The organism is Dickeya ananatis, assembly GCF_019464615.1.
In the GTDB taxonomy this organism is placed as follows: Bacteria; Pseudomonadota; Gammaproteobacteria; order Enterobacterales; family Enterobacteriaceae; genus Dickeya; species Dickeya oryzae.
Genome location: NZ_CP040816.1, coordinates 4,320,212 through 4,377,882, shown reverse-complemented (window position 1 = coordinate 4,377,882; position 57,671 = coordinate 4,320,212). Strand labels below are relative to the sequence as shown.

The 57,671-nt window shown below is 55.6% G+C and carries 48 protein-coding genes and 1 riboswitch (1 of these 49 cut by a window edge); of the genes, 26 read left to right on the top strand and 22 right to left on the bottom strand.

The window, feature by feature from the left end; translation table 11 throughout:
* Positions 1-130 precede the first annotated feature (130 nt).
* On the top strand, positions 131-631 hold the full coding sequence (locus tag FGI04_RS19515; RefSeq protein ID WP_342699095.1) for a MarR family winged helix-turn-helix transcriptional regulator: 501 nt from the start codon (positions 131-133) through the stop codon (positions 629-631).
* A 95-nt stretch (positions 632-726) separates the two neighbouring features.
* Here the strand turns inward: FGI04_RS19515 and argG are convergent, their stop codons facing one another.
* A complete protein-coding gene (gene argG, locus FGI04_RS19510; protein WP_016941565.1) occupies positions 727-2,076 on the bottom strand; it encodes an argininosuccinate synthase in 1,350 nt (449 codons plus the stop codon).
* 326 nt (positions 2,077-2,402) lie between these two features.
* Positions 2,403-3,302 carry a nickel/cobalt efflux protein RcnA gene (locus FGI04_RS19505; protein ID WP_407322081.1) on the bottom strand — a complete coding sequence of 300 codons (900 nt, stop codon included), beginning with the start codon at positions 3,300-3,302 and terminating at the stop codon, positions 2,403-2,405.
* Between the two features lie 100 nt (positions 3,303-3,402).
* On the opposite strand from FGI04_RS19505, the gene FGI04_RS19500 reads away from it, so the two are divergent.
* Together FGI04_RS19500 and FGI04_RS19495 are read left to right on the top strand one after the other, a co-directional pair.
* Positions 3,403-3,681 (top strand): metal/formaldehyde-sensitive transcriptional repressor, encoded by a 279-nt coding sequence (locus FGI04_RS19500; protein WP_012767849.1) that lies wholly within the window; start codon positions 3,403-3,405, stop codon positions 3,679-3,681.
* A gap of 267 nt (positions 3,682-3,948) precedes the next feature.
* On the top strand, positions 3,949-4,521 hold the full coding sequence (locus FGI04_RS19495; RefSeq protein ID WP_407322082.1) for a DJ-1/PfpI family protein: 573 nt from the start codon (positions 3,949-3,951) through the stop codon (positions 4,519-4,521).
* A 37-nt stretch (positions 4,522-4,558) separates the two neighbouring features.
* On the opposite strand, the gene xylR is transcribed toward FGI04_RS19495, so the two are convergent.
* The 4 genes from xylR to xylF all read right to left on the bottom strand — a co-directional run bounded on the left by xylR (position 4,559) and on the right by xylF (position 9,815).
* Positions 4,559-5,818 carry a D-xylose utilization transcriptional activator XylR gene (xylR, locus tag FGI04_RS19490; RefSeq protein ID WP_407322083.1) on the bottom strand — a complete coding sequence of 420 codons (1,260 nt, stop codon included), beginning with the start codon at positions 5,816-5,818 and terminating at the stop codon, positions 4,559-4,561.
* A gap of 219 nt (positions 5,819-6,037) precedes the next feature.
* Positions 6,038-7,222 (bottom strand): xylose ABC transporter permease XylH, encoded by a 1,185-nt coding sequence (gene xylH / locus FGI04_RS19485; RefSeq protein WP_407322084.1) that lies wholly within the window; start codon positions 7,220-7,222, stop codon positions 6,038-6,040.
* Positions 7,200-8,741, bottom strand: a complete 1,542-nt coding sequence (locus FGI04_RS19480) for a xylose ABC transporter ATP-binding protein (RefSeq protein ID WP_342699099.1) — start codon at positions 8,739-8,741, stop codon at positions 7,200-7,202. Before FGI04_RS19480 ends, xylH begins: the two co-directional genes overlap by 23 nt.
* Positions 8,742-8,819: 78 nt before the next feature.
* The gene (gene xylF, locus FGI04_RS19475; RefSeq protein ID WP_038902923.1) at positions 8,820-9,815 is read right to left on the bottom strand and encodes a D-xylose ABC transporter substrate-binding protein; all 996 of its coding nucleotides are present in this window, start codon (positions 9,813-9,815) and stop codon (positions 8,820-8,822) included.
* A 366-nt stretch (positions 9,816-10,181) separates the two neighbouring features.
* Here xylF and xylA point away from each other — a divergent pair, with 366 nt between their 5' ends.
* On the top strand, positions 10,182-11,501 hold the full coding sequence (gene xylA, locus FGI04_RS19470; RefSeq protein ID WP_342699100.1) for a xylose isomerase: 1,320 nt from the start codon (positions 10,182-10,184) through the stop codon (positions 11,499-11,501).
* 156 nt (positions 11,502-11,657) lie between these two features.
* The gene (gene xylB / locus FGI04_RS19465) at positions 11,658-13,118 is read left to right on the top strand and encodes a xylulokinase (protein WP_407274265.1); all 1,461 of its coding nucleotides are present in this window, start codon (positions 11,658-11,660) and stop codon (positions 13,116-13,118) included.
* Positions 13,119-13,236: 118 nt separating this feature from the next.
* On the opposite strand, the gene exaC is transcribed toward xylB, so the two are convergent.
* The gene (exaC, locus tag FGI04_RS19460) at positions 13,237-14,772 is read right to left on the bottom strand and encodes an acetaldehyde dehydrogenase ExaC (protein ID WP_342699102.1); all 1,536 of its coding nucleotides are present in this window, start codon (positions 14,770-14,772) and stop codon (positions 13,237-13,239) included.
* 362 nt (positions 14,773-15,134) lie between these two features.
* On the opposite strand from exaC, the gene fdhD reads away from it, so the two are divergent.
* The 3 genes from fdhD to FGI04_RS19445 all read left to right on the top strand — a co-directional run bounded on the left by fdhD (position 15,135) and on the right by FGI04_RS19445 (position 19,331).
* Positions 15,135-15,953, top strand: coding sequence for a formate dehydrogenase accessory sulfurtransferase FdhD (fdhD, locus tag FGI04_RS19455; protein ID WP_342699103.1), 819 nt, complete (start codon positions 15,135-15,137; stop codon positions 15,951-15,953).
* 272 nt (positions 15,954-16,225) lie between these two features.
* Positions 16,226-16,852, top strand: a complete 627-nt coding sequence (gene sodA, locus FGI04_RS19450; protein ID WP_342699104.1) for a superoxide dismutase [Mn] — start codon at positions 16,226-16,228, stop codon at positions 16,850-16,852.
* Between the two features lie 592 nt (positions 16,853-17,444).
* Complete coding sequence (locus FGI04_RS19445; RefSeq protein ID WP_342699105.1) at positions 17,445-19,331, top strand: methyl-accepting chemotaxis protein; 1,887 nt, start codon at positions 17,445-17,447, stop codon at positions 19,329-19,331.
* Between the two features lie 157 nt (positions 19,332-19,488).
* Here the strand turns inward: FGI04_RS19445 and FGI04_RS19440 are convergent, their stop codons facing one another.
* From FGI04_RS19440 to FGI04_RS19425, 4 genes are all read right to left on the bottom strand, one after another.
* A complete protein-coding gene (locus tag FGI04_RS19440) occupies positions 19,489-20,100 on the bottom strand; it encodes an MltR family transcriptional regulator (RefSeq protein ID WP_342699106.1) in 612 nt (203 codons plus the stop codon).
* A gap of 77 nt (positions 20,101-20,177) precedes the next feature.
* Positions 20,178-21,326, bottom strand: coding sequence for a mannitol-1-phosphate 5-dehydrogenase (locus FGI04_RS19435; RefSeq protein WP_342699186.1), 1,149 nt, complete (start codon positions 21,324-21,326; stop codon positions 20,178-20,180).
* 103 nt (positions 21,327-21,429) lie between these two features.
* Positions 21,430-23,337 (bottom strand): PTS mannitol transporter subunit IICBA, encoded by a 1,908-nt coding sequence (locus FGI04_RS19430; RefSeq protein WP_342699107.1) that lies wholly within the window; start codon positions 23,335-23,337, stop codon positions 21,430-21,432.
* A 523-nt stretch (positions 23,338-23,860) separates the two neighbouring features.
* The gene (locus tag FGI04_RS19425) at positions 23,861-24,571 is read right to left on the bottom strand and encodes a DUF3053 domain-containing protein (RefSeq protein ID WP_342699108.1); all 711 of its coding nucleotides are present in this window, start codon (positions 24,569-24,571) and stop codon (positions 23,861-23,863) included.
* Between the two features lie 534 nt (positions 24,572-25,105).
* Positions 25,106-25,200: riboswitch (guanidine-I (ykkC/yxkD leader) on the top strand.
* Positions 25,201-25,280: 80 nt separating this feature from the next.
* On the opposite strand from FGI04_RS19425, the gene FGI04_RS19420 reads away from it, so the two are divergent.
* The 7 genes from FGI04_RS19420 (at position 25,281) to FGI04_RS19390 (ending at position 34,354) form a co-directional block, all read left to right on the top strand.
* Positions 25,281-26,336: a putative urea ABC transporter substrate-binding protein gene (locus tag FGI04_RS19420; RefSeq protein WP_342699109.1), complete on the top strand. Its 1,056-nt coding sequence runs from the start codon at positions 25,281-25,283 to the stop codon at positions 26,334-26,336.
* Positions 26,337-26,352: 16 nt separating this feature from the next.
* A complete protein-coding gene (locus FGI04_RS19415) occupies positions 26,353-27,165 on the top strand; it encodes an ABC transporter permease (protein ID WP_407337128.1) in 813 nt (270 codons plus the stop codon).
* Between the two features lie 27 nt (positions 27,166-27,192).
* Positions 27,193-27,972, top strand: a complete 780-nt coding sequence (locus tag FGI04_RS19410; protein WP_407274269.1) for an ABC transporter ATP-binding protein — start codon at positions 27,193-27,195, stop codon at positions 27,970-27,972.
* A gap of 50 nt (positions 27,973-28,022) precedes the next feature.
* Positions 28,023-28,742, top strand: a complete 720-nt coding sequence (locus FGI04_RS19405) for an urea amidolyase associated protein UAAP1 (protein WP_407337367.1) — start codon at positions 28,023-28,025, stop codon at positions 28,740-28,742.
* A gap of 2 nt (positions 28,743-28,744) precedes the next feature.
* The gene (locus tag FGI04_RS19400; protein ID WP_407337126.1) at positions 28,745-29,380 is read left to right on the top strand and encodes an urea amidolyase associated protein UAAP2; all 636 of its coding nucleotides are present in this window, start codon (positions 28,745-28,747) and stop codon (positions 29,378-29,380) included.
* 100 nt (positions 29,381-29,480) lie between these two features.
* The gene (gene uca / locus FGI04_RS19395) at positions 29,481-33,074 is read left to right on the top strand and encodes an urea carboxylase (protein ID WP_407337366.1); all 3,594 of its coding nucleotides are present in this window, start codon (positions 29,481-29,483) and stop codon (positions 33,072-33,074) included.
* 278 nt (positions 33,075-33,352) lie between these two features.
* The gene (locus tag FGI04_RS19390) at positions 33,353-34,354 is read left to right on the top strand and encodes a WaaS/CpsH family glycosyltransferase (RefSeq protein WP_342699112.1); all 1,002 of its coding nucleotides are present in this window, start codon (positions 33,353-33,355) and stop codon (positions 34,352-34,354) included.
* A gap of 85 nt (positions 34,355-34,439) precedes the next feature.
* Here the strand turns inward: FGI04_RS19390 and glyS are convergent, their stop codons facing one another.
* The 3 genes from glyS to FGI04_RS19375 form a co-directional block, all read right to left on the bottom strand.
* Positions 34,440-36,509 (bottom strand): glycine--tRNA ligase subunit beta, encoded by a 2,070-nt coding sequence (glyS, locus tag FGI04_RS19385; RefSeq protein ID WP_407274272.1) that lies wholly within the window; start codon positions 36,507-36,509, stop codon positions 34,440-34,442.
* Between the two features lie 9 nt (positions 36,510-36,518).
* Positions 36,519-37,433 carry a glycine--tRNA ligase subunit alpha gene (glyQ, locus tag FGI04_RS19380; protein WP_407322092.1) on the bottom strand — a complete coding sequence of 305 codons (915 nt, stop codon included), beginning with the start codon at positions 37,431-37,433 and terminating at the stop codon, positions 36,519-36,521.
* Positions 37,434-37,576: 143 nt separating this feature from the next.
* Complete coding sequence (locus FGI04_RS19375) at positions 37,577-38,383, bottom strand: sulfite exporter TauE/SafE family protein (RefSeq protein WP_342699114.1); 807 nt, start codon at positions 38,381-38,383, stop codon at positions 37,577-37,579.
* A 257-nt stretch (positions 38,384-38,640) separates the two neighbouring features.
* Here FGI04_RS19375 and FGI04_RS19370 point away from each other — a divergent pair, with 257 nt between their 5' ends.
* The 3 genes from FGI04_RS19370 to ghrB all read left to right on the top strand — a co-directional run bounded on the left by FGI04_RS19370 (position 38,641) and on the right by ghrB (position 41,117).
* Entirely contained in the window at positions 38,641-39,201 is a 561-nt protein-coding gene (locus tag FGI04_RS19370) for a DNA-3-methyladenine glycosylase I (RefSeq protein ID WP_407322093.1), read from the top strand.
* Positions 39,198-39,653: an N-acetyltransferase gene (locus FGI04_RS19365; RefSeq protein WP_342699116.1), complete on the top strand. Its 456-nt coding sequence runs from the start codon at positions 39,198-39,200 to the stop codon at positions 39,651-39,653. Before FGI04_RS19370 ends, FGI04_RS19365 begins: the two co-directional genes overlap by 4 nt.
* A gap of 501 nt (positions 39,654-40,154) precedes the next feature.
* Positions 40,155-41,117, top strand: coding sequence for a glyoxylate/hydroxypyruvate reductase GhrB (gene ghrB, locus FGI04_RS19360; protein ID WP_407337125.1), 963 nt, complete (start codon positions 40,155-40,157; stop codon positions 41,115-41,117).
* Between the two features lie 67 nt (positions 41,118-41,184).
* Here ghrB and FGI04_RS19355 read toward each other — a convergent pair whose 3' ends face one another.
* On the bottom strand, positions 41,185-42,393 hold the full coding sequence (locus FGI04_RS19355) for an aldose 1-epimerase family protein (protein WP_342699117.1): 1,209 nt from the start codon (positions 42,391-42,393) through the stop codon (positions 41,185-41,187).
* A gap of 393 nt (positions 42,394-42,786) precedes the next feature.
* Here FGI04_RS19355 and FGI04_RS19350 point away from each other — a divergent pair, with 393 nt between their 5' ends.
* Positions 42,787-44,043: a valine--pyruvate transaminase gene (locus FGI04_RS19350; RefSeq protein WP_407274274.1), complete on the top strand. Its 1,257-nt coding sequence runs from the start codon at positions 42,787-42,789 to the stop codon at positions 44,041-44,043.
* A 212-nt stretch (positions 44,044-44,255) separates the two neighbouring features.
* Here the strand turns inward: FGI04_RS19350 and FGI04_RS19345 are convergent, their stop codons facing one another.
* Positions 44,256-44,507 carry a YdgH/BhsA/McbA family protein gene (locus FGI04_RS19345; RefSeq protein ID WP_023638574.1) on the bottom strand — a complete coding sequence of 84 codons (252 nt, stop codon included), beginning with the start codon at positions 44,505-44,507 and terminating at the stop codon, positions 44,256-44,258.
* Between the two features lie 330 nt (positions 44,508-44,837).
* Here FGI04_RS19345 and FGI04_RS19340 point away from each other — a divergent pair, with 330 nt between their 5' ends.
* From FGI04_RS19340 to FGI04_RS19310, 7 genes are all read left to right on the top strand, one after another.
* The gene (locus FGI04_RS19340) at positions 44,838-46,481 is read left to right on the top strand and encodes a TIGR04028 family ABC transporter substrate-binding protein (protein ID WP_407340037.1); all 1,644 of its coding nucleotides are present in this window, start codon (positions 44,838-44,840) and stop codon (positions 46,479-46,481) included.
* A 27-nt stretch (positions 46,482-46,508) separates the two neighbouring features.
* Complete coding sequence (locus tag FGI04_RS19335) at positions 46,509-47,450, top strand: ABC transporter permease (RefSeq protein ID WP_038902896.1); 942 nt, start codon at positions 46,509-46,511, stop codon at positions 47,448-47,450.
* Between the two features lies 1 nt (position 47,451).
* Positions 47,452-48,312, top strand: a complete 861-nt coding sequence (locus FGI04_RS19330; RefSeq protein ID WP_342699120.1) for an ABC transporter permease — start codon at positions 47,452-47,454, stop codon at positions 48,310-48,312.
* A complete protein-coding gene (locus tag FGI04_RS19325) occupies positions 48,309-49,952 on the top strand; it encodes a dipeptide ABC transporter ATP-binding protein (protein WP_407322210.1) in 1,644 nt (547 codons plus the stop codon). The genes FGI04_RS19330 and FGI04_RS19325 overlap by 4 nt, the downstream gene beginning before the upstream one ends.
* 27 nt (positions 49,953-49,979) lie before the next feature.
* Positions 49,980-51,020: a putative FMN-dependent luciferase-like monooxygenase gene (locus FGI04_RS19320; protein WP_407322097.1), complete on the top strand. Its 1,041-nt coding sequence runs from the start codon at positions 49,980-49,982 to the stop codon at positions 51,018-51,020.
* Positions 51,017-52,141, top strand: a complete 1,125-nt coding sequence (locus FGI04_RS19315; RefSeq protein ID WP_407337124.1) for an alkylhydroperoxidase domain protein — start codon at positions 51,017-51,019, stop codon at positions 52,139-52,141. The genes FGI04_RS19320 and FGI04_RS19315 overlap by 4 nt, the downstream gene beginning before the upstream one ends.
* Before the next feature lie 225 nt (positions 52,142-52,366).
* Positions 52,367-52,687: an NIPSNAP family protein gene (locus FGI04_RS19310; RefSeq protein WP_016941601.1), complete on the top strand. Its 321-nt coding sequence runs from the start codon at positions 52,367-52,369 to the stop codon at positions 52,685-52,687.
* 97 nt (positions 52,688-52,784) lie between these two features.
* Here the strand turns inward: FGI04_RS19310 and glk are convergent, their stop codons facing one another.
* From glk to FGI04_RS19280, 6 genes are all read right to left on the bottom strand, one after another.
* On the bottom strand, positions 52,785-53,753 hold the full coding sequence (gene glk / locus FGI04_RS19305) for a glucokinase (protein ID WP_016941602.1): 969 nt from the start codon (positions 53,751-53,753) through the stop codon (positions 52,785-52,787).
* Positions 53,754-53,835: 82 nt separating this feature from the next.
* Positions 53,836-54,186 carry a DUF3861 domain-containing protein gene (locus tag FGI04_RS19300; protein ID WP_407274951.1) on the bottom strand — a complete coding sequence of 117 codons (351 nt, stop codon included), beginning with the start codon at positions 54,184-54,186 and terminating at the stop codon, positions 53,836-53,838.
* Positions 54,187-54,311: 125 nt separating this feature from the next.
* Entirely contained in the window at positions 54,312-54,788 is a 477-nt protein-coding gene (locus FGI04_RS19295; RefSeq protein ID WP_342699123.1) for a GNAT family N-acetyltransferase, read from the bottom strand.
* A gap of 3 nt (positions 54,789-54,791) precedes the next feature.
* Positions 54,792-56,066, bottom strand: coding sequence for an MFS transporter (locus tag FGI04_RS19290; RefSeq protein WP_342699124.1), 1,275 nt, complete (start codon positions 56,064-56,066; stop codon positions 54,792-54,794).
* Between the two features lie 77 nt (positions 56,067-56,143).
* Positions 56,144-56,884 (bottom strand): 2OG-Fe dioxygenase family protein, encoded by a 741-nt coding sequence (locus FGI04_RS19285; RefSeq protein ID WP_407337123.1) that lies wholly within the window; start codon positions 56,882-56,884, stop codon positions 56,144-56,146.
* A 45-nt stretch (positions 56,885-56,929) separates the two neighbouring features.
* On the bottom strand, positions 56,930-57,671 hold the 3' portion of the coding sequence (locus FGI04_RS19280) for an ATP-grasp domain-containing protein (protein WP_342699126.1). It continues 665 nt past the right edge of the window; only the last 742 of its 1,407 coding nucleotides appear in the window; its start codon lies beyond the right edge, outside the window; it ends in the stop codon at positions 56,930-56,932.

Here is a 57,671-nt window from a genome sequence, read left to right as displayed (position 1 = left end):
ATAACGTGTCAACAACATATGTGATTGAACATTTCTTTAAGGAATATTACAGTAGTGTTGATCGCGTAACGGTATTGGCCTACGCTTCAATAAAGGAATAGGTTTTATATTAATTAAGGATATTTACTCTATGGCACGCTACCTGGAAGTCTCAGATATTGTTCAGCAATGGCGCAACGAACGCCCCGACCTCGACGTTGAGCCGATGTTGGTTATTGGCACCCTTTCTCGTGCCAGTCTGTTGATTGACCGCGCGTTGGATAAGGTCTTTGGTAAGTACAAACTCAGCGCTCGTGAATTCGACATTCTGGCGACACTGCGTAGACGCGGTACCCCTTATGCCATCAGCCCATCCCAAATCGTCAGTGCGCTGATGATCAACAACAGCACCCTGACCAGCCGCCTGGACAGGCTGGAACAAGCGGGCTGGTTGCGACGGATGCCGATTGAAGGCGATCGCCGTTCAGTCAACATCCAACTGACCGACGAAGGTCTCGCTCTCATCAATCGGGTGGTGGAAGAACACGTGGAGAATGAACGCGACATCCTCTCCCCATTCAGTGAAGAAGAAAAAAATCAGCTGCGTACCTTACTCGGGCGCGTTGAAAAACACTTAGTGAACAACCGCTAATGCTCTGATGCAATGGTGAAAAATAACACACAAAAAAAGGGCATCCGACAGGATGCCCTTATTGTTGTAGAGATTATATGGCCTTCAGGACGCGCTTATTTCGCGGACTTATCCGGCAGAGACTGAGGAGCGACTTGCGGCAACCCGGCATTGCCGGAAGAAATCAGGCCGCTTTCAACGTAGTTGAACAGCTTCTCGCGGGTATCAGTGATATCCAGATTACGCATCGTCAACTGGCCGATACGATCATCCGGCGAGAACACGGATTCGCCTTTTTCCATCGTCAGACGTTCCGGTTTGTACGTCAGGTTGTCCGAAACCGTATTCAGAATCGAGTAATCGTTGCCGCGACGCAACTCAAGCGTTACCTCACCGGTGATTTCGCTGGCAACCCAACGCTGCAGGGCATCACGCAGCATCAGTGCCTGCGGGTCAAACCAACGGCCTTGATACAACAGACGTCCCAGTTGGCGACCATGAGCATGGTACTGCTCGATGGTGTCTTCGTTATGAATGCCGGTAACCAGACGCTCGTAGGCGATATGCAACAGCGCCATCCCCGGTGCTTCATAAATACCGCGGCTTTTCGCTTCAATGATACGGTTTTCGATCTGGTCGCTCATGCCCAGACCGTGACGACCGCCGATGCGGTTGGCTTCCAGCATCAGTTCCACGTCATCGGAGAATGTCTGACCATTTAACGCTACCGGGTGGCCGCGCTCAAAGCGCACAGTCACTTCTTCTGCCGGAATGCGGACGTTTTCGTCCCAAAACTTCACGCCCATGATCGGATTGACGATTTTCACGCTGGAATTCAGGAACTCCAGGTCCTTCGCTTCGTGCGTGGCACCGAGCATGTTGGAGTCGGTAGAGTAGGCTTTTTCCGCCGACATTTTGTAGTCAAAGCCCGACTTCGTCATAAACTCGGACATCTCCTGACGGCCGCCCAGTTCGTCGATAAAATCGGTATCCAGCCAGGGTTTGTAGATTTTCAGCTCGGCATTGGTCAGCAGGCCGTAGCGATAGAAACGCTCGATGTCGTTACCTTTGTACGTGCTGCCATCGCCCCAGATATTCACGCCATCTTCTTTCATCGCTGCAACCAGCATCGTACCGGTCACCGCACGACCCAGCGGGGTCGTATTGAAATAGGTCATACCGCCGGTGGTGTTGTGGAACGCTCCACACTGAATCGCGGCAATCCCTTCTGCCACCAGTTGCTTACGGCAGTCGATCAGACGAGCATTCTCTGCGCCATACTCTTTGGCGCGACGCGGAATGGCGTCGTAGTCGTCTTCATCCGGCTGCCCCAGATTCGCGGTATAGGCATACGGTACCGCGCCTTTCTGACGCATCCACAATAAGGCGGCGCTGGTATCCAGACCACCGGAGAAAGCAATCCCAATCCGCTGGCCCACCGGAAGATGTTTCAAAATCGTCGTCATAACTATTAGTCCCTGCTTGATTTCGATGGCGTTAAGCTTAGCAGCCCTGCCGCCGGGTTACGCAATATCTGGTTATGCATTGAGACGCGCACGACACGGTACCATCAGAATCGATGCCCCTAACCCACCGCGCATCAATGCATATTTATGCAAAATTTATGATTGATAATTTAAACATCTTTTCCGGCAGACCGGAAGAGAAGAGGCGGGTTTTCAGGAAAAAAATTCACTACGGCAACTGCTGGACCCAAGACAAGACCAGAAAATCACCGTTTTTCACCCTCACCCGCGCATCCTGTCGGTATGAATTTCGGTATGAATACGGGTTATAGCGCCAAACGTACCCAGCCATGCAGCAGCATATATCCCCCCACCACCGCGATCAGCAGGCTGGAAAAATAGGGGGCCCGACGCGCCAGCGCCGCAAACCCTGGCCAGCGACGACTGGCATGCTGCACGCTCAGCGCGGCACCCACGCCCACTGCCACCAGCGTTAACGCCAGCCCGATACTGAAACACACCACCAGCGCTGCCCCCAGCGTAAACGCCTTTACCTGAATACACAGCAGTAATACCGTAATCGCGGCAGGACAGGGAATCAGCCCGCCGGTCAGCCCAAACAGCAGGATCTGCCCATTGGTCGCTTCCCGGTTGGCGAAACGCTGACGTATCTCGTTAGCATGCGCCCGTTCATGCGCATCCTGATATTCACCCTGTTCCTGTAGCGGGTCATGCGAATGACCAGAATCAGAAACCGCATGAGCAACGCCATGATGACTGTGGTGGGGATGGCTGTGATGGTGATGCTCATCATGGTCATGGTCATGGTCATGGTCATGATGCGTGTGATCATGGTGATGCTGATGGTGTTTCCACGCCCGTTCATCACGCCAGGTGCGCCAAAACATCCAGCTTGCTGTCCCAAGGATGATCACACCGGAAACAAACTGCAACCAGGGTTCGGCGGAGTCAGCGGTAAACTGCTGGCTCAAATACATCCCCCCTAATGCAATCAACCAGACTACAACGGTATGGGACAAGGTAGCGGCAATCCCCAGCATTACGGCCTGCTTCACCGTTCCCCGGATCGCGACGATAAATGCCGCCATCATCGTCTTGGAGTGCCCCGGCTCCAGGCCATGCAATGCGCCTAACAACACAGCGCTAGGGATAAACAACCAGGCGTTGGTCACGCCCTGCTGCAAAAATAAGGAAAAATCCGTCATAGTTAGCGTCCGAATCAGGCAATCGAGGGGGTAAGCCTGAAGGTGAAATGATATAATCATACTATACCCCAGTATAGGGTCAGACAAGACGGGAGTCGCCATGCCGCATACTGTTCATGAAAAAAAGAAACTGCTGACACGCGTCAGACGCATCAAAGGTCAGGCAGAAGCTCTGGAAAAAGCGCTGGACGGCGGAGGACGCTCATGTCTGGAAATTCTGCAGCAGATTGCCGCCATTCGGGGCGCGGTGAACGGGCTGATGGGCGAAGTGCTGGAAGGCCACATCCGCGACCACCTGATGAATGAAGAGGCAGACCCGGCAGAACGCGCCACCGATTTGGAAGCGATCGTGACGGTGATTCGCTCCTATATGAAGTAACAGTATGATGAAGTAGCGCCAAGGAAAACAGGCGCGAAAATCGGTTGAATGAGGCCACGTCGTCACTGAATCACGTTCCTGCCTTGTCGGGCGGTGATCACAGCATGAAGGGAGCGAGTATAACGCTAATTATCACCTGAACGGATGAGTAAACATCGATTACGCGACCCACCGCTCAATATCGAAACGATGTTTCAATTGAAATCTATTTCTTTGCTATTCTCGGCGGCACAGATGTTACTCCCCTTGATGACTGCTGGAGATACCATGAAGAACGTCGCCATTCTGTTGGCTCCCGGATTCGAAGAAGCGGAAGCAATTATGGTGATCGATGTGCTACATCGTACAAAAATCAACGTCACCCTGCTTTCCTGTCACGACCGGCTGGAGCTGCATAGCTACCACAATATCCGCATGTTTGCCGATGCCCTGCTGGAAAGAAATATGGACCGGCTGTTTGACGCCGTAGTGATCCCAGGCGGGCCACAAGGCACGGTGAACCTGGCCGCCAACCCGATGGTGACAGAATTTATTCGCCGCCATGATGACGCCGGTAAGCTAATTTGCCCGTTATGCTCAGCGGCAGCCAGAGTACTGGGCGGTAACCATTTGCTCAAAGGACGCCATTACGTCTGCTCCGGCGACCTCTGGAAAGATGTCACCGACGGTGTGTATGTCGACCAAAAAGTCGTGGTGGACGGTAACCTTATCAGCGGCAAAGGGCTGGGCGTCGCATTTGACTTCGCCTTCACCCTTGCCAGTCGGCTGAGCGACGACAAAAACGATGTAAATTTCCAGGTCGAGCATATCTATTACGACTACTGGCGCGTGCCAGCCTGAGTCACATCATGACGACGATGACGGCGCACCGGTGCCGTCATCGGTAGCGACAAAATACCGCCTGATGATGATCGTAGAGGTGATTGTCACAGAGATGATTGTCGTAACGATTACCGTCATAACCCCCTTCGCCATAGCGCTCGCGGTACTCACGCGGCGTCAGATTATAATCCTTGCGAAACACCGAATAAAAATACGGTAACGAGGGATAGCCGCACATGGATGAAATCTCGTTAATCGACAACGACGTAGATACCAGCAGATTTCTTGCCCGCTCCAGCTTCTCGGCATGGATCATGCCATGAATCGTCTGCCCGGTTTCATCCTTGAAGCGCTTTTCAAGGTTGGAACGTGACAGCCCCACCGCATCCAGCACCTGCTCAACCTTGATGCCTTTGCAGGCGTGATGGCGAATAAAATGCATTGCCTGAATCACCGCCGGGTCGCGCACTGAACGGTAATCCGTCGAGCTGCGTTCCACGACCCGAAGCGGCGGCACCAAAATACGCTGCAACGGCAGCGCATTGGGCGTCAACAGCAACTGATGCAGCAGTTTGGCAGCCCGATACCCCATTTGTCGTGTGCCCTGCGCCACCGACGATAACGCAACGCGTGACAGATAACGGGTCAGTTCTTCATTGTCGATACCAATCACACACAGCTTTTCCGGTACCGCGATGTTGAGGTGCTCGCAGACCTGCAACAAATGGCGGGCACGGGCATCCGTCACCGCGATAATGCCGGTTTGGGGCGGCAGCGTCTGGATCCAGTCCGCCAGCCGATTCTGGGCATACTGCCAGTTGTCCGGTGATGTCTCCATGCCCTGATACACCACGCCCTGATACTGCTCGGCCGCCACCAGTTGGCGGAAAGCATGCTCCCGCTCCTGCGCCCACCCTTTGCCTACCGATGTCGGCAGGCCGTAAAACGCAAACCGGTTCAACCCCTTGTTCTTCAGATGCAAAAACGCACTTTCCACCAGTGCGTAATTATCGGTGGCAATGTAGTGCACCGGCGGGTAATCCTGTGGATTGTGATAAGAGCCGCCGACCCCTACCAACGGCACCCGCACCCCGGCCAGCAAGGCGATAATCGCCGGGTCATCAAAATCCGCGATAACCCCATCCCCCAACCAGTCGCGAATATTATCGATACGGCAACGGAAATCCTCTTCGATGAAAATATCCCAGTCGCACTGAGAGGCCTGCAGGTATTCTCCGACGCCTTCAACCACCTGCCGGTCGTATACTTTGTTGGCATTAAACAGCAACGTAATACGGTAGCGTTTCTCAAACATGGCGATATGTTCTCTTCGGATACGTGCGGCGGCAGCATCATGGCTTTCTGGACAACACCCGGTGCGGAAAGCCGACCTTCCGCCTACATAGCACGGTCAGCCGACAACCCCAAACCCGTTTACTGACTTTGCGAACTGTCTCGCTCATTTTGCAAAGATGCGCCGTCATCCCGGCTATCCATAGTGTTCAGAGCTTATGTTTTTCAGAGCGTACGTTTTTCAGGCTTTGTGTTTAGTGGCGGTATCCATCCACACCGCCAGCAGCAAAATACCGCCCTTGACGATGTACTGCCAGAAGGTCGGCACATCGAGCATGCTCATACCGTTATCCAGCGATGCCATAATAAACGCCCCCATCACCGCACCGGCCACACTACCGACACCACCGGCCAGACTGGTACCGCCAATAACACAGGCGGCGATAGCATCCAGTTCCGCGATATTCCCCGCAGACGGCGAACCGGCCCCCAGTCGGGAGCTCAGTACCAGCCCTGCCACCGCCACCATCAGGCCGTTGATGGCAAACACCACCAGTTTGGTGCGTTCGACATTCACCCCTGACAGCCGGGCGGCGTCGATATTACCGCCCACCGCGTAGATACGTCGGCCAAAGGCGGTGCGCAATGCCATAAACATGCCGCCCAGCATGATGAGCGTCAGCAACAGCACCGGTGTCGGCACGCCGCGATAGTCATTGAGCAGGTAGATAGCGCCCAACACCAGGACGGCCATGAGCGACTGGCGAGTCACATCGCCTGACGCCGACGTCACCGGCAATCCCAGATGCTGACGACGCCACCGCTGACGCCAGCGCCACGCCACAAACAGCATCAACCCAACCACGCCGAATAAGAATCCCACCCCATCCGGCAAATAACTCTGACCAATCTGCGACATCGCCGGGCTGGTAGGTGATACCGTGGTACCGTTGGTGATACCAATCAGTACACCGCGAAACGCCAGCATACCCGCCAGGGTGACAATGAACGACGGCACACGGCGATACGCCACCCACCAGCCATTCCAGGCCCCGAGCAGTAACCCCAATAACAAGGTCACCGCCACCGTCAGGGGTAACGGCCAGCCATACCAGACATCCAGAATCGCCGCCACACCGCCCAGTAGCCCCATCATGGAACCCACCGACAGGTCAATTTCAGCGGAAATAATCACAAACACCATGCCCACCGCCAGAATGCCGGTAATCGCGGTCTGGCGCAGCAGGTTGGAAATGTTACGGGCGCTAAGATAGGCCCCCTCGGTCATAACAGTGAAAAACAGCATGATCGCGATGATCGCCGCGATCATCACCAACACCTGTAAGTTGAAAGAACGGCGACGCGTGGCGTCACCGGAAGACGCCGCCTGTACAGGCGCACGGTCAGACAGCCAGGTTTTCAGCATGATGCTCACTCCTTAATGCAGCTTCCATCACCTGCTCCTGCGTTAGCCCACGGTTGGGTAAATCCGCCTTGAGCCGCCCCTGATGCATCACCAGCACCCGGTCACTCAAGCCCAAAACCTCAGGCAGTTCAGAGGAAATCACGATGACGGCGATCTGTTGCTTCACCAACTGATTGATCAATTTGTAGATTTCGTATTTTGCACCGATATCTATCCCACGAGTCGGTTCATCCAGAATCAGGATTTTCGGGCGCAACAACAGGCACTTCGCCAGAATGGCCTTTTGCTGGTTGCCACCGCTAAGACGGGCAATCGCCAGTTCCGGCGAGGCGGTTTTAACTTTCAGATGAGCTATCGACTCCCGCAGGCTGTGCTGCTCGTCAGCATCCCGCAGGACTGACAATGCGCCGGTGAATTGATCGAGCGCTGCCAGTGTGATGTTCTGCGCTACGCTCATCACCGGAATAATGCCGTCTTTTTTACGGTCTTCCGGCACCATGGCAATCCCTAACGCCATAGCCTGTCGACAATGGCGGATAGTCACCGGTTTGCCTTCCACCCGGATATCCCCTTGCCAGCGCCCCGGATACGCACCGAACAAGCATTGAACCGTCTCGGTACGACCCGCCCCCACCAGCCCGGCAATCCCCAACACCTCACCCCGACGCAGGCTGAACGAGACATCATCCACCCGACGAATATGACGATTAACCGGATGCCAGGCGGTCAGATGCTCGACCCGTAGCACTTCTTCGCCTATCTCATGCGGTTCGTTTGGATACAGCTCCGTCAGTTCGCGCCCCACCATCATGGCGATAATCTGATCTTCGCTGAGCGAGTCCGCCGGGCAGGTGCCAATGTGCCTGCCGTCGCGGATAACACAGATCACATCAGAAATCGCTTTGACCTCGTTGAGCTTGTGGGAGATGTAGATACAAGCGATACCGTGATGACGCAGATCGCGCACGATATCCAGTAATACCGCGGTTTCTTTTTCTGTCAGCGATGCTGTCGGCTCATCGAGAATCAGCAGCCTGACCTGCTTGTTCAACGCCTTGGCTATCTCCACCAGTTGCTGTTGACCTAACCCCAGTTCACCGACGCGGGTATGCGGGTCAATACTCAAACGTACCTGCTCCAGCATGGTCTGACAGCGCAGGTACATGGCGTCGTAATCCATGACGCCGCCGCGCGTCCACTCATTGCCAAGAAAGATGTTTTCCAGCACCGTCATGTCTTTGACCAGCGCCAGCTCCTGATGAATGATGGCGATCCCTTTTTGCTCAGTGTCGCGGATATGTCCGGCCCGCAGCTCATCGCCCGCAAAGCTGATGCTGCCCTCATAACTGCCATACGGATAAACCGCACACAGGACTTTCATCAACGTCGACTTGCCGGAGCCGTTCTCACCGCACAGCGACAACACCTGCCCTGCCTCCAGTTGCAGGCTGACATTGTCCACTGCCTTCACCGCCCCAAACGCCTTGGTGATGTTTTTCATTTCCAACAGATACGGCATACCCCCTCCGCCTGGCCGATGCCGCTCGCCCGGCACGACCGCGGTGGCGGCTGACCGGACGGCAGACGAACGCGTCAATCAATAGATATCCGCTTTCTTGTGGAAACCGTCGGCGACGACCGTACTGTCGATGTTCATCTTGTCGACCGGAATCGGCGTCAGCAGGAAGGCAGGAACGTCTTTCTTGCCGTTATTGAGCGTGGCGTTGGACTGCGGTTTTTTCCCCTGTCCCAGCGACACCGCGATAGTCGCCGCCTCTTGCGCCAGTTTGCTGATAGGTTTGTAAACGGTCATGGTCTGGGTTCCTGCCACAATCCGTTTGATGGCCGCCAGGTCGGCATCCTGACCGGAGATAGCGACCTTACCCGCCAACCCCTGAGCGGAAAGTGCCTGAATCGCACCACCGGCCGTGGCATCGTTCGAGGCCACTACCGCATCAATTTTGTTGTTGTTGGCGGTCAGCGCGTTCTCCATGATTTTCAGTGCATTTTCCGGTAACCAGGCATCTACCCACTGGTCGCCGACAACCTTAATTTTGCCGCTATCAATCAAGGGTTTTAACACTTTCATCTGCCCCTGACGGAACAACTTGGCATTATTATCAACCGGTGAACCACCCATCAAAAAATAATTTCCTTGTGGCACCTTATTTATCAGATATTGTGCCTGAAGCTCTCCGACCTTTTCATTATCAAAAGAAATGTAAAAATCAATATCTGCATTATTAATCATACGGTCATAGGCCAGTACCTTTATTCCCTCCCGTTTCGCTTCAGCAATCACGTTACTTAAAACCTGACCGTTATAAGGGATAATCACCAGTACATCGACACCGCGATTAATCATATTTTCTATCTGGGAAATTTGTGTTTCTTCATTGCCGTTGGCGGACTGCACAAACACTTTCGCCCCTTTTTCTTCGGCATTTTTCACGAAAATATCCCTGTCTTTCTGCCAGCGTTCGAGGCGTAAGTCATCGATAGCCATACCGATTTTCACTTCTTTGGCAAACCCCGGCTGGCCTAGCATGGCCAGTGCAGCACAGACTGACAGTAATACGTGTTTCATTTTCATCGTAGAGTACCTTTGTTATAGGAAGGCGGGATAAAAACGTCACTTCACTTACGGCTACGTTGCATGGAATTGTTGACAAGAAAAGTCAGGCTCAGCAATTGCTGATTTTTATCTCTGAATTACGTTTTTTGGTTTAATTGTTATTTTATGATAGCGGTCATATTTTCATCTTATTAATCCCTTTCTTAACACACCGGTATGCGAGCGGTTTTGCAGATTATTCCGGTTATTTTTTGCGATCAAACGCACATTTAATAATTATCTGAATTTCAGTGTGAAATAACGTAATTGAGGAAATCGCAAGGCGATCGGAATATTGAAGCAAGGCTGAATACCGCTATTTCGGTGGTTTGCAAGGAGATAACAATGCACGCTTATTTTGATCAGATAGAAAAAGTTCGCTTTGAAGGTCAGGGCAGCCACAATCCGTTTGCCTTCCGCCATTACAATCCTGACGAGCTCATCCTCGGCAAGCGTATGGCTGACCACTTACGTTTTGCGGTCTGCTATTGGCATACCTTCTGCTGGAACGGTTCCGATATGTTTGGTGCGGGTGCCTTTGCCCGTCCCTGGCAGCAGTCCGGCGACGCACTGGCGCTGGCAAAACGTAAAGCCGATATCGCCTTTGAATTCCTGCACAAACTGGGGGTGCCCTACTACTGCTTCCATGATATCGACGTCGCACCGGAAGGGGGTTCTCTTCAGGAGTATCTGAACAATTTTGCCGCCATGACCGAGATTCTGGCCGCCAAACAACAAGAAACCGGCGTGAAGCTGCTCTGGGGTACCGCCAACTGCTTTACCAACCCACGTTATGCCGCCGGTGCCGCCACCAACCCCGACCCGGACGTGTTCGCCTGGGCGGCGACACAAGTGTTTAGCGCGATGAATGCCACCAAAACGCTGGGCGGTGAAAACTACGTGTTATGGGGTGGCCGTGAAGGTTATGAAACCCTGTTGAACACCGACTTACGTCAGGAACGCGAACAAATTGGCCGCTTCATGCAAATGGTGGTGGAACACAAACACAAAATTGGCTTCAACGGTACATTGCTGATCGAACCCAAACCCCAGGAACCGACCAAACATCAGTACGACTATGATGTCGCCACGGTTTATGGCTTCCTCAAACAATTTGGGCTGGAAAAGGAAATTAAGGTCAATATCGAAGCAAATCACGCCACACTGGCCGGACATACCTTCCATCATGAGATAGCCACCGCGATTGCCCTCGGTATCTTTGGCTCGGTGGACACCAACCGTGGCGATGCGCAACTCGGCTGGGATACCGACCAATTCCCCAACAGCGTAGAGGAAAATGCGCTGGTGCTTTATGAAATTCTCAAAGCAGGCGGTTTCACCACCGGTGGTCTCAATTTCGATGCCAAAGTCCGCCGTCAAAGCACCGATCGCTACGACCTGTTTCACGCCCACATCGGCGCGATGGACACGATGGCGCTGTCGCTCAAAGTGGCGGCCCGCATGGTGGAAGATGGCGAACTCAATCAGCATGTCGCCAACCGCTACGCAGGCTGGAATAGCGAGCTGGGCCAGCAAATCCTGCAAGGCAACGCTTCGCTGGACATGCTGGCAAGCTACGCCACCCGCCACCAGTTGAACCCGCAGCACCACAGCGGGCAGCAGGAACGGCTGGAAAATCTGGTTAATCGCTATCTGTTCGGTTGAATCGCTATCTGTTCGATTGAATTGATGTAAGCTGGCGCACGCCCCATCACCCCACACGGTTTTTGGGTTCTGCGCCAGCAGTACGGATATCACCACAGGGTGCACCGCATCCAGAGTTGCAGCCTGATAACCGCACATAAGTCACAGTGAGGCATTATGTACATCGGCATCGATCTTGGCACATCCGGCGTGAAAGCCATTTTATTACGGGAAAACGGCGAGGTCGCCGCCAGCCATAGCGCACCGTTGAGTGTCTCGCGCCCCCATCCGCTCTGGTCAGAACAGGATCCGGACATGTGGTGGCAGGCTACCGACGCCGCATTGAGCGCTCTGGCGGCACAGCAGACGCTAAAAGCGGTTCGCGCTATCGGGCTAACCGGCCAGATGCACGGCGCAACGCTGCTGGATGCACAGCAACGGGTACTGCGACCGGCCATTTTGTGGAATGACGGGCGTAGCGCAGCGCAATGCCAGCAGTTGGAACAGCTGGTGCCGGATGCCCGCCGCATCACCGGTAATCTGATGATGCCCGGTTTTACCGCACCGAAGCTGAAATGGGTACAGCAACACGAACCGGATATTTTTCAACGTATCGACAAGGTGCTGTTGCCAAAAGACTACCTGCGTTGGCGGCTGACTGGGGATTTCGCCAGCGACATGTCCGATGCCGCCGGTACACTGTGGATGGATGTCGCCCGGCGCGACTGGAACGATACCCTGCTCGCGGCCTGCGGGCTTAACCGCGACCAGATGCCTGCACTGTTCGAAGGTAACCAGATTACCGGGCAGTTGCGCGCCGACCTCGCCGCGCGCTGGGGCATGCCGTCGGTGCCGGTCGTGGCTGGTGGCGGCGACAACGCTGCCGGTGCTATCGGCGTCGGTCTCTATCAGGCGGGTCAGGCCATGCTGTCGCTCGGTACATCCGGGGTCTATTTCGCGGTGAGCGACGGCTTTCTTAGCAATCCTCAACGCGCGGTTCACAGCTTTTGCCATGCGTTGCCCAACAGTTGGCATCTGATGTCCGTGATGCTGAGCGCGGCATCCTGCCTCGACTGGGTCGCCCGACTGACCCATGCCGACAGCGTAGCGGCGCTGCTTAACGAAGCTGAGCAGGCCAGCGCCGAAGAAACCACGACTCCCGTGTGGTTCCTGCCTTATCTGTCTGGTGAACGCACGCCGCACAACAACCCACAGGCTAAAGGCGCATTCTGGGGGCTGACACACTCGCACGGGCGTGCTGCGCTGGCACGCGCGGTGCTGGAAGGGGTGGGATTTGCTCTGGCGGACGGTATGGACGCCCTGCACGCAACCGGGCTGGAACCTCAGCGGGTCACGCTGATTGGCGGCGGTGCGCGCAGCGCTTACTGGCGGCAAATGCTGGCAGATATCAGCGGCAAGACATTGGAATACCGCACCGGCGGCGATGTGGGCCCGGCACTGGGTGCAGCAAGGCTGGCACAAATCGCGCTGAATCCGACCATACCACTGGCGCAGTTACTGCCCGCCTTGCCACTGGAACACGTTCACCAGCCTGACGCAACGCGTCATGCGCAGTACACGCAACAACGCACCGTATTCCGCCAGCTTTACCAGTCTCTGCTGCCGCTGATGTCCTAATTTTTTCTCTTTCCCTCTGGACGGGGTGTTAATGCAACTCGTCCAGATATCGCAACGTAAAGGGGCTGCAGATGCAGCCCCTGTATCGTCTGGCAGGTGACAACGCACGGTTGTCGGGTTAGAACAGACCGAGTGGTTTTTCGGAGTAGCTCACCAGCAAGCATTTGGTCTGCTGGTAGTGTTCCAGCATCATCTTATGGGTTTCACGCCCGATACCGGACTGTTTATAACCACCGAACGCGGCATGCGCTGGGTAAGCATGGTAACAGTTGGTCCAGACACGGCCTGCCTGAATGCCGCGCCCCATACGGTACGCAATGTTGGTATTGCGGCTCCACACACCTGCCCCCAGACCGTAAGGCGTATCGTTGGCAATCGCCAGCGCTTCTTCCGGCGTTTTGAAGGTGGTGACCGCCAGTACCGGCCCAAAGATCTCTTCCTGGAACACGCGCATGCTGTTCTGGCCGAACAGGATTGTCGGCTCCAGATAGTAGCCTTGCGCCAGTTCCCCCGGCAGCACTTTACGGTGCCCACCCGTCAGAACTTCCGCCCCTTCTTTCTTACCGATATCAATGTAATTGAGGATGGTGTCCAACTGACCGGCTGAGACCTGCGCGCCCATCATGGTCTGGCTATCGAGCGGGTTACCGACCCGAATAGACTCGACGCGTTTGATGGCGCGTTCCATAAACCGCTCGTAGATAGACTCCTGAATCAATGCCCGGCTCGGGCAGGTACAGACCTCGCCCTGGTTGAAGGCAAACAGCGCGAACCCTTCGAGCACTTTGTCAAAGAAACTGTCTTCCTGGTCCATCACGTCGGCAAAGAAAATGTTCGGCGATTTGCCGCCCAGTTCCAGCGTAACCGGGATAACGTTCTGCGCCGCATACCCCATGATCTGCTGGCCCACTTCGGTCGAGCCGGTAAAGGCGACTTTGGCGATGCGCGGCGATGTCGCCAGATATTCACCAATCTGCCCGCCGGCCCCGTTCACCACGTTCAGTACACCCGGCGGCAGAATATCCTGAATCAATTCCATCATCAGCAGCACCGACAACGGGGTCAGTTTGGCCGGTTTCAGTACGATGCAGTTACCGGCAGCCAGCGCCGGTGCCAGCTTCCAGCACGCCATCAGCAGCGGGAAGTTCCAGGGGATAATTTGCCCGACAACGCCCAGCGGTTCATGGAAATGGTAGGCGACCGTGTCATGATCGATTTCGCTGATTGACCCTTCCTGCGCGCGGATACAGGCGGCAAAGTAACGGAAGTGATCGATACCCAACGGCACATCGGCATTCATGGTTTCGCGGATCGGCTTTCCGTTATCCCAGGTTTCCGCGCTGGCCAACAGTTCCAGATTCGCCTCCATACGATCGGCTATCCGGTTGAGGATTTGCGCACGCTCGCGGGTAGAGAGGGCCCCCCACTCCGCGCTGGCCTTGTGAGCGGCCTCCAGCGCATGATCAACATCACGGCTGCTGGAGCTGGCGACTTCGCACAGGGGTTGTCCGGTCACCGGCGTCAGGTTGACATAATACTCTCCACCGGAGGGCGGGACCCACGCACCGCCGATAAAGTTGTCATAACGCTTTTTCAGCGTAAGGGCAGGGCCGTATTCACCAGGTTTCACCCGGCTTGCGTTATCGATGTCCATTCCTTTCTCCTTTGGTAACACAACGTGTCATTGCAGGAAGATACGCGGCCTCATGCCGGTGCCCCTGCGTACGGCAGCCAGACCCCGTCGGCGCAAACGTCGGCAAGGATAGACCCTATCTGGCTGATTAGTCCTCATAGAAAGTAATGGTTAAATCGTATACAGTGTTGCCGGATTGTAAAAGCCCTGTAGCAGTAAAAAATATCACTCTTCGACACAGCGCACAGTTTGTTATCCCCGCATCGACGCTAGTGCTTTTACACTCAATGGGATAGCCGCACTGTGGCAGGATAAAAATTCGCATCGTCGCCACGGTGGTGAAATAATGTCGGAATAGATTCACCAACAACAGGCACAACACAGTGAACAGTGAGGATTCTCAGGACGTTGCAACACGTTCTGGCGCCTGCCAGCGTCATGTCTGGCGTCAGGGTGCGCTGGATTTACCGCAGCAGGACTGGCTGGCGGAAGAAGTGCCAATAGCGCTGGTTTACAACGGTATTTCACACGTCGTGATGATGGCATCGCCAAAAGATCTCGAACCGTTTGCGCTCGGCTTTTCTTTATCGGAAGGCATCATTGAGTCAGCGCAGGATATTTACGGCATGGATGTTGTGCCAGTGTGTAACGGTATCGAGGTACAAATAGAGCTGTCCAGCCGCCGTTTTGCCGGGCTAAAAGCACGTCGACGGGCGATGGATGGGCGCACCGGCTGCGGTGTGTGTGGCGTGGAGCAACTGGCGGAAATCGGCAAACCGGTAGCGCCACTGCCATTTACACAGCACTTCTCGTTGTCTTGTCTGGAAGGTGCATTACAGGCATTAAAAAACGTGCAACAGGCAGGCGCACTAACCGGTGCGACCCATGCGGCGGCCTGGCTATCGTCGCAAGGGGAGTTGCTGGGCGGTTGTGAAGACGTCGGTCGCCACGTAGCGCTGGATAAACTATTGGGAACACGGGCACGCCAGCCCTGGCAACAAGGTGCTGCGCTGGTATCCAGTCGCGCCAGCTATGAAATGGTACAAAAATCCGCGATGTGTGGTGTGGAAATCCTGTTTGCGGTTTCTGCTGCCACCTCACTGGCCGTAGAGGTCGCGGAGCGTTGCAATCTCACGCTGGTTGGCTTTTGCCGCCCTGGGCGCGCCACCATCTATACCCATCCGCAACGGTTGCGGCCATGACGGCTGCACCGGGTATAGCTTAGATCAATTTGTTGTTAGCTAGTCTAATTATGGCATAACCGATTGTAATAATAGGATAAAACCCCACATTAATCTGGCTTTCACCGCGAATAATCGTTTTCAAGATCATTTAATTAACTATAATGAACTTAATGCTTACGCGGTGCTAACAAACGACGGTGCCGCACAGACCGGTTACACAAACGCCTTGTGCATGATAACGATTTGTACATGACAAGAATTTGCGCACCACAACAATGGAGATGCTAAACATGAGTTATTCACTGCCATCCCTGCCTTATGCTTATGACGCACTGGAGCCGCATTTCGACGCGCAGACGATGGAAATCCATCACTCCAAACACCATCAGGCCTACGTCAATAACGCTAACGCAGCGCTGGAGTCCCTGCCTGAATTTGCCAGCCTGTCTGCCGAAGAGTTGATCACCAAGCTGGATCAACTGCCAGCTGATAAAAAAGGCCCGCTGCGTAATAACGCCGGTGGCCATGCCAACCACAGCCTGTTCTGGAAAGGGCTGAAACTGGGCACCACGCTGGAAGGCGAACTGAAAGCAGCGATTGAGCGTGATTTCGGCAGCGTCGACGAGTTCAAAGCAAAATTCGAGCAGGCTGCCGCAACCCGTTTCGGTTCAGGCTGGGCGTGGCTGGTGCTGAAAGATGACGGCAAGCTGGCTGTAGTTTCCACCGCCAACCAGGACAGCCCGCTGATGGGTGAAGCGATTTCCGGTGCATCCGGCTACCCGCTCATCGCGCTGGACGTGTGGGAACACGCCTACTACCTGAAATATCAGAACCGTCGCCCGGATTACATCAAAGCCTTCTGGAACGTTGTAAACTGGGACGAAGCCGCTAAGCGTTTTGCCGAAGCGAAGAAATAATACAGAAAGTAACAATTAATTTCCGAACAGGAAATTAAACCCGACAAACCCGGAATAACTTTCGTTATACCGGGTTTTTTTTATTGTGTTTTTCGAATCATGAACGGGAAAACAGTGTATACCTTAAATCATTCGAGTTGCAGGAAAGCCTAACACACCGGCAACTTGAAGTATGGCGGGCATAAAGTTTTATACCCTAAATAATTCGAGTTGCAGGAAGGCGGCAAGAGAGTGAATCCCGATGAGCTTACTCAGGTAAGTGATTCGGGTGAGCGAGCGCAGCCAACATACCTGCAACTTGAAGTATGACGGGTATAGTAGGGTACGCCGATAGACTCAGCGTGCTCTCGTCATAGTCGGTATATGGCCGCCAGCATGGCAATTTTATATTCACACAATTACCCAATAGATTTAAAGGCACAGCAAAAAAAGCAACAACCAGGCAGCGTTCCTGATATCAGCAGGGGTATGCAACCACGAGGGGCAATAACCCTGCTCCCCGTATCAGAAAAGCCAGGCGATGCAGGGTAACCTGATAGTGAACAGCTAAATCCTCGGTGATTAAGAGCCTATTAATGATGGAAGAAAACCAATGGCTATAAAATTCGAAAATATCAAAGTGGGCAAGAAGTTAGGATTAGGTTTCTCCTTGATCCTATTACTGACTGTCATTATTGCGGCCGTGAGTGTCCGCTATATTGAAACACTGAAAGGGCGTTTTGAAAAAGTTATCTTCAGCAACCAAATCAATGATGAAGTTACTGAAGCCCGTTATTATCGCGCACTGTATAGTGCCAGCTATAGTCCAGATAGTATTAAAGAAAATAGTAAACACATTGATAATATTGTTAAATTAATTTCTTCTATTCAGGATAAACCCTGGCGTGGTGATTATAATGAGCGTCTGGATAATATCAGCAGGCTGATTGCCCTATATAAAGAGCGTCAGAAAAATTATACGGACGCGGTAGCCAAAAAAGATGCCGTCAGAAAAAGCTGGAACCTGTCCGACTCTGAAAAGCCGCTCAAACAAATAGAACAACAGGTCGCGGGCAACATGCCGCTGCAGTTACAACTCACCTCATTACACCAAAAGCTGGTGAACGTGCGCTACCTGGTGCGCGGTCTGCTGTTGTCATTAAATAGTGAGGCGGAAAAACCGCTGATTGCGGCGCTGGACGATGCACAAAAAGGGCTCAACCAATTTATTCAGGCGCTGACGCCAGAGCAGCAAGAGATTATGGCACCGGTTGTCTCTACGCTGTCGACCTATAAAACGCAGATCCTGGCTTATCTTCCGGCTTATACGGTGGAGATGGAGCAGGCCAAACAGCTGGGTGAAACAGCTAATCAACTGCTCGACACTGTCGATAAGATGGTCGCAGAGGAAACCGCCGCTACCCAGAGCGATATCACCAGTGCCGAATGGCAGATTGCCATTACCTCGCTGATTACCCTGATACTTGGCGCGCTGATTGCCTGGTATATCTCGCACCTGATTACCCGTCCATTAAACAGTACTGTGGCCATTGCTGAAAGTATCGCCACCGGCGATCTGACTGTCGCGATTGAAACCACACGCCGCGACGAGCTGGGTATGCTATTTGGTGCGATGGCAAAAATGAAGGCCAACCTGCATAACATGATCGATGATATTCGGATGGGGGTGACTCAGATAACCACTGCCGCCAGCGAAATCGTCACCGGCAATAACGATTTGGCCGCCCGCACCGAATCCCAGGCGGCATCGGTAGAAGAAACCGCCGCCAGCATGGAACAGCTCACCTCTACCGTGAAACAGAACGCCGCTAACGCCCACCAGGCCAACAAACTGGTGCTGGATGCCACGCACACCGCGCAGGAAGGCGGCAAACTGGTCGCCGATGTGGTGCAAACCATGTCCGACATCGAAGGCAGTTCCAAACGCATCGCGGAAATTACCTCTGTTATCAACGGGATTGCGTTCCAGACGAATATTCTGGCGCTTAACGCCGCGGTAGAGGCAGCCCGTGCGGGTGAGCAGGGTCGCGGTTTCGCCGTGGTCGCCAATGAAGTGCGTAATCTGGCACAACGCAGTTCGCAGGCGGCCAAAGAAATTGAAGGCTTGATTTCCACCTCGGTCGAGCAGGTATCGAAAGGGGCGCACCTGGTCCACTCGGCGGGTAAAACCATGCAGGAGATCGTGACAGCGGTAACGCATGTACACGACATCATGGGGGAAATTACCGTCGCGTCCGATGAGCAAAGCCGTGGTATCGCGCAGGTGAATCAGGCGATTGTCGAGATGGACAGCACCACTCAGCAAAACGCCGCACTGGTACAGCAGTCGTCCGCTGCCGCGAGTTCACTGGAAGAACAGGCCGTGATGCTCTCCAACGCCGTATCGGTTTTCCGCCTCTCATCCACGCAGGAGCTGGCACCCGCGAGTCACGGATTGCCATTCGCCAGTCACCAACAACAGCTGTCTTATAAACGTTAATCAATCATCAGACGACCGCCCCTTTTTACCACAGCGAAACCGGTAAAAAGGGGAAGGGATAAAGACGCACAGAAAAGGGCAACCCGACTGGGTTACCCTTTTTTATGGCTGATGGTTATGGCGGATGGTGATGGCAAACGCCAACAGCACACTGAAATCAGAACGCTTTTTTCAGGCTGATACCCGCGATAAGTTCCGTCAGCGACAGCACCAGTGTGGAGCGCACCATCTGTTGGTAACGCTGCTGCTGCATCGCTGCCAGTAATGCATCATCGGGTTCAACACCCGGCGATGGCATCGGCTGGGGTAAGCTGCTCACGCAGTGCAATTCACCAACCGGCCCCAGGATTTCATCATCCGTAAACCGGTACTCATGCTCATCGTGGGTCAATTCCTCACCTAACGCCATCAACAGTTCGGTGTCTTCATACTCTTTACGGCTAATCATGCCCAGCCCGTAAATCAACTTCAGCCGTACGGACAATTCACCCAACGGCCCGCTACCGGATAACAAGGGTTCGACGGCGTACTTTACGGCATAGTCGTCCTTGCGGAATACCTGCAACATCAACAGGCTGACCGCTTCCGCCAATAACTCGACGGCCATCAGCATAAAACTTCTGACCGTTTTCGATCCATTCAGGGATTCCAGTACCCGGTTTTCAAATGCCTGCGTATCGTCCATCGTCGCTTCTCGTACATTAATTCTGCGCACAGTACTGCCCCTGCGCGGTGGAGCGGCTGACTCCACGGGAGCATGGCTTCTCATCGTCAACGCTCCCGTCCTATTCAACGCACTCGATTGAAAAGCAGGGACACAGCCTGACCTGTGCCGAGACGCGCCGATTACTGCATGGCGTTATACACACTCACCGCTTTTCCGACAACCTCGCTATCAGCATCCAGACCAGAAATCTGCGCCAGCGCAACCTGTGGCCCTTGTGTGGCTATCAACGTCGCCAGTTCCTGCGCCTGCGGATCCTGCTCGCTACGGTAATGCATCGCAGCGGCAATTCCCTGGATCAGGTTGTCATGGGGCAAGCCATATTCCAGCGTACCCAGCAATGGCTTGATCAGGCGGTCACCTGCGCTGAGTTTACGCAGCGGCTGACGGCCGACACGCTCGACTTCATCGTGCAACCACGGGTTTTCGAACCGGGTAAGAATTTTACGGATATAAGCCTGATGTTTCTCGGCATCAAAACCATAGCGACGAATCAATACGGCACCGCTCTCTTCCATCGCCCCTTGCACCACACGGCGGATGGCCGGGTCCAGAATGGCGTCACGAATGGTACCGTGCCCGGCACGCTGACCAAGATAGGCGGTAATCGCATGACCGGTATTCAGGGTGAACAGCTTACGCTCAACAAAAGCCATCAGGTTATCGGTCAGTTCCATACCGGTTATCGCCGGCGGCTCACCGTTGAACTGGGTTTTATCCACGATCCACTCACTGAAGGTTTCCACCGTCACCGCCAGCGGGTTGGATTCGCCCGCATCGGCGGGAGGTACAATACGGTCTACCGCCGAATCCACAAAGCCAACGTGCTGTGCCACCCACGCCTGCGTCTCTTCCGGCAGTTGCGCCAGCACATGCTGTTTGAGCTGACTGGTACCACGCACCATGTTCTCACAGGCGATGATATTCAGCGGCGCGGTGTTGCCGTTTTCCTGACGCTTTATCAACCCCTGAGCAATGGTACCGGCAATCTTCGCCAGAATCTGCGGCCCCACCGCCGTTGTCACCAAATCAACCTCGGCAATCAGCGTGACAGCCTGCGTCCCACCGCTGTGTACCGCGCTAACCTGGCTGACCGTTTCCACACGCTGCTGTTCACCGACAATCCGCACTGGATAACTACCGTGCTGATTGATGGCATCCAGCAACGGCTGGTTCACATCCGCAAACGTCAGGCCAACGCCTGCATCCGCCAGCAGCTTGCCGATAAAACCACGGCCAATGTTACCGGCCCCAAAATGTAATGCTTTCATCATGCATGACCTTACTACTGAGATTTAACAATCTGTGAAAGACTATCTGTGAAAAACTATCTGTGAAAGAAAGCGCCGCCCGAAGGCGGCACTTTTTTATCTGTCAGGCAGGGGACTTGCCACCGAGCAGGTCGAGGACATCCTGCACATTCTGCGTTTGAGCCAGCCGTTCTATCACCGACTCGTCATCCAACGCACTGGTGAGGTTGGTGATGACCTGCACATGTTCGTTATTACGTGCGGCAATACCAATCACCAGACGGGCCACATCGTCTTCATCGTCGCCAAAACGCACCCCTTGCGGGTACTGGCAGAACACCACGCCGGTTTGCAGTACCCGGTCTTTGGCTTCAATCGTCCCGTGCGGTACGGCGATAGACTCACCCAAATACGTCGAGGTCAGTTTCTCACGTTCCAGCATCGCATCGACATACGCGGGCTCAACGTAACCCCCTTTTACCAGCTGCTCCCCAGCAAAACGGATAGCCTGTTCTTTATCTGCCGCCTGCAGGTTCAGAAAGACGTTTTTCTCCGTCAGTTGAAACAGTGTCTGCGGGGCTGCCGTCTGCACAGCAGCAGGAGCTGCCTGAGCCGGCTTAACATTGCCCGCCTGCGCTGCCTGTAAACGAGCGACCAGGTCGCTGTACAGATGGCTATCCAGAAAGTTGGTCAGCGAAATATGCTGTGCCTGCGGTGCGTGGCGCATGGCGCGCTCGGTCAGATCACGGTGCGTAATCACCAGATCCACATCATCCGGCAAGTTATTGATGGCGCTGTTCGTCACGGAAATCGTCTGCAAACCCGCATCCTGCACTTTCTTGCGCAGCACCCCGGCACCCATGGCGCTGGAACCCATACCAGCGTCACAGGCGACGATGATTTTACGCACAGTGCTCAGATCGCCGCTCACACCGCCGACAGCCTGACCTTTGGACGCCGATTTCATCTCCTGCATGCGACGGGTAGCCTGCTCCAGTTCTTCATCATCCTTCACTTTGCTGCTTTTCAGCAGGATAGACGACACCACAAAAGAGACCGCAAACGCGGCGGCGATCGCCGTAATATTGGCGAAGTACGCGCCTTTCGGCGTCATCGCCAGCACCGCCAGGATAGAACCCGGTGATGCCGGAGAAACCAGGCCGCCATGCAACACGCCCAACGTGAACACACCGGTCATCCCGCCGAGAATCACAGCGATAATCAGACGCGGGTTCATCAGTACATACGGGAAGTAGATTTCATGGATCCCGCCGAGGAAGTGGATAATAGCCGCGCCCGGCGCAGACTGTTTGGCGTTGCCACGTCCAAACAGCATGTAGGCCATCAGCACGCCCATACCCGGCCCTGGGTTGGCTTCAATCAGGAAGAAGATAGATTTCCCGGCTTCTGTCGCCTGCTGGATGCCCAGCGGCGAGAAGATACCGTGGTTAATTGCGTTATTCAGGAACAGGATCTTCGCCGGTTCAACGAAAATCGACGCCAGCGGCAACAGATTGTTTTGCACCATCAGGTGCACACCGGCAGCCAGAACGCGCGACAACGCCTCAACCAGCGGACCAATCGCCAGGAAAGACAGAATCGCCAGCAACATGCCGATGATACCGGCGGAGAAGTTGTTAACCAGCATCTCAAAGCCGCTTTTAATTTTGCCGTCAACGGCAGCGTCAAAGCGTTTGATAGCCCAGCCGCCCAGCGGGCCGGCAATCATGGCACCGAGGAACATGGGAATATCGGAACCGACCACCACGCCCATGGTAGTAATCGCGCCGACCACGCCGCCACGCTCTCCACCGACCAGACGTCCGCCGGTAAAACCAATCAGCAACGGCAGCAGGTAGGTGATCATCGGGCCGACCAGTTTGGCCAGCGTCGCGTTAGGGATCCATCCGGTAGGAATAAACAGTGCTGTGATAATCCCCCAGGCAATAAAGGCGCCGATATTCGGCATCACCATATTGCTCAGGAAACGGCCAAAATTCTGCACTTTGACCTTGGTATCTGGTGAGAGCATAGAGATACACCCCTTTGAAACGCGCGGCGGAAAGCGTGCGCGGTAATTATTGATTGTTAGACATCGTGATGACTTCCGTCGGTATCATGAGGTCGTGTACCGCACTGTGTGCATACCGCTATTGCCGCTTACAGCGCTTCACCATGACGACGCCGCGTGACGGTGAAAAATCGCAATAACATGGCCCCAAAACTCCGTTATCACAGCGGACTCTAGCACGTGGTTTTCAGACCGCAACTCACGACAAAAACGTGATCAAAATCACATACAACACCCGAAAATCAGCCACAAATGAGTGACATAATTCACAAAAAAATAATAAAAATGGGAAAATGGTTAGAAAAAAAACAATCTGGCCGCAAAAAATGGTGACGGATATCACAATTTTTAATATCGATTTTGTATGGAAAATGTGATTTAAATCACAATAAATTTCAGCGTGGGCCGGCCTTTTCGCGAAAACCGGCCCATATTCAGCGTGGGCCGGCCTTTTCGCGAAAACCGGCCCATATCGCGAACCACCTTAGTGGGGCAGGAAATTCTGAGATTTGAGGGTGGTGAACAGTTTTTGCTGTTGGTTAGCAATGTCCGTCATCAGGCTGTTGTACTGATCTACCTGCTGCTGGGTGTGGAACTGTATGCCGTTGTTACCGAATACCACCTGGTTGCCCTGTGCCTGGAGATACTCCCCTACCTGCACAACGCTCTGCGCAAATGACGTGCTGGCTGGCACCACGGTCACCATCGCGTTTGCGGGCAAAGAAACCGCACGGTTGTAGACCTTGTCATACACCGACTGCAATTCTTCCGTCTGCTTGAGCGCCCGGCGAGCATTATCCGCCAGTGTTTTGGCGTTCTGCACCTGTGGGCTTAACATATTCAGGCCACCAAGCGCCTGACGCAGGTTATCGCGTTGCGTCATGTAATCCTGTGGTACACGAATGTGGGATATCACATCCAGCACCGGTGTCAGGCTGCCCGCTAATGCCTGATCCAGCTGCTGGTTGAAATCGGTCATCACAGCGTAATCCTGGGTAAAGCGCCCGAAGCTCTGTTTCTGCTGTTCGGTCAACGCTGGCAACTGACGCCCTTCCTGTTGTGAAATTCCCTGCAGGAAAGTGATGAACGCCTGACGAGCATCCTTATCCTTGTCGCCGCAGGCCGACAGTTGCAATGCCACAACCAACATAACCACTGGCAGCAGCCAGCGCGAACGGTAATCCGCCAACATCATTACTACTCCTGTTTATTTTCACTACCGTGACCCGGCGACCTTGTTGGCTCACCAACGAGCCGTCACCCGACAGTCATATCGCCCTAAGCGTAACCGAACCAGCCGCCGCATGGCACATGCCACGCCTGTTTTTTTCACCCAACCGCCAGTTCAGCCGTTAAGCATCGCTATTCTACGCCGGAAAAATGGCATGCCACCTGCAGAATTATCTGTTCTGTTACCCAGGCACGCTCCCGCAACGGGCAGAGTGCACATGAGCTTGCACACCACTGGCCTCTTTTACACCAACACCGTGCCATCTTGCACATAAACAGTGCAACCCGACAAGGCACACTAACCATTATCGCTCAGCCTTCCCCTGACAGGCTTACCATCTGGCCCAATGCATAACCCATTAATGGCTTGAAAGATAAATCAAAACACGGTTGTTGCCCTTCCACGGCGTGCAGGTTGCCACACAAGCTGGCAAGCATTTTGCTTTATATCACCGACAGCAGGAGCGATAGCGGGCAACCGGTGTCGCCAGACAATTTGGAAATGGGTGACTAGGGTTCCGGCTTTACTGCGCAGGTCCGAGAGTTACCGACCGCCCTCTGGCGGTTACACGGCGGGAAAAAAGCCCGGGAGGATACAGCGAGATGCATGCTCGCCGCCCTCCTGCTTTTTTTCTTTCTTTAATGATTGCGCCCAACGTCAGAGGAAATTCACCATGAAAACGATTCAACGATTACTACTTGTTTGCGCACTGGCACTGTGCAGCCTCGGCGTACAGGCCGCTGACAAACCCGCGTTCAAACTCTGCTGGTCTATTTATGCCGGCTGGATGCCTTGGGATTACGCCCAGCAGCACGGCATTATCAAAAAATGGGCCGACAAGTACGGCATTGATATCCAGTTTGTACAGGTCAACGATTACATCGAATCCGTTAACCAATACACCTCTGGGGGTTTTGACGGCTGCGCCATGACCAACATGGACGCGCTGACTATTCCTGCCGCAGGCGGCGTGGACAGCACCGCACTTATCGTCGGCGACTACTCAAACGGCAACGACGGCATCCTGATCAAAGGGACCAACAGCCTGGCGTCGCTCAAAGGCAAACCGATTAATCTGGTGCAACTGTCAGTCTCTCACTACCTGCTGGCACGGGCGCTGGAAAAGAACGGCATGAGCGAAAAAGACATCAAGGTGGTGAACACCGCCGATGCCGATCTCGTCGCCGCATTTGGTACGCCTGACGTACAGGCCATCGTCACCTGGAACCCGCTGCTGGCGGAAGCCAAAAAACAGCCGGGTAGCCAGCTGGCGTTTTCTTCCGCGCAAATCCCCGGCGAAATCCTCGATCTGCTGGTGGTCAACACCGCGACGCTGAAAAAACACCCGGAGTTGGGTAAAGCACTGACCGGCGCATGGTATGAAACCCTGCAAACCATGTCAGGCGACAGCGCTACCGCCCGTGAAGCCCGCACCGCCATGGGGCAAGCCTCTGGTACCGATCTGGCCGGGTTTGACGCGCAACTGGCCGCCACCCATCTGTTCGCCACCCCGAAACAGACGCTGGAGTTCGTCCAGAACCCGCAGTTGAAAACCACCATGCAGTCAGTCGCAGAGTTCTCCTTCCGTCATGGCCTGCTGGGTGACAGCGCCCCCAGCGCAGACGTGGTCGGTGTCTCTACCCCGGCTGGCCTGTGGGGTAATACCGACAACGTCAAACTGCGTTTTAGCGACGAGTTCCTGAAACTGGCCGTCGACAACAAGCTGTAATACAGGAGAACGCCGGATGCGCAAATTGATTAACTACCAGCCGTTACCGCTGACACGCGGGGTGATGGGGTTTCTGCCGCTACTGGCGCTGCTGCTCGTCTACCTGATGGCGTCTGACGCCCGGCTGGCGGTGAATGCCGCTGACAAACTGCTGCCTGGCCTGAGTGCGATGGCGCAAGCCATGCACCGTATGGCGTTTGAACCCAACGAGCGCACCGGCGAATACCTGCTGTGGGTCGACACCGCCGCCAGCCTGCTGCGGTTGTTGACCGGCGTGGGCTTAAGCGCCGTGCTGGCGTTGGTCTTCGGGCTGCTATGTGGCGCACTCCCGGTGGTGCGAGCCACTCTGTCGCCGCTGATCACCCTGTTTGCGCTGATCCCACCGCTGGCGGTGCTACCGATCCTGTTCATCGTTTTCGGGTTAGGCGAGGTATCCAAGGTGGTGCTGATTATGGTGGGTATCACACCATTCATCGTGCGGGACCTGCAACTCTACATCCAGAGCCTGCCGCAGGAACAACTGGTGAAAGCGCAAACCCTTGGTGGCCACAGCGGCCAAATCCTGTGGCGGGTGATCCTGCCACAGCTTATGCCGCGTTTGCTGGACGCCGTGCGCCTGTCGCTCTGCTCCGCCTGGCTGTTTCTGATCGCCGCCGAAGCTATCGCCGCCACCGAAGGGTTGGGCTACCGCATCTTCCTGATGCGCCGCTATCTGGCAATGGACGTCATTTTGCCCTACGTCGCCTGGATAACCGTACTGGCGTTTTTGCTTGATGTCCTGTTGCGGGTCATCAGCCGTCGCGGCTGGCCCTGGTATTACGCGAAATAAGCCACCGGCCAGAACGCAGGAGAACCTATGTCGTTATTAACACTAAAAAATATCAGAAAAGAGTACGACGGTCAGGTGGTGCTGGAACGGCTCAACATCTCCGTTGAGGAAGGTGAATTCGTTTCTATTGTCGGTGCCTCCGGCTGCGGCAAAACCACGTTTCTCAAGATGCTGCTCGGCACCGAAAGCCCCAGTAGCGGCCAGTTGCTACTCGATGGCGAGCCGATGCTGCAAGAGCCAGATGAACATCGCGGCGTGGTATTCCAGCGCTACTCGGTTTTCCCTCATCTACGGGTGGTGGAAAACGTGATGATTGGTGCGGAGTTTGCCGAAGCGCGTTGGCTCGGCCGGGTATGGGGCAAGCGCCGACAGGCACTTCGTGATCAGGCGATGGCAATGCTGCGTCAGGTCGGGCTGGAGCAATCCGCCCAGAAGTATCCGCATCAGTTATCCGGTGGCATGCAACAACGGCTGGCGTTGGCGCAGGCGTTGATTAAGCGCCCACGTATTTTGCTGCTGGATGAACCGTTCGGTGCGCTCGACCCCGGCATCCGTGCCGAAATGCACCAGTTGATCAGCCAGTTATGGCAGGAACACCGCCTGACCATTTTCATGATCACCCATGACCTTAAAGAGGGATTTTCACTCGGATCACGCCTGTGGGTGTTCGACAAGCTCCGTCAGGACCCACAGGCACCAGACGCCTTTGGTGCCAGCATCACCTATGACCTGCCATTGGAGCGCGCACCAGCCGGTGTGCGGGCTTCGGTGGGAGAACTGATTGACAGGCGGCGGCATGTCGCCTGACCAGGAGGAATCACACTATGCACAACACTCTGCACAACACCCCGCACACCATGAATGAACATTATCTCACTGAACTGCCCGCCGGGTCGCACTGGTCGCTGCTGATGCGCCGCGGTACTGCGCTGCGCCTGACCGACATCGAAGGCGGTGCCAACGTCGGTATGTTGTTCTACAACCCGGAAAATACGCTGGAGCGCTACAACGCACCGGATACGCTCAAATGCCAGCACACGTTTCGCCTGACAACCGGGCACTGCCTGTATTCGGATATGGGCCGCATTTTCTGCGGTATCGAAGCCGATGGTTTCGGCTGGCATGACACCGTGTGTGGCACCGCCAATGCCCAGCAGGTGGCGCGCCAGTTTGGCGAGCTGAACTACCAGCAAGCCCACAATGAACGTCACCAAAACGGCTACGACAGCTTTCTGGCAGAACTGGCCAAATACGGTCTCGGCAAACGCGACATGGCGGCGTGCGTCAACTTTTTCGCCCATGTCGGTAGCGATGACAACGGAAACCTGCGCCTTGAGCAACAGGGTAAAGCCGGTGCCAGCGTCACGCTGCGCTTCGCCATGGACACGCTGGTGATTCTGCACACCTGCCCGCACCCGCTTAGCACCGCTACCGATTATCCGCGCCATCCGGTGCGTCTGACACTGGATTATCAGCGCGCGCCGCTACCGGCTATCTGTCTGGAACGCCCGGAAAACCAGCGCGGGCTTCGCAACAACACACTTTATTATCTGGCTGAACAGCCACAAGGAGTCTGAACATGATAAAGACCAGTCAACGCGACCCCGCCACGGCGGTTTACCACGCCACCGTTCAGGCTGGCGACTACTGGTTACACCGCCTCGAAGCCGGTCAGACGCTGCGCATTACCGACCTCGAAGGCAATCAGGCCGCCGATACCCTGTTCTACAATGCTGACGATACCGCTGAACGCTACAGCATGAGCGACACCCTGCGCGGCCAGGGTAATGTCTTCCTCACTACCGGCAGCGTGCTGCGTTCCAATGAAGACCGCCCGATGCTGGAAATCGTGGCGGATACCTGCGGCCGTCATGACACGCTCGGTGGCGCCTGCGCCACCGAGAGCAACGCGGTGCGCTACGATCTGGAAAAACGCCACATGCATGCCTGCCGCGACAGCTGGATGCTGGCGGTAGCGCAACACCCGGAGTACCAGCTGACCAAACGCGACATCACCCACAACATCAACTTTTTTATGAACGTGCCGGTCACACCGGACGGTGGGCTCACCTTTGCCGACGGTATCTCCGCACCGGGAAAATACGTGGAAATGGTAGCGAAAATGAACGTACTGGTGCTGATCTCCAATTGTCCGCAGTTGAACAACCCCTGCAATGGCTACAACCCCACACCTGTCGATATCGCTATCTGGTAAACAGAGCGACACGGCACACATCGGGAACAGTGACGCGCGGGACGACCCGCAATACGCGTCCAGAATAGCGCAGGACGACCTGCCCGTAAGAGACTCGGTCATGTTTGAGCGTGTATTGATTGCCAACCGTGGCGCTATTGCGGTGCGTATCATCCGCACCCTGAAAAAAATGGGCGTAAAAGCCATCGCGGTTTACGCCGAAGCGGACCGCCATTCACAGCATGTGCGTCAGGCTGATGAAGCCTGGTCGCTGGGCGACGGCCCGGTGCGCGATACCTACCTGAATCAGGACAAATTACTGCATATCGCCGCTCAATGTGGCGCACAAGCCATCCATCCCGGTTATGGTTTTCTGAGTGAAAACGCCGGTTTTGTGACCCGTTGCGAACAAGCAGGCCTGGTGTTTCTCGGCCCGACTGTCGCCCAGATGACCGCCTTCGGCCTCAAGCATCAGGCCCGGGCACTGGCACAACAGAACGACGTCCCCCTACTGCCCGGTAGCGGCCTGCTCACCTCGCTGGACAGCGCCTGCGAACAGGCACAGCGCATCGGTTATCCGGTGATGTTAAAGAGTACCGCGGGCGGCGGCGGCATCGGCATGCAGCGCTGCAATGACCATGCCCAACTGGTTGATGCGTTTACCCGCGTCAAGCGACTGGCGGGTAACAATTTCGCCGACGACGGCGTATTTCTGGAAAAATTCATCGCTCAGGCCCGCCACATCGAAGTGCAGGTCTTCGGTGACGGCCAGGGCAACGTGATAGCTCTTGGCGAGCGCGACTGCTCCGCCCAGCGCCGCAACCAGAAAGTGATTGAAGAAACCCCGGCCCCCCACCTGAGTGACAGCGTGCGTGCTGAACTGCAGGCTACCGCCATTCGGCTGTGTCAGGCGGTCAATTACCGCAGTGCAGGCACGGTCGAGTATGTGTATGACGAGGGCAGCAAGCAGTTCTGGTTTCTGGAGGTCAACACCCGCCTGCAGGTCGAACACGGCGTCACCGAGCTGGTGTACGGCGTCGACATCGTGCAGTGGATGGTAGAACTGGGGGCGGGTTGCTTGCCGCCGCTTGATACGCTCACCACCACGCCTCGCGGTCACGCCATTCAGGTGCGGTTATACGCCGAAGACCCGGCCAAACAGTTCCAGCCCTGTGCTGGCTTGCTCAGTCACGTTGATTTTCCTGACGCCTTGCCCGGGCTTACCCTGCGCATCGACCACTGGCTGGACAGCGGCAGCGAGGTATCGCCATTCTATGACCCGATGCTGGCAAAAATCCTCGTACACGGCGACAGCCGGGATGCCGCCCTCGACGGTATGGCGCAGGCGCTGGCGGCCACGTCGCTGTACGGCATCGAAACCAACCTCGACTGGCTACGCCATCTGCTGACCCTGCCTGCGGTCAGACGCGGAGAAATCATCACCGCGACGCTGGGCGACGTTGTCTGGCAGCCCGCGACGCTGGATGTGCTCAGCGGCGGCACACTGACGACCGTGCAGGATGCCCCCGGCCGCATCGGCTATTGGCACGTCGGTGTACCGCCTTCTGGCCCCTTCGATACCCACTCATTCCGGCTCGGCAATCAGTTGCTGGGCAACGCGTCCGATGCCGCCGGACTGGAGATCACCCTGCGTGGGCCAACCCTGCGTTTCAACCATGACTGCGCATTCGTGGTGACCGGTGCCGTCATCGACATCCGGTTGGATAGCGCCCCCCTCGACGGCGGACGCGTTCATCACGCCCGCGCCGGACAAACGCTCACACTCGGTGATATTCAGGGTGCCGGTTGCCGCAGCTACCTGTTGCTGGCAGGCGGCCTGGCCTGCCCGACCTACCTGGGTAGCCGTAGCACCTTCACGCTCGGCAAGTTCGGCGGCCATGCCGGACGGGCCTTGCGCGCAGGCGACGTACTACATCTGGCCGCCCCGGCGCTACCCGCGTCGGACGCCGTATTGCCTGCGCCTGACTGGAATACCCACTGGTCGCTGCGGGTGATTTATGGCCCACACGGCGCACCGGACTATTTTACCGCACAAGACATCGATACCTTTTTCGCCGCTGACTGGCAGGTGCATTACAACTCCAGCCGCACCGGTATCCGGCTGATTGGCCCCAAACCCGAATGGGCGCGAACCGACGGCGGTGAAGCCGGTATGCACCCGTCCAATATTCACGACAACGCCTACGCCTTCGGCACCGTCGACTTTACCGGCGATATGCCGGTGATTCTGGGGCCGGATGGGCCGTCACTGGGCGGCTTCGTCTGCCCGGCTACGGTGATCCACGCTGACTTGTGGAAACTGGGCCAGCTCAAAGCAGGCGACAGCATTCGTTTTATTCCGGTCACGCTGGAACAAGCGGACGAGCTAGCGCGCGCAGCAGAATACGCCATCGCCGCCGCTCGCCCTGCCGCAGAGCCTACTCTCGCCCCATGTTGCCCATCGCCGGTACTGTACCACCGAGCAGCACAGGACGAGCGACCTTCGGTGACCTGCCTCGCCGCAGGCGATCGTTTCCTGTTGCTGGAATACGGCGAGCACCGGCTGGATATCGCGTTGCGTTTTCGCGTACACGCGCTGATGCAGTGGCTGGAACAGCACCCGTTGCCGGGTATGCAGGAACTGACGCCGGGCATTCGTTCGCTGCAAATCCATTTCGACAGCCTGTGCTGCCCGCGCAACGCGCTGCTGGCGCACCTGCAACAGGCAGACGACGCACTCGGCGACCTGCGGCACGCCGCCGTGCCCTCCCGTACCGTCTGGCTGCCACTCAGTTGGGATGACGACGCCTGCCGCGATGCCATCACCCGCTATACCCAATCGGTCAGACCCGGCGCGCCCTGGTGCCCCAGCAACATCGAATTCATTCGCCGTATCAACGGGCTGGAGTCGGTAGAGCAGGTCAAAGAGATAGTCTTCAACGCGAGCTATCTGGTGATGGGGCTGGGTGATGTCTACCTCGGTGCACCTGTCGCCACCCCACTCGACCCACGCCACCGGCTGGTCACCACCAAGTACAACCCGGCTCGCACCTGGACGGCGGAAAACTCGGTCGGCATCGGCGGCGCATATCTGTGTGTATACGGTATGGAAGGCCCCGGTGGCTATCAGTTCGTGGGCCGTACGTTACAGATGTGGAACCGCGATCGGCAAACCGATGTCTTTCTCCAGCCATGGCTACTGCGCTTTTTTGATCAGATTCGCTTTTATCCGGTCAGCGCGCAGGAGTTGCTGGCTATCCGCGAACGCTTCCCGTGGGGAGATTATCCGTTACGCATTGAAGAGGGGGAATTTCGCCTCGCCGACTACCAGCACATGCTGGCTGAACAGCAACCCTCTATCGATACCTTCCAGCAACAGCGACAGCTGGCCTTCGACAAAGAGCTGGCACGCTGGCGCGCCGACGGCCAGTTCACCTTCGACAGCAGCCTGCAAGAGACGGCCAGCGACGATGAGGTGATCCCGGCTAACGGTTACGGTGTGGAAAGTCAGGTGGCAGGGAGTGTGTGGCAATGGCTTGCCGCCCCCGGAGACAGCGTCAGCGCCGGGCAAATCGTCGGTATTCTGGAATCGATGAAAATGGAAATCCCCATTATCGCACCGGTCGCCGGTGTTATTCATACGTTGCACCGTCAGGCAGGACATCAGGTGCAAGCCGGGCAGTTACTGATGGTGATCGAACCGGCAGAGCATTAACCAACGGGAACCTTCACCAGAGAACAGGCATCATGTAAAACCTGAATGCAATAACCCCGCACGTGGATAGCGTGCGGGGTTTATTTCATTGTCAGCCCTAAGCCACCTCTTAGGGAGACGGGCGACCTGCGACCAACATAATCGCGGGACACAGGCTAACACTTGGTGTTATATTTCCTAACGTTTATACACACTGCTTCCATTCAGTACGAGCCATAGCGCTCAGGCTTGTTGCATCATAATGAGAAATAAATAATTATCCCGAGGATAACCGCGTTATGCGTTTGTTATTTATTTGCCCGAATTGGGCTAATCTGGCTACACCTATCGTGACAGAGATGAAACGCCAGGGGCACGACGTTACCCATCTTGATCATTGTGATCTGTCAACGTTTCACTACTTTGACTCACCCCACCGCATCGTCTCGAAGATCTATAAAACGATCACTGGGAAAAACTACAAACGCCTTGTACTTGATAACCAAATTAAATTGGGCTTGCATAATTTCTTTATTGGCAGAGAACCGTTCGATGCCATTATTATGACAGAACCTAAGCTGTTTAATGAACAGCACCTGGCAATATTACGCCAGCACGGGAGAAAACTCGTCGCCACATTGTGGGACGGTTTGAAAAAAGCCCCCGCCAATGGCTTGTACCTGAAGCAATTCGATCACGTGCTCAGTTTCGATAGTGAAGATTGCGAAAAATTCCATTTCACCAAAATCACCAATTACATTGATTCTGAATGGAAAAGTACGATTCCTTATCAGGCATGCGAGTACGATATTTTCTCCGTTATGAGTTTCACGCCAGAGAGATACCAGCAAGTCATCCATTTCCTTGATAAAAACCCTGAACTCAAATCCAATATTATTTTTTATATCGGGGAATCAGGAAAACCAAAATGTATAAAAGATAATAGAATAAAAACATCAGAGAAATTATTTTTAGGTGCTGAACTAGCCCATGAAATTAGCAACTCCCGGGCAATTCTGGATATTCTTCAGGGCCAACAGGCAGGGCTATCGTTCCGTGCCTATGAATCGATGGCTTATCAGCGTAAGTTGATTACGACGAATCAACACATCACCCGTTATGATTTTTATAACCCGCAGAATGTATGCGTTCTGGATCAGGATAGATACCTTCCGCAAGGTTTTATCCATACCCCTTACCAACCCGTACCGGAACCTGTCTACCATCAATACACACTGTTTTCGTGGGTAGAAAAAATTATTCAGGAAATATCAGATGAGGTCTGTCAGGTACAAGTTTAAGGTTTAACAATGCCCAATGACAAAAAAGCCTCCACAAAGGAGGCTTTTGCATACACAGCGTGCTCTGCGCTGATTATCCGGGCAATTACTGCAACACCGAAATATCCGCCACTTTCAGGAACAGATTACGCAGTTCGTTGAGCAGCGTCAGGCGGTTGATGCGCACCTGCGGGTCATCAGCGTTGACCATCACCTTATCGAAGAAGTTATCGACTGACTCACGCAACTGAGCCAGTTCCGCCAGCGCTTCCTGATAACGCCCTTCGGCAAACCACGGTGCCAGCTTGCTGGTCAGCGCGGCAACATACGTCGCCAGCTGAATTTCTTCCTTCTCTTTGAGCAACGCTGCCTGCACGCTGTCGTTCAGCGTTTCGGTAGACTTCGCCAAAATGTTGGAGACACGCTTGTTGGCAGCCGCCAGTGCTTCGGCTTGCTCCAGTGTGCGGAAATGACTCACCGCTTTCACGCGAGCATCGAAATCTGCCGGGCGAGTCGGACGACGCGCCAGCACTGCCTGAATGGTGTCGACACTGTGACCTTCTTCCTGATACCAGGCGCGGAAGCGACCCAGCATAAATTCAATCACATCGTCGACCACGTTGGCGTTAGTCAGCTTGTCACCGTACAGGCGTACCGCTTCTTCCGTCAGCGTTTGCAAGTCCAGCGGCAGGCGTTTTTCCACGATGATGCGCAACACACCCAACGCCGCACGGCGCAGTGCGAACGGGTCTTTATCGCCTTTCGGGTGCTGACCGATGCCAAAAATACCCGCCAGGGTATCCATTTTATCGGCAATCGCCAGCGCACAAGCGACCAGTGAGGACGGCAGTTCATCGCCAGCAAAACGCGGCTGGTACTGCTCGTTTAGCGCGACAGCCACATCTTCAGCTTCACCGTCGTGACGGGCATAGTGCATCCCCATCACACCCTGAGTATCGGTGAATTCAAACACCATGTTAGTCATCAGGTCGCACTTGGACAGCAAGCCCGCACGTTTGGCGTGATTGACATCAGCACCGATCTGCTCAGCCACCCAGCCGGTCAGTGCGGCGATACGGTCGGTCTTGTCACGCAGCGTCCCCAATTGTTGCTGAAACAGCACGGTTTCCAGACGCGGCAGATGATCTTCCAGACGTTTTTTACGGTCGGTATTGAAGAAGAACTCGGCGTCAGCCAAACGCGGGCGCACTACCTTCTCGTTACCAGCGATAATCTGCTGCGGGTCTTTCGATTCAATGTTGGCGACAAAAATGAAATTCGGCAGCAGCTTGCCGCTGTTGTCATAAACCGGGAAGTACTTCTGGTCGCCTTTCATGGTGTACACCAGCGCTTCCGCCGGTACCGCCAGGAATTTCTCTTCAAACTTCGCCGTCAGGACCACCGGCCATTCCACCAGCGAGGTGACCTCTTCCAGCAGGCTGTCGCTCAGATCAGCATTGCCGCCAATCTTGCGCGCCGCCTCTTCGGCATCGGCCTTGATTTTGGCTTTACGCGCGTCGTAATCGGCGATGACCTTGCCACGTTCCTGCAAAATCTGCGGGTACTGGTCGGCGTTATCAATCGTGAATTCCGGCTCCCCCATAAAGCGGTGACCGCGAATGGTACGCCCGGAATCAATACCCAGCACGGTACCGGGGATCAGCTCATCACCCAGCAACAGGGTCACGGTATGCACCGGACGCACAAACTGCGTGTCGTTATCGCCCCAGCGCATCAGTTTCGGGATCGGCAGCTTCGCCAGCGCGGTGCTGACCATGCCCGGCAGCAGCGTTTGTGCCGCTTCGCCCTTCACGTGTGCGCGGAATAGCAGCCACTCGCCTTTGTCGGTGGTCAGGCGCTCAGCCTGGGAGACGGTGATGCCGCAACCGCGAGCCCAGCCTTCTGCGGCTTTGGTCGGGTTGCCAGCGGCGTCAAACGCCTGCGCGATGGCTGGTCCGCGTTTTTCTACTTCCCTGTCCGGCTGGGACGCGCTTAAACCGGCCACTTTCAGTGCCAGACGGCGCGGGGCCGCGAACCAATCGACCGACTGGTAACCCAGCCCGGCAGCATCCAGTTCAGCGGTAAAATTGGCGGCAAAAGATTCCGCCAGGGTACGCAAAGCCTTCGGCGGCAGCTCTTCGGTGCCGATTTCCACCAAAAATGTCTTATCTGTCATCGCTGCCTCTCAGCTCTGTTTACGATTGCACATCGGGAAGCCCAGTGCCTCACGAGAGGCATAATAGGCTTCCGCCACCGCTTTGGTCAGGGTACGGATCCGCAGGATGTAACGCTGACGTTCGGTCACGGAAATGGCTTTGCGCGCGTCCAGCAGGTTGAAGCTGTGGGCGGCTTTCAAAATGCGCTCGTAAGCAGGCAGCGGCAGCGGTTTTTCCAGCGCCAGCAACCGCTGGGCTTCTTTTTCATACTGCTCAAAGCAGGTAAACAGGAAATCCACATCGGCGTATTCGAAGTTATAAGTCGATTGTTCCACTTCGTTTTGATGGAACACGTCGCCGTAGGTGGTTTTACCCAGCGGGCCATCGCTCCACACCAGATCGTAGACGCTGTCCACGCCCTGAATGTACATCGCCAGACGTTCCAGGCCGTAGGTGATCTCGCCGGTCACCGGTTTACACTCCAGACCCCCTACCTGCTGGAAATAGGTGAACTGGGTCACTTCCATCCCGTTCAGCCACACTTCCCAGCCCAAACCCCAGGCACCCAGCGTCGGGTTTTCCCAGTTATCTTCCACGAAACGGATATCGTGGATGGTCGGGTCCATGCCCAGTTCTTTCAGTGAACCGAGGTACAGTTCCTGAATGTTGTCTGGCGACGGCTTAATGATCACCTGAAACTGGTAATAGTGTTGCAGACGGTTGGGGTTCTCACCGTAGCGACCGTCGGTCGGTCGGCGGGACGGCTGCACATAAGCGGCAGCGATAGGCTCCGGGCCAAGCGCACGCAGGCAGGTCATAGGGTGAGAAGTGCCGGCACCGACTTCCATGTCCAACGGTTGGACAATGGTGCAGCCCTGACGCGACCAGTAATCCTGTAATGTCAGGATCAGGCCCTGAAAGGTCTTGGTATCAAACTTTTGCATGTTGGATTCGCACGCGATACAAGTGGTTTTTACAATGAGGCCGCTAGTATACCCTCTGAGTGCAAGATATACAGCCAGAATGCGGCAACAACTTCAGCGACATTGCATTATCGCCGTCTTTCCCTTCCCGTTCCGGGCAATGATCAACCAGCAAATACGGTATGCAGCATTTTCAGGCTCAACAGCAGCAACAGCCCGGCAAACGCTTTTTTTAGCGTCGCGACTGGCAAGCGATGCGCTAAACGCGCCCCCACCGGCGCGGTGAAGAAACTGACCGCCGAGATGAGCGCCATCGCCGGTAACGAAACATAACCCACGCTGAACGCAGGCAAGCCGGTCGCTGACCAACCGTTAATCATGTAGCCCAGCGCGCCAGAGAGCGCGATCGGTAAACCCACCGCGGCCGAGGTGCCGATGGCCTGCTGGATGCGTACATTACACCAGGTCAGAAATGGCACAGTGAGCGACCCACCGCCAATGGCAACCAGTGCGGAAATACCACCGATAGTCAGCCCGGCCAGCGACATACCTGCCACGCCCGGTAGCTGACGGTGAGGTTTGGGCTTGATGTTCAACACCATTTGCAGCGAGACATACGCCATAAAACAGGAAAAGAAGATTGCCAGCGCACGGGTTGGCAATAACGCCGCCAGCCAGGTAGCGGCGAAGGTTCCCAGTAAAATCGCTGGTGTGATGCGCCATACCACCGGCCACATCACCGCCTGATGTTGATGGTGGGTGCGCAGACTGGAGATAGCGGTGATCACAATCGCCGCCATCGAGGTCCCCAACGCCAGATGCACCAAATGCGTTTTCTCCACACCTTGTGCGGCGAACAACGCTGTCAGCACCGGCACCATGATGCCACCACCGCCTATCCCCAGTAATCCGGCCATAAATCCCACTACGGCTCCCAGCGCCAGATAGGCCAGCATCCACTCAATCCCCATTATCGTCCCCTGTCGCTTATTAATTGTCGTTTTGCGCTTGTCGTTTTTTGGTGTGATTCCAGCGCCATGTCACATATTGCCCTGTCAGGTCAGGGTTGCATCACATCACACTTAGGCTGATGATCGCCACACCACGCGGTTGGTGCGCTGAAATCGACCATCATCAATACCAACAACGCGGGTGAATAACAATGCCGCTAACAATGTTGCTAAATAACACTCGTCGGCAAATAACTACTGGGAGTAAGGAGAAGAGGATGGCACGCTGTGGCTGGGTCACGCAGGATACGCTGTATCAGGATTATCACGATAACGAATGGGGAAAACCCTGTACCGATAGCCGCGCGCTGTTTGAACTGCTGTGTCTGGAAGGCCAGCAAGCCGGGTTGTCGTGGATAACCGTGCTAAAAAAACGCGAGCACTACCGCCGTTGTTTCCACGGATTTGATCCGCACCGGGTAGCGGCCATGACCGATGACGATGTGAACCAGCTGGTACTGGACCCTGGCATCATCCGCCATCGCGGAAAAATTGAAGCCATTATCCGCAATGCCCGCGCCTGGCTGACGATGCAGCAGCAAGGGGACGACTTTGCGACGTTTATTTGGTCCTTCGTTAACCATCAGCCGGTCGTCAATAACCCGACATCGCTGGCTGAGGTACCGGCAAAAACCGCCGTGTCGGATGCCATGTCGAAAGCGTTGAAAAAACGCGGCTTCACATTCATCGGCTCCACCATCTGCTACGCCTTTATGCAGGCTGCCGGGCTGGTAAACGACCATACCACTGACTGTTGCTGTCATCCGGAGGCGTTGTGATTCGACCTTATCGGCCACAAGACCTGGACGCGCTGGTCGCACTATGGCGGGAAAGTACCACGCTGGCGCACCCATTTATCCCGGCGCACTATTGGCAGGAAAGTGAAGAACTGGTTCGCGGGCATTATATCCCCCACTCACAAACCTGGATTTATGAGCATGCTCAGGGCATCGGCGGTTTTATCAGCGTGATGGATCAGCGCTTTGTCGGCGCGCTGTTTGTTCACCACAGCCTGTATGGTCAGGGCGTGGGCGCAGCGCTGATGCAGCATATTCAGCATCGCTTCCCGGTGCTCAGTCTGGAGGTGTATCAGCAGAACCACCGTGCCTGCGCCTTTTATCGCAAACAAGGGTTTACGACCGTGCAGGAAAGTTATCAGCATGAAACCCAGTCACGCTTGCTGGTTATGCACTGGCAGGATCAGGCGTTGCTCGCCGCCGTTACACCCTGACCGCGTTTCAGGCCGCCGGGAAACCGCCCCTACAAAAACACACCCGCTTATAGCTGCATTCGTTGTCGCTGCATTATTGTACAGTTGCATTACCCCCACAAAATGATACTTTATAACATATCATTCATGCCGCAAGCATGGGTGACTGCCACTCCTTTCATCTTTGTTTGCAATGCTACTTAAATTGCAATACTGCTGATTTCAGCCAATACCAGGGTTTTAGCAGGAGCGCGCCTTCTGACGCATCAGAGGGCGCGCCGCCTGACTTGCAGTCTCCCACCCTGTCCTCCATCATGCCTGTAGCAGGTCGTGTGCCTCCGGGAAGAAATAACAAGTACCATCTGATTGTTTATCATGATATTTCATTAAATCGCCCAAACGTTTTTAGGCATTATTACGGCAAAGGCCTGCCCTTGATATGCGAAGCTAACAGGCTGACCTGCGTTCAAAAGTAACTGTCGTTTTAGTCAGACAATCGCCTCAATCAGCCGGAGTGAACTGATGAAACCTGAAGTCATCCTCTACAAAAAGATCCCTGACGATTTACGCCAAAAACTGGAGCAACACGCTAGTGTTTCGGTTTTTGATGGCCTGCCCCCCATCGACCACCCGTTACTGCCGCGTGCTGAAGGGTTGATTGGGGCCGGACACACCGTCAGCCGGGAATACCTGTCCCACCTGCCAAAACTACGGGCGGTTTCTACCGTGTCGGTGGGTTACGACAACATTGACGTTGCTGCGTTAAATGACAAAAAAGCGTTGCTGATGCATACGCCGACTGTCCTGACAGAAACGGTGGCGGATACCGTCATGACCTTGATGCTGATGACAGCTCGCCGGGCGTTGGAATCCGCCGAGCGCGTGAAAGCCGGTGAATGGACGCGTAACATCGGTGAAGATTGGTACGGTATCGATGTTCACCACAAAACCATTGGTATTCTGGGCATGGGGCGTATCGGTCTGGCGGTGGCTCAGCGGGCGCACTTCGGTTTTAGCATGCCGGTACTCTACAACGCCCGTCGCCGTCATGACGCGGCAGAAACCCGCTTCAACGCCCGTCACTGCGACCTCGATACCCTGCTGGCGGAATCGGATTTTCTGTGTATTACCCTGCCGCTGACGCCGGAAACCCACCATCTGATTGGCAAGGCACAGCTGGCGAAAATGAAATCCAGCGCCATTCTGATCAACATTGGCCGCGGCCCGGTGGTGGATGAGCAGGCGCTGATTGAGGCATTGACCGACGGCACCCTGCACGCCGCTGGTCTGGATGTGTTCGAGAAAGAACCGCTATCGGTAGACTCACCACTGCTGAAGCTGCCCAATGTGGTTGCACTACCGCACATCGGCTCCGCCACCCATGAAACCCGCTACAACATGGCGGCCTGCGCGGTAGATAACCTGATAGCCGCGCTCAGTGGTGACGTTAAAGAGAACTGCGTCAATCCGGACGTGCTGAAGTAGTTCAGCACGCTAATTGAGGATCCCTCCTTCCCGACGTCAGGAAGGAGGATTCTCACGCGAAGAGCGATCACTCCACCGCGATCGGTTTCTCAGTCAACGTTGTGGTGCGGTCGCCCTGAATCGCTTTCACTTTCTGTTCGGTTTGTTGTACTGCCGCCGGGCTGCTCAACAAGCTGTACGTCAGCTCGAAGGTGGTGCTTTGGCCGGGTTGCAGTTTCTTCACCCGCCCTTGCTGGCGTTCAATAGTGACCGGATATGCATAGCTGGTACCGGGCTCAATACCGGTGACATAGCCTTGTTTCAGGGTGTCGGTGTTTTTCCACAGCGTCAGCAACGGCAACTGATGGGTATCAAACGCGATGGACACCCCTTTATCACCCGCACGATTGACCAGTGCGGCCAGTGTTTTGCCCTCTTTATCCGCGTAAGGCGTCATGTTGAACACCATTTCGTCGAAGCCTTTAGTCGGGCCCTTATACGTCTGCCAGCTTTTCAGACCGGCCTTGGCGTAGTCATTAAACGGTGAAATTTCTTTTACTGGTGCCAGGAAACGTGCCCCTTCTTCCAGAATCGGGGTACCGAAATTGCTGTGATAGATAATCTGGTAATCACGCACGTAATCTGACTTATTGGTCAGCACGTCATGAATGGTAAATGACTCGCTCCCTGGCACGTAGCGCAGTTCAGTCCAGGTTTCGAGGTTGGATTTCTTAAAGCTGTTTTCCTTGAGCAAGCCACGTACCGTGATGGTGTAAGGCGCGTTGTCGCTGACATCCACCAGCACTTTCGACGCGGGTGTATTACCGGCACGGCCGTGCAAGGTATAGATCATGCCGTCGCTGGTGACCGGATGCCCGGTCCACTCATAGCCGCAGCGCACCATCATCTCATTGAAGCCTTCCAGCCAGCCCAGTCCATTGCGGCTTTCCAGTGTAATCGTATTCGGGTTGACCACTTCATCCACCGGGGAATCCCAGCCCAGCCGGATGTTTTTACCGGTGACATGCAGTAAATCCATGCCGCGGGTCGGACTCAAGGTAATTTGCAGCCCGTTGGGACTGGTGATAGTCAGAATCTTGCTGCCTTCCTGACGTCCGCCGTGTAGTACCTTTTGCTCGATGCTGAAGTGCTGATCCTTAATCTTCAGCGCATCGCTGCTGATCTGCCAGTTTCCCTTTTCGGTGCTGCTTTCAACGTCTGTCAGCACAAAGGTTTGAGCCGATGCCTGCCAGGAAACCAGCGCCAAAGCGATACTCATTGCCAGTACATTTTTCATTCCATACATCCTTTTAGCTGAATTGATTAAGCCCGTGAAGCTAAAAGACTACAAATCCAGCTGACAGGAGAATGTGATTGCTATCACCAGATGGTTAACTGCTCTTTTTTCACAACATATTTGCAATATAAATCACACTTAAATTAAGAATACCTAATGATATTGCATGAAAAACGCGATCGTGATCGGTTAAAAGCTGACGCGCGTTCAGCATTTAGTGTCCAACAGACGTGAATATGCTGAAGCAGGAAACCTATTCAGCAGATGAATGAACTGCCATAACAAAAATATATGGATAAAAACAAGGTGATGATATTTCCACCATGATTGCACCACCCCGAGGCACGCGCTAAGGTGTCGGTTTACCTGTGCTTCACCCTTTATTGACAAATTATGAACTTTTCCCGTTTTGGTAACAAATTTACCCGCCATGCTGGTATTACCCAACTGATGGATGACCTGAACGACGGGTTACGCACCCCAGGTGCCATCATGCTCGGTGGCGGCAACCCGGCCCATATTCCAGCAATGGACGACTATTTTCAGCAATTGTGTCGCGATCTGTTGGATCAAGGAAAATTGACCGATGCGCTGTGCAACTACGATGGCCCACAGGGCAAAGATGTGTTGCTGCATTCGCTCTCCAGTCTGCTGCGAGAACAGTTTGGCTGGGAGATTGGACCACAGAATATTGCACTGACTAATGGCAGCCAGAGCGCATTTTTCTACCTGTTCAATCTGTTTGCCGGTCGTACTGATGAGGGGCAACGTCGCCGGGTGCTGTTTCCGCTGGCACCGGAGTACATCGGGTATGCTGATTCCGGGCTGGATGAGGACATGTTTGTCTCTGTTCGCCCGCAGATTGAGCTGTTACCGGAAGGGCAATTCAAATACCACGTTGATTTCGAGCAATTGCACATCACCGATGATATCGGCATGATTTGCGTTTCCCGGCCGACCAACCCGACCGGCAATGTGCTGACCGATGACGAAGTGCAGCATCTGGATGCACTGGCCCGTGAACACCAGATTCCGCTAGTGATCGACAACGCTTACGGCGTGCCGTTCCCCGGAATCATCTTCAGCGATGCCACACCGCTGTGGAATCCGAACATTATTCTGTGTATGAGCCTGTCCAAGCTCGGCTTGCCCGGTTCCCGCTGCGGTATCGTGATCGGTTCTGAGCAGGTGATCGAAGCGCTCGGCAACATGAACGGTATCGTCAGCCTGGCACCCGGCTCCATCGGCCCGGCACTGGCACATGAGATGATCCAGCGTGGTGATCTGCTAAGGTTGTCCAACGATGTGGTCAGGCCGTTCTACCGCCAGCGGGTGGAGCAGACCATCGCCATCATCCGTCGTTATCTGCCGCCAGAAGTGTGTCTGATTCACAAACCGGAAGGCGCGATTTTCCTGTGGCTATGGTTCAAAGACCTGCCCATCACCACCGAGGTGCTGTACCAGCGGCTGAAGCAACGCGGCGTACTGATGGTGCCGGGCCATTACTTCTTCCCCGGTCTGGAACAGGAATGGCCGCACGCTCACCAGTGCCTGCGCATGAACTACGTGCCGGAGCCGGAAAAAATCGAGCAAGGCGTCGCTATTCTGGCCGAAGAGGTGGAGCGGGCACGACAAGAAGGCAGCGTCTGACACCCAAAAAATCTGATCCCCGAAAAACGGGCGTGTTGTGCGTGCAGCCATACCCCCTACCTGGAGTGTGACTGCACGCGCAAGTGATATCACGCACGCAAAAAAACCGCCCGAATGAACTGCCCCCCAAAAGTTGGATACCCAACTAAGTAAGGTGCAGTTCACGAAGGCGGCTCTCGTTACGCGTGATATCGGTGTGATATCCCTCGTTATCAGTTATACAGCTCAGCCACGCCTTGCAACTGGTTATCGCTGCTGGTGGCAGAGATGATGCGGAACGATTTGGCACCGGCGGCATCCGCTTTTTCAGACAGCTTAGCCTGCAGGCCGTCCAGCGTATTCGCCGTGGCGCTAACAGAACCGACAGACTGGCTGACAGACTGCTGTACTTCAGTCGCGGCGAAAGAGCCGAAAGAAACGGTAGCCAGTGCGATAACTACAGCAATATTTTTGATAGCGTTCATGGTTGATATCCTTCACATTGTATTCGGTTAGTGCTCTTTACTGGAGGCGTTATCGCCTTCGATGGAAGTGATAATAGACCTGTTATCAGCTCGTTAAAAACGGGTTTATTTGTAGATATCATTCAAATTTTATGAAATAAAAAAGCATCGCGTTCGCCCTTCGCCTGCCCGCCTTTACTTACCCCAAAAGCAGATATTGATTACCGGTTTTGTACTTTGTGGTTTTGCCATGCCTGTGGAAGTATCCCTTTCATATGACAGCCTTTTTCCAGCCCCGACGTCACCTGCATAGCGGCTGGTATCACTCTGATAACTAAAAGGAAAAAAACCATGTCTGGTTTCTTGAACGCTCAACAGAAGCGGGGAATGGGTCTGCTTGTTTCATTCGCACTACTGGGAAATGGCGCACAGGCGGTGGCTGCCGACGTTGCGCCAAAAACCGGCGGCACCTTGATCTATCTGGAACAACAACCGCACACCAACTTGTATCCACCCGCAGGTGGTTTTTATCCTAATGGCGGTATCCTCAACCAAATTACCGATAAGCTGACGTATCAGAACCCGGAAACGTTGGACATTGAACCCTGGATTGCAGACTCCTGGACCGTTAACGCCGACAGCACCGAATACACATTCCGGTTACGCCCCGGCGTCACCTTCTCTGACGGCACACCGCTGGATGCCAACGCCGTCGCTAAAAATTTCGACACCTACGGGCTGGGCAACAAAGAACTCAACCAGCCGATTTCCGAAGTCATCAACAACTACCAACGCAGCGAAGTGATCGACCCGCTGACGGTGAAGTTCTACTTCAAAAAACCGTCGCCCGGTTTCCTACAAGGCACCTCCGCTATCGGCTCCGGTCTGGTGTCGCTGAGTACGCTGGCCCGCAATTTCAACCAGTTGGGCGATGCGACCCACATCATCGGCTCCGGCCCGTTTGTGGTCAGCAGCGAAAAACCGGGGCGCGAACTGAAACTGGTGGCACGTAAGGATTACCACTGGGCACCGGTGAGTTTCGCACATCAGGGCCGCCCTTATCTGGATGGCATCACCTATCTGGTGACGCCGGAAGACAGTGTGCGCATTGGTGCACTGGTCTCCGGTCAGGCGGATTTTATCCGTCAAATTCAGGCCTATGACGAACAACGGGTGCAGAGTGAGGGTATTCGGATCTACGCCGCCCCGACCCGTGGGGTGAATAACAGTATCAACTTCCGCCCGGATAACCCGCTGGTAGCGGATATCCGCGTGCGTCAGGCACTGAGTGACGCCACCAACCCGAAAGAAATCATCCAGACGCTGTATTCCAATAACTACCCACAAGCCACGTCGGTACTGGCGAAAACCGCCGCCGGTTACATCAACCTGTCCGATAAGCTGACGTTCGACCCGGTCGCCGCCGCCCGTCTGCTGGACGACGCGGGCTGGAAAATCGGTACACAGGGCGTCCGACAGAAAGACGGCCAATCGCTGGTGTTGACCGCCTACGAATCACCGCCACAGCCGCAGAACAAAGAGATGTTGCAACTGGTAGCGCAGCAGTGGGCCAAAGTGGGCGTGAAATTGAACGTACTGGCAGGTGATGCGGGCACCAAAACCGTTGACAGTCTCGACCCACTGAAAACCGGCGTATCGCCGGGCATGGTGGGCCGAGCGGACCCGGATGTGCTGAAAAGCCAGTATTACCCCACCTTGCGCAATGTGCTGCTGCAAAAAGGCGGAGCCAGCGACAAGGTACAAACCTTTGAAGACACCCACCTTAATACCCTGTTGGATGGCATCGCCTCCGCGACCGACCGCAACAAACGGCTGGCGCTGGTCGGCGAAGTACAGAACTACCTGATCGATAAGGCATACGTGATTCCGATTTTTGAAGAGCCGCAGGTGTTCGCCGGTCGCGCCAGCACGAAAGGCATAGGCTTTGAGGCGGTGGGCCGCCCCAGTTTCTACAACACCTGGCTGGATAAGTAACCGGGCATCAGCGACGGAGGGCAAAACATGCGCATAGCGTATCTGGCGACACGCCTCGGACATGCACTGCTGGTGCTGTGGGCAGCATTTACCTTGTCGTTCATGCTGCTACAGGCACTGCCGGGTGATGCGGTGCTGATCAAATTCATGAACCCGGAGCTGGGGCTCAGCGCCAGCCAAATCGCACAATTGCGGCTGGCCTACGGTGCCGACGTGCCGTTGCTGACCCAATATGCAGCGTCACTGTCACGCCTGCTGCACGGCGACTTTGGGCTGTCACTGCAGGCCGGGTTGCCCGTCAGCGACTTACTGGCAACCAACCTGCCCCCCACCTTGCTGTTGGCGGTGCTGGGGTTCGGTGCGGCGTTGCTGCTGGCGATCACGCTGGCGTTTCTCTCGGCGCTGGCGCCATTCGCCTGGCTGCGCCAGCTCTTTCAGTCTGTACCGTCGCTGCTGATATCCATCCCCACGTTTTGGCTCGGCATCGTATTGATTCAGGTGTTTTCCTTCCGGCTGGGCTGGATTTCGGTGATCAACCCCGGCGAATGGGAAGGACTGGTTTTGCCAGTCCTGACACTTTCCGTACCGATTGCCGCCCCGATTGCTCAAGTATTGATGCGCAGCATCGATCAGGTACTGGCACAACCGTTCGTGGCGGTGGCGCGCGCCAAAGGCCTGAGCCGCCAGAGTGTGTTATGGCGTCATGTGGCGCGCAACGCCGTGCTGCCTGCGCTGACGCTGGCAGGTCTGCTACTGGGCGAATTAATCGCTGGTGCACTCATCACTGAAACCGTATTTGGCCGCAGCGGACTGGGGCAGTTAACGCAGGAAGCGGTCAACACACAGGACGCCAGCGTGTTGCAGGCCATCGTGCTGATTTCCGCCACCGCCTTTGTGGTCGTCAACCTGCTGGTCGACCTGCTCTACCCGTTGCTTGATCCGCGGCTGAAAACCGCATTGGAGGTGTGATATGGCGAGCATTCAACTGGAAAAAATCACCTTTCCGCTGCTGCGCAAAACACCACGTCTACGCCGTTATGCCACGCAGCCCGGTCTGGTGCTTGCCTGGCTGGTGCTACTGACCGTGGCACTGTGGGCACTGTTCCCCGGCCTGTTTACCCATGCATCACCGATTGAGGGTGTGCCGGGCGCACAACGGCTGGCACCGGGTGGGGCGTACCTGCTAGGTACCGACCAACTGGGGCGAGACCTCTACACCCGCATCGTCTATGGGGCGGCGCACTCACTCTCCGGCGCGGTAGTGGCCGTATCACTGGGTTTGGTACTCGGCAGCCTGCTGGGGCTGCTGGCAGGCGCGGTAGGTGGAAAGCTGGATACCGTGGTGATGCGCAGCGTCGATGTGCTACTGGCTATTCCCGGTTTGCTGCTGGCGCTGAGCGTCATCATCCTGCTGGGGTTCGGCAATCTGAATGCGGCTATCGCGGTGGGCGTGACGTCGGTGGCGAATTTTACCCGGCTGGTGCGTGCGGAAGTGCTGCGCGTACGCCACAGCGATTATGTTGAAGCGGCGTTTGGTAGCGGCGGCACCTTCTTTGGCGTGCTGTGGCGCCACATTCTGCCTAACTCGCTCACCAGCGTACTGGCATTCGCCGCATTGCAATTCGGCAGCGCGATTCTGGCACTCGCCACGCTGAGTTTTCTCGGCTACGGCGCACCACCGCCAACGCCGGAATGGGGATTGCTCATCGCCGAAGGCCGTAATTATCTGGCCACCGCCTGGTGGCTGACCACCTTCCCCGGCCTGCTGGTGGTCGCGGTGGTGCTGGCGACCAATCGCATCAGCCAGTCTATTCGGAGGCCAACGCGATGAGCCTGCCGCTCAGTTTACAACACAACCCGGCCACACCGGTGCTGGAGCTGGAAGACGTCGCTATCGCCTACCGTGATGACGACGGTGAACGCACGGTCGTAGAAGGGGTGTCCTTCGTCATTCAGCCCGGCGAAGTGGTGGCGCTGGTAGGAGAGTCCGGTTCCGGCAAAACCACCACGGCACAAGCGGTGATCGGCCTGCTGGCACACAACGGTCGCCTGACTCGTGGAGCCATTCGCCTTAACGGCACCGAGATTAGCCGGTGGTCGCCGTCACGACTGGACAGCATTCGTGGCCGGGTGGTCAGCCTGGTGCCGCAAGACCCTGGCAGTTCACTCAACCCGGTAAAAACCATCGGCGATCAGGTGGACGAGATGTTGCGGCTACACCAAAAAAGCGATCGCCATAGCCTGCGCCAGCAAACGCTGACACTGTTAACGCGCGTCGGGCTGACCAGGCCGGAGCTGCGCGCCAGCCAGTACCCGCACGAGCTCTCCGGGGGCATGAAACAGCGGGTGCTGATCGCTATCGCCATCGCCTTAAAACCGGCATTGATCATCGCCGACGAACCCACCAGCGCGCTGGATGTCACGGTGCAAAAACGCATTCTCGACCTGCTGGACGAACTGCGCCGGGAGAACAACACCGCCATTTTGTTCGTCACCCACGATCTCCGGGTGGCGGCCGAGCGTGCCGACCGCCTGCTAGTGTTCCAGAAAGGTTATATTCAGGAGCAGGGGCCAGCCCGACAGGTGCTGAGTGCGCCGCAAAGCCAGTACGCCCGCACCCTGTTGGCCAACATCCCCTCGCTGACTCACCGTCCATCACGTGTGTCGGTGAACCGGCCTGCCGCCGGTCAGCCGATGGTACAGGTGGAACAGTTAGTACAGGAATTCCCACTGGCGGGCGACCATAAGCAGCGATTTAGGGCGGTGGATACGGTGTCCTTTAGCGTAACCCCTGGCACCACACACGCCATTGTCGGCGAGTCCGGCTCCGGCAAGACCACTACCGCGCGCCTGATTCTTGGCTTCCAGCGCCCAACGGCCGGCCGCATTCTGATCGACGGCACCGACATGACGCAACTGCGCGGCGAAGCGCTACGTCAGTTCCGTCAGACCATTCAGTTGGTTTATCAAAATCCGTTTAGCTCACTCGACCCGTCGCAGCGGTTATTCGATATCGTGGAGGAACCGCTGCGCAACTTTAACCGCCACTCTCGCACAGAACGGGCCAGCCGGGTTCATGAGATGTTCGAGCGGGTGGCGCTGCCTGCCTCGCTACTGCAACGTCGTCCGGCAGAACTGTCCGGCGGCCAACGTCAGCGGGTCGCCATCGCTCGCGCGCTGGTGCTGGAGCCAAAAGTGCTGGTGCTGGACGAAGCGGTCTCCGCGCTGGATGTCACCGTACAAGCGCAAATCCTGCGCCTGTTGAACGAGTTACAAGCCTCGCTGGGGCTGACCTACCTGTTTATTTCTCACGACCTCGCCGTGGTACGGCAGATAGCCGATACCGTTTCCGTGCTGTACCACGGCAAACAGGTGGAGTCCGGGCCAGTAGATCGCATTTTTGCCCAACCGGCTGAACGTTATACCCAGGAACTGATCGATGCGATTCCCGGTCAGCACCACGTCTCTTAAGGGACACACTACACCAAGGATTTAATCATGACTCAAAAACGTCTGGGGTTTTTCACCCGCTTGCTGGATGACGTGCCCGCCGGGCAACGTTACCGCTTAGCCGCCGAACAAATCATCAACGCTGAGCAACTGGGCTTCGACAGTGCCTGGGTGGCACAGCATCACTTTCACGCCGACGAAGGCGGCCTGCCGTCACCGTTGGTGTTTCTGGCGCAAGTCGCCGCGCAAACCCAACGCATTCGGCTTGGTACCGGAGTGATTACCCTGCCGATGGAACACCCGTTGCGGGTGGCAGAAGATACCGCCGTACTTGACCTGCTCAGTCACGGTCGGTTGGAAGTCGGCATCGGCTCCGGCGGCACGCCGTCATCGTTCGCGGCGTTCGGCCACAACAGCGAACAGCGCGGCGAGATTCTGGGCCGCTACCTGGCACAGGTACGCGCCGCCTGGGCGGGCGAGCCGCTGAGCGCTGACGGTAATCAGCTTTATCCGGCAGCCCCGCATCTCAATCGCCGTGTATGGCAGGCTACGTTTTCTGTGGAAGGCGCTATCCGCGCCGGTCGCGCGGGCGATGGGCTGATGCTGTCCCGTACCCAACCGCGCCCGGAGGCTTTCCCGGATGCCACGCTGGCCGACCTGCAAAACCCGATGATCGACGCCTATCTGGAGGCGCTGCCGTCCGGCGTCACACCGCGCATCATGGGTTCGCGTAGTGTGTTCGTCGCCGATGACCGGGCGCTGGCGTTGCAACTGGCGCAAACCGGGCTGCAACGTTCCGCCGCCCGCCTGGCTCAGTTGGGCCGTCCGGCACGCAACGGCTCGGTAGAGGAACTGATCGCCTCGTTCGACAGCCACGTTGGCACACCGGAAGACGTCATCGCCTCACTACAGGCTGACAGTTCGCTGGCGCGGACCACTGATCTGGCGTTTCAGGTACATTCTATCGACCCACCACACGCCCATATTCTGCGCTCGCTGGAGCTGATCGCCACTCGGGTTGCCCCCGCACTGGGCTGGTCGCCGGTAAAAGACAAACAAACCCGCCCGGTCGGGCAGGAGGTCGCATGACACAGTCAACATTCGATATATTGGATACGCTTTCGGAAATTGCCCCACACTCGCCGCTGGCGCAGGCCAGAGCGACGCGTGATGCCGCCACCCGGCATACGCAAGGCAGCTACGACGCGCTGTTCAGCCAGACGACAAGCGACACGTTACCGCTGGCATTGCGCTTTTTCATCGCCGAAAAGGTCAGCGACTGGCATCAGAACGCCCGTTTACAGCACTTTTATGCCCAACGGCTGGCGGATTTTCCGGCCCCGACGCCCGGCGTAGCACTGGACCTGGCACTGGAACAGGCCAAACGTCTGGCATTACAGCCCATCGCCGCCCAACCGGAATTCTTGCAGGCGCTGCAACAAGCGGGTTGGGCAGTAGACGATATCGTCACCCTGTCGCAACTGGTCGCGTTTGTCAGTTTTCAAAGCCGCTTACTGTACGGCTATCGACTACTGGCCGGTCACGCCGAAGAACGGGCACCCGTTGTACCCGCCGCCGTCGCCGGTCACTGGCATACCCAAGCGCTGACCAATAGCGGCAAAACCGCTCCGAATGCGTTTACACAGGGCGAACTCGGCTGGGAACCGTGGCTCCCGGCCAAACCGCTGGCGGAATTTACCCCGGATGAGCAAGCCATTCTGGCGCGTTTCGGTCATACCGATTCCGACTACTTCCGCTTGCTGGGCCGTAATCTGCCGGTGCTGGAGCAACGCACACTTACCGACAAGGGCATCTTCTATACGTCCGGTGGACTACCGCGTCAGGACCGGGAACTGGCTGCCGCCGTCGTCAGCAAGGTAAACGGCTGTATTTATTGCGCCTCGGTACACGCCCGTAAGGCCAGCCAATTGTCGAAGCAGCATGACGCCGTACAGCTCCTGCTTGATGTACCACCGGGGGAAGATCTTGCCGCCGGACAGAACCCCCGCTGGCAGGCGATCATCACCTTCGCCGCCCGGCTATCCACCACGCCATCGCAGGCCAACGCACAGGATCTGGCACGCCTGCGTGAACAAGGGTTGGACACGCTGGAGATTCTCGACCTGATTCAGTCCACCGCGTTTTTTGCCTGGGCCAACCGGTTGATGCTGACGCTGGGCGAGCCGTTCTGGCCGGGAAACCGGGGCTGACGACATCAGCAGTACCGTCCACAGCAATAACCGTTCACGACAGTACTGTTCACAAGAATGCCGTTCACCATGCCTGACCTTGTTTGTTCTGGATTATCCCTAAGAGCAAACAAGGTGCATTGCGTGCGTTTTTCACTTTCGGCTCATCTCGCCCGCACAAATGGCGTCATTCTCCGCACATCAGATCATCAATACTCCGGACTCACCACACACCCAGGAGATGTCATGATGTCTGTCTTTCAGTTAAGAACCTACACATTGAAAACGGCGGCAGCGGCCAGCCAATACGCTGAAATCTGGTATCGTCACATTGAGAGCCTGAAATTGTTCCATATCGCAACGCACGGTGTTTTTCGCCCGCAGGAGAATGACCGCCAGGTAGTGGCACTGGTGAGTTATGCTGATGGCGTGGACATTCAGGCAACGACGCTCGCTTACATGTCCAGCGATGCATTTCATGCCGATATGGCGGGATTTGAGATGGCGATGATCGAAAATGTGGAGGAAACGCAACTCGTTGCCTTACCCGCCTCACCGCTGCAATAACGCTAACCCCATTCTGGGAAATACCTGCCGTCAGGCAACCTGTGGGTTACCTGACGGACTGACCACCGGTGAAACAGGGTCGGGCGGATAACGCGGGTTACAGCGTCTGCCCCAGTGCCTGACGCAGGTACGCCCCGGCACCCAGTAGCCCCGGCTGCGGGTGCGTTATCATAAACACCGGAATATCGGCCAGATAATCACGAAAACGGCCTTTATCTTCAAAAGCGCTGCGAAAACCGGAGTTACGGAAGAACTCAAGAAAACGCGGCACAATCCCGCCTGCGATATAGACGCCGCCAAACGTGCCAAGATTCAGCGCCAGATTGCCGCCAAAACGCCCCATCAGTACGCAAAATAACGACAACGCCCGCAAACAGTCGACATCGCTGTGCGCCAGCGCGCGTTCAGACACTATCTGCGGTGTCAGCGCTTCCGGCACCCGATCATCTGCTTTAACGATCGCGCGGTAAATATTCATCAGACCCGGCCCGGACAGCACACGCTCAGCGGAAACATGCCCTAACTCCTGACGCAACACCTGCAACAGGATGTCCTCTTCTTCGCTATTTGGCGCGAAATCGACGTGGCCGCCTTCACCCGGCAGGCTCAGCCATTTCCCGTCAACCGGCAGCAGATGCGCCACACCCAGCCCGGTCCCGGCACCGTACACCGCCACCGGCTTGCCTGCCACGGGTGCCTCGCCCCCCAGTTGAATCACATCTTCTGGCGTCAATACCGGAACCGCCATGCTGACGGCGGTGAAATCGTTGATCACGGCCAGGCGATCAAACCCCAGATTCTGCTGCATCGCCGAAATGGAAAACGCCCAATGGTGATTAGTCATCGACACCCAGTCGCCGGTCACCGGGCAGGCGATAGCGATGCAGGCCGCTTTGATGGTGAGATCCGCGTGTTCTGTCAAAAACAAACGAATCGCCTCTTCCAGACTATCGTGTTCCTGAACCGCGTATTGTTTGCTGTGCGACAGATGCCCATTCGCCAGTTCACACAAGGCGAGACGGGCGTTGGTGCCACCGACATCACCTACCAGCGCATACTGATGCATAAATTACGTTCTCCCATTGAAATGTCACCATGCGTGCCCGGGCACACAGAGAAAGCTGTGCGCCGCTACGCGAATAGCAAGGCTACGCGAATAACAAGCACACCGAATCTCGCTCATCTTCACTGGTCATCCATGTCATCGGGGAAACGTAATCCGATAAATCAGGCCGTTTCCCCCGTTTCAGCCGCAGCATAAAATCCCGAAAAGCGGGGATCAGGTCACGAAACAGCGCCTCTCTGCGGTGGACCATCATCACTTCGCCAAATAGCTTTAGACCTGTGCAAAACGCGGCGACGTCCAAGTCCGGTAAGATCCCTTTTAACCGAACTTTCTCAATAATTTCCAGAATATCGTCATGGTTGGTGGCGTCAAACGTCAGTGAACGATTTTGTGGCTTATCGTCGCGATTATCAGTGAGATTTTCCAGCGTGATACGATAGTGATAAGGCAGGTTTTATCCTTGCGGCTACAGGAGAGCGACGCACTCACGAAAAAAGGTGTATTGCAGAAAATGAAGGCGAATCTGGTCGCGTTGGACTAATACCTGACGGACACCAGTCACGTCTCAGTATTTAGGGTATCCGTACTTTGCGCGCCCGGCTGGTAAATATCCTTACGAACAAACGTCCAGGCATAGTCCTGACGATTGATAGGCTCGTATCCGATTTTCTGGTACAGCCACGGCGCGGTGGAGGTCAGCAGCAACTGACGACGCAGGCGTTGCAGCCGCGGGTGCCTGATGGTGCACTCCACCAGAAAACGCCCTAATCCAGCCCCCTGATGTGCAGGTAAGACAAAGACATCACACAGATAACCGAACGTGGCGAAGTCCGTCACCATACGGGCAAAACCAATCTGACGCGCCTGATGGTACAACCCAAAACACAAGCTGTTGGCGACAGACAGCGCGACCGTTTCCCGGTCGATACCCGCGGCCCAACTGGAGGTGGTGAGGTAACCATGAATGATATCCAGGTCAAGCCGCCGCGGATCCGTCGAAACCTGATAGCTCTCTTGTTCCCATTGTGCTGACACTGCTTACTCCTTCTGGCCGTGATGAGAATTCATCATCTCACCAGAACGCCTTGCTGCACAACGCTGACCATAACGGTAGACCCATACTTGCACCACCAGCAACATGGTCAGCGGCAAACCGTGGAACAGCACAATCACCGCCGCAGGCGTCCACCATACATAGAATGGTGCCACCAGCAGCATGCCGATACCGAACCCGGTCATCTGCATCAACGTCAGCAGGCTAAAAATAGGTAACCGCAGGGATTCCGGCTCGCTTTGCGCACGGGAAATCAGGCTAACTTCCGCCACACCGTCGCCAATACCCGCCCACACCACACACACCAACAGCCACGCCAGCCCGGTTTGCTGGAAGGTCAGAATAAAGCCGGTGGACATCAACGCCACCCCGATAAAAAAGGCCCGTTCCACTGTCCGCTGCGGCCCTTGCCGGAGCAAAAAGCCGCTCCCCCGCGCCCCCGCGAATTTACCCACCGCCCACAACGCCAGCATCAGGCCCATGGTCTTACTGGCGCTGTCGGGCGAGATCAATGCGGACAAGACCGGAAAGCCCACGTTATGCGCCGCACTGCCAAGCGTATCCGCCATACTGACGATCAGCATGCCTGCCAGCATCGGCGCACCACGCAACCCTTCCCGCAATTGCCGCCATTCGTTGAACCGATCGCGCTGGCTCGCCCGGGGCTGCGGTGTTTCAACCATGCGTAACGGCAGAATCAACAGCGCGGCGACCAGATAAGTGGCGACATTCAGCATAAAGACCACCGGGTAGCCAAAACCGGCGACCAACAGGCCCGACACCAAACTACCTAATACCGCGCCACTGGCTGCCACCGAGGTCAGCCAGGCATTGGTGGTCAGCCGCAGGCTGTGCTCCACCCAGTAAGGCAACTGGCTGTTGAGCCCAATCGCAAACATGGCATTCCCCACCCCGACCCCAAGCGCGATCACCGGTAATAACGGCAGTTGCCACGCGGGCGGCAACACCAGCAATAGCGAAAGTAACGCCGCTCGCAGCAGGTCAAACCCCACCAGCGATGAACGTCCCTGAAAACGTCGAAAAAACGGCGTACCAACAAGACTTGCCAGCAACCCTCCCGCCACCCGACAAGCCAGAAAAATACTGACGTTTACCACACTGTTGCTCAGCAGATAAACGTAGGTGGACAACGCCACCATGTTCAGGAAGGCGCCAAAATCGGAAATAAAACGCGCCGCGATAATCAACCCGGCGTTACGCCGGGATTGCCCGATGTCTATATCATGATGCTCAGCCATGACGGATTACCCTTTGTTTTCCCTGTGATGTTCCCTGTTGTAATGAGTGTCTGCTGTATTACCGGCTGTCTCGTCTGCTAGCGCTCCTGTATCGGCCGGAACGTCACCAACAACAAATCCCGGTAAGCTGACGCCGCCTCTGCGACCGGGCAAACCGGTCCGGCACGGTGATATAACGCTTTATCATCCACAATCAGGGTCTCCAGGAACCGGCTCATTGCCGTTGCCAGCAATGGCGGATCATGTTCCTCGGCGGTGGTGAAAATTTCGGACACCACCGGCTGCGTCCCCTTACTCTGGATAAAGTGCATACAGATCCACGCCATCCCATCCTGATGGATACCGGACGTGGTCGGGCTGCTGTTGCCTTTTTCCGCCCTGACCCGGAACTGATGGATGTCGATAGCATACGACTGATCGGCGGCCAGCCACGGGCGTATCATCGCCATATCAGTTGCTACGATGCGTTGTAGTAACGGATGGTGGATAAAACCCGCTTCGGCATACTGCAGGCGGTTTGGCCCCGCTTTGTAATCAATGTTGTAGGTAACCGTAGAGCAATAATCCGCATCCGTGTTCAGTTGCAGCGAGCGGTCAGGATGGTAGAAAAACCGCAGAATCCGCCGTTCGCGGCGGGTATAATTTTTAAAATTTTCATCCTCGACCAAATTATCCCAGTAGGCTTTGAAGCTCTGTTCTTCTTCGGGCTCTACGGCAATCCATTCCTGGCTGGCGTGAAGATGACAATACCCCTGTTGCCTGAGCTGTTCGGTAATGCCGTCTGCCATACCGCCAACATTGAACCTGTTTGCATTCATGCTGTTTATATTCAGCCTGTTTATATACATGGTGGGTTTCCTGATTTAGCGCACAGCGACGGTGGCAGGCGACACGCCGCTGTCGATGTCACTCAGTGTTGGGCCTATCATCGGGCGAAGATGGTGTTGCAGCGTCTCGTACAACGCCTGCGCATCCTGTGCTGATGCAACCCGAGCCCATCCTTTGAACAGGTAATGTTCTTCGATATCCGCATCCACGTAATGCCCCACCGGATAATGGCCAAACGCCAGCACAGCCGGGTGGCGCTCCACCCACGACAGGCCGTGAAAACCGTTGAAATAGCCACTGGTGGGAGGATAAATCGCAAACATGGAATAGTGCTGAGCGTTGCTGGAAACTCGCTCACAGGCCATCTGTAGCGATGTCTCTACCCCGTTATCCGCCAGTAATAAAGACAGGTACAGATCGTACGGGTCCAGCCCGGCGATATCCTGAAACGCCGCGTTCACATACAACCCACCCAGACGCGGATTGACCTCAATAACCACCGGCCCCGACGCCGTCATCCGAAATTCGACGTGTGCCACTGCGTAGGTCAGCCCCAACGCCTGCAAACAGGCAACGGCATAGTCCTGAATAAGCTGTTGTTGACGCGCAGAGAAAGCCACCGGCGGTGTAATCAGCAGATTTTCCAGCACGGTCGTGCCCTGCGTGGTCAGTAGCAATTTTTCGTTAATCAGCACCGGGAAAACCGCCTGCGATGTTGCCACGCACTCCACACTCCCTTCAATGCCGTCAATATAGGATTCCAGCAGCACGGAACGG

Bases quoted from the DNA above. Each gene is read 5' to 3' on its own strand.
- FGI04_RS19515 (WP_342699095.1), top strand. From the start codon at position 131: ATGGCACGCTACCTGGAAGTCTCAGATATTGTTCAGCAATGGCGCAAC.
- argG (WP_016941565.1), bottom strand. From the start codon at position 2,076: ATGACGACGATTTTGAAACATCTTCCGGTGGGCCAGCGGATTGGGATT.
- FGI04_RS19505 (WP_407322081.1), bottom strand. From the start codon at position 3,302: ATGACGGATTTTTCCTTATTTTTGCAGCAGGGCGTGACCAACGCCTGG.
- FGI04_RS19500 (WP_012767849.1), top strand. From the start codon at position 3,403: ATGCCGCATACTGTTCATGAAAAAAAGAAACTGCTGACACGCGTCAGA.
- FGI04_RS19495 (WP_407322082.1), top strand. From the start codon at position 3,949: ATGAAGAACGTCGCCATTCTGTTGGCTCCCGGATTCGAAGAAGCGGAA.
- xylR (WP_407322083.1), bottom strand. From the start codon at position 5,818: ATGTTTGAGAAACGCTACCGTATTACGTTGCTGTTTAATGCCAACAAA.
- xylH (WP_407322084.1), bottom strand. From the start codon at position 7,222: ATGCTGAAAACCTGGCTGTCTGACCGTGCGCCTGTACAGGCGGCGTCT.
- FGI04_RS19480 (WP_342699099.1), bottom strand. From the start codon at position 8,741: ATGCCGTATCTGTTGGAAATGAAAAACATCACCAAGGCGTTTGGGGCG.
- xylF (WP_038902923.1), bottom strand. From the start codon at position 9,815: ATGAAAATGAAACACGTATTACTGTCAGTCTGTGCTGCACTGGCCATG.
- xylA (WP_342699100.1), top strand. From the start codon at position 10,182: ATGCACGCTTATTTTGATCAGATAGAAAAAGTTCGCTTTGAAGGTCAG.
- xylB (WP_407274265.1), top strand. From the start codon at position 11,658: ATGTACATCGGCATCGATCTTGGCACATCCGGCGTGAAAGCCATTTTA.
- exaC (WP_342699102.1), bottom strand. From the start codon at position 14,772: ATGGACATCGATAACGCAAGCCGGGTGAAACCTGGTGAATACGGCCCT.
- sodA (WP_342699104.1), top strand. From the start codon at position 16,226: ATGAGTTATTCACTGCCATCCCTGCCTTATGCTTATGACGCACTGGAG.
- FGI04_RS19445 (WP_342699105.1), top strand. From the start codon at position 17,445: ATGGCTATAAAATTCGAAAATATCAAAGTGGGCAAGAAGTTAGGATTA.
- FGI04_RS19440 (WP_342699106.1), bottom strand. From the start codon at position 20,100: ATGAGAAGCCATGCTCCCGTGGAGTCAGCCGCTCCACCGCGCAGGGGC.
- FGI04_RS19435 (WP_342699186.1), bottom strand. From the start codon at position 21,326: ATGAAAGCATTACATTTTGGGGCCGGTAACATTGGCCGTGGTTTTATC.
- FGI04_RS19430 (WP_342699107.1), bottom strand. From the start codon at position 23,337: ATGCTCTCACCAGATACCAAGGTCAAAGTGCAGAATTTTGGCCGTTTC.
- FGI04_RS19425 (WP_342699108.1), bottom strand. From the start codon at position 24,571: ATGATGTTGGCGGATTACCGTTCGCGCTGGCTGCTGCCAGTGGTTATG.
- FGI04_RS19420 (WP_342699109.1), top strand. From the start codon at position 25,281: ATGAAAACGATTCAACGATTACTACTTGTTTGCGCACTGGCACTGTGC.
- FGI04_RS19415 (WP_407337128.1), top strand. From the start codon at position 26,353: ATGCGCAAATTGATTAACTACCAGCCGTTACCGCTGACACGCGGGGTG.
- FGI04_RS19410 (WP_407274269.1), top strand. From the start codon at position 27,193: ATGTCGTTATTAACACTAAAAAATATCAGAAAAGAGTACGACGGTCAG.
- FGI04_RS19405 (WP_407337367.1), top strand. From the start codon at position 28,023: ATGAATGAACATTATCTCACTGAACTGCCCGCCGGGTCGCACTGGTCG.
- FGI04_RS19400 (WP_407337126.1), top strand. From the start codon at position 28,745: ATGATAAAGACCAGTCAACGCGACCCCGCCACGGCGGTTTACCACGCC.
- uca (WP_407337366.1), top strand. From the start codon at position 29,481: ATGTTTGAGCGTGTATTGATTGCCAACCGTGGCGCTATTGCGGTGCGT.
- FGI04_RS19390 (WP_342699112.1), top strand. From the start codon at position 33,353: ATGCGTTTGTTATTTATTTGCCCGAATTGGGCTAATCTGGCTACACCT.
- glyS (WP_407274272.1), bottom strand. From the start codon at position 36,509: ATGACAGATAAGACATTTTTGGTGGAAATCGGCACCGAAGAGCTGCCG.
- glyQ (WP_407322092.1), bottom strand. From the start codon at position 37,433: ATGCAAAAGTTTGATACCAAGACCTTTCAGGGCCTGATCCTGACATTA.
- FGI04_RS19375 (WP_342699114.1), bottom strand. From the start codon at position 38,383: ATGGGGATTGAGTGGATGCTGGCCTATCTGGCGCTGGGAGCCGTAGTG.
- FGI04_RS19370 (WP_407322093.1), top strand. From the start codon at position 38,641: ATGGCACGCTGTGGCTGGGTCACGCAGGATACGCTGTATCAGGATTAT.
- ghrB (WP_407337125.1), top strand. From the start codon at position 40,155: ATGAAACCTGAAGTCATCCTCTACAAAAAGATCCCTGACGATTTACGC.
- FGI04_RS19355 (WP_342699117.1), bottom strand. From the start codon at position 42,393: ATGAAAAATGTACTGGCAATGAGTATCGCTTTGGCGCTGGTTTCCTGG.
- FGI04_RS19350 (WP_407274274.1), top strand. From the start codon at position 42,787: ATGAACTTTTCCCGTTTTGGTAACAAATTTACCCGCCATGCTGGTATT.
- FGI04_RS19345 (WP_023638574.1), bottom strand. From the start codon at position 44,507: ATGAACGCTATCAAAAATATTGCTGTAGTTATCGCACTGGCTACCGTT.
- FGI04_RS19340 (WP_407340037.1), top strand. From the start codon at position 44,838: ATGTCTGGTTTCTTGAACGCTCAACAGAAGCGGGGAATGGGTCTGCTT.
- FGI04_RS19335 (WP_038902896.1), top strand. From the start codon at position 46,509: ATGCGCATAGCGTATCTGGCGACACGCCTCGGACATGCACTGCTGGTG.
- FGI04_RS19330 (WP_342699120.1), top strand. From the start codon at position 47,452: ATGGCGAGCATTCAACTGGAAAAAATCACCTTTCCGCTGCTGCGCAAA.
- FGI04_RS19325 (WP_407322210.1), top strand. From the start codon at position 48,309: ATGAGCCTGCCGCTCAGTTTACAACACAACCCGGCCACACCGGTGCTG.
- FGI04_RS19320 (WP_407322097.1), top strand. From the start codon at position 49,980: ATGACTCAAAAACGTCTGGGGTTTTTCACCCGCTTGCTGGATGACGTG.
- FGI04_RS19315 (WP_407337124.1), top strand. From the start codon at position 51,017: ATGACACAGTCAACATTCGATATATTGGATACGCTTTCGGAAATTGCC.
- FGI04_RS19310 (WP_016941601.1), top strand. From the start codon at position 52,367: ATGATGTCTGTCTTTCAGTTAAGAACCTACACATTGAAAACGGCGGCA.
- glk (WP_016941602.1), bottom strand. From the start codon at position 53,753: ATGCATCAGTATGCGCTGGTAGGTGATGTCGGTGGCACCAACGCCCGT.
- FGI04_RS19290 (WP_342699124.1), bottom strand. From the start codon at position 56,066: ATGGCTGAGCATCATGATATAGACATCGGGCAATCCCGGCGTAACGCC.
- FGI04_RS19285 (WP_407337123.1), bottom strand. From the start codon at position 56,884: ATGAATGCAAACAGGTTCAATGTTGGCGGTATGGCAGACGGCATTACC.